43 protein-coding genes, 1 tRNA gene and 1 other RNA gene are annotated in these 51,394 nt (G+C 70.6%); 23 read left to right on the forward strand and 22 right to left on the reverse strand.

The genetic code is table 11. The features are described from left to right. Positions 1 to 289 precede the first annotated feature (289 nt). From DRB06_RS01200 to DRB06_RS01220, 5 genes are all read left to right on the forward strand, one after another. A complete protein-coding gene (locus DRB06_RS01200) occupies positions 290 to 646 on the forward strand; it encodes a FeoA family protein (RefSeq protein WP_111818929.1) in 357 nt (118 codons plus the stop codon). Continuing rightward, on the forward strand, positions 643 to 2,793 hold the full coding sequence (locus tag DRB06_RS01205) for a ferrous iron transporter B (RefSeq protein WP_111818930.1): 2,151 nt from the start codon (positions 643 to 645) through the stop codon (positions 2,791 to 2,793). The genes DRB06_RS01200 and DRB06_RS01205 overlap by 4 nt, the downstream gene beginning before the upstream one ends. Positions 2,794 to 2,969: 176 nt before the next feature. Further along, complete coding sequence (locus DRB06_RS01210) at positions 2,970 to 3,185, forward strand: hypothetical protein (RefSeq protein ID WP_073333878.1); 216 nt, start codon at positions 2,970 to 2,972, stop codon at positions 3,183 to 3,185. Then, positions 3,178 to 3,813, forward strand: coding sequence for a Fic family protein (locus DRB06_RS01215; RefSeq protein WP_108969161.1), 636 nt, complete (start codon positions 3,178 to 3,180; stop codon positions 3,811 to 3,813). The genes DRB06_RS01210 and DRB06_RS01215 overlap by 8 nt, the downstream gene beginning before the upstream one ends. An 83-nt stretch (positions 3,814 to 3,896) precedes the next feature. After that, on the forward strand, positions 3,897 to 4,442 hold the full coding sequence (locus DRB06_RS01220) for a NifU family protein (RefSeq protein ID WP_111818931.1): 546 nt from the start codon (positions 3,897 to 3,899) through the stop codon (positions 4,440 to 4,442). Between the two features lie 69 nt (positions 4,443 to 4,511). Here DRB06_RS01220 and DRB06_RS01225 read toward each other — a convergent pair whose 3' ends face one another. The 6 genes from DRB06_RS01225 to DRB06_RS01255 all read right to left on the reverse strand — a co-directional run bounded on the left by DRB06_RS01225 (position 4,512) and on the right by DRB06_RS01255 (position 12,641). Further along, positions 4,512 to 6,857: a hypothetical protein gene (locus DRB06_RS01225; protein ID WP_111818932.1), complete on the reverse strand. Its 2,346-nt coding sequence runs from the start codon at positions 6,855 to 6,857 to the stop codon at positions 4,512 to 4,514. After that, positions 6,854 to 7,534 carry an ATP-binding cassette domain-containing protein gene (locus DRB06_RS01230; RefSeq protein ID WP_108969168.1) on the reverse strand — a complete coding sequence of 227 codons (681 nt, stop codon included), beginning with the start codon at positions 7,532 to 7,534 and terminating at the stop codon, positions 6,854 to 6,856. Before DRB06_RS01230 ends, DRB06_RS01225 begins: the two co-directional genes overlap by 4 nt. A 220-nt stretch (positions 7,535 to 7,754) precedes the next feature. Then, positions 7,755 to 8,993 carry a TIGR04053 family radical SAM/SPASM domain-containing protein gene (locus DRB06_RS01235; RefSeq protein WP_234415958.1) on the reverse strand — a complete coding sequence of 413 codons (1,239 nt, stop codon included), beginning with the start codon at positions 8,991 to 8,993 and terminating at the stop codon, positions 7,755 to 7,757. After that, positions 8,990 to 9,796, reverse strand: coding sequence for a hydrogen peroxide-dependent heme synthase (gene hemQ / locus DRB06_RS01240; protein WP_108969171.1), 807 nt, complete (start codon positions 9,794 to 9,796; stop codon positions 8,990 to 8,992). Before hemQ ends, DRB06_RS01235 begins: the two co-directional genes overlap by 4 nt. A gap of 17 nt (positions 9,797 to 9,813) precedes the next feature. Then, positions 9,814 to 11,325 carry a ferrochelatase gene (locus DRB06_RS16455; RefSeq protein ID WP_258522101.1) on the reverse strand — a complete coding sequence of 504 codons (1,512 nt, stop codon included), beginning with the start codon at positions 11,323 to 11,325 and terminating at the stop codon, positions 9,814 to 9,816. Further along, entirely contained in the window at positions 11,322 to 12,641 is a 1,320-nt protein-coding gene (locus DRB06_RS01255) for a glutamyl-tRNA reductase (protein ID WP_111818933.1), read from the reverse strand. Before DRB06_RS01255 ends, DRB06_RS16455 begins: the two co-directional genes overlap by 4 nt. 241 nt (positions 12,642 to 12,882) lie before the next feature. Between DRB06_RS01255 and DRB06_RS01260 the strand changes: the two genes are divergently transcribed. The 7 genes from DRB06_RS01260 (at position 12,883) to DRB06_RS01290 (ending at position 21,044) form a co-directional block, all read left to right on the forward strand. After that, complete coding sequence (locus DRB06_RS01260) at positions 12,883 to 14,154, forward strand: uroporphyrinogen decarboxylase (RefSeq protein WP_258522102.1); 1,272 nt, start codon at positions 12,883 to 12,885, stop codon at positions 14,152 to 14,154. Continuing rightward, entirely contained in the window at positions 14,151 to 15,740 is a 1,590-nt protein-coding gene (locus DRB06_RS01265; RefSeq protein ID WP_111818934.1) for an NAD(P)/FAD-dependent oxidoreductase, read from the forward strand. Before DRB06_RS01260 ends, DRB06_RS01265 begins: the two co-directional genes overlap by 4 nt. Then, the gene (hemC, locus tag DRB06_RS01270; protein ID WP_111818935.1) at positions 15,737 to 16,924 is read left to right on the forward strand and encodes a hydroxymethylbilane synthase; all 1,188 of its coding nucleotides are present in this window, start codon (positions 15,737 to 15,739) and stop codon (positions 16,922 to 16,924) included. Before DRB06_RS01265 ends, hemC begins: the two co-directional genes overlap by 4 nt. After that, the gene (locus DRB06_RS01275) at positions 16,921 to 17,811 is read left to right on the forward strand and encodes a uroporphyrinogen-III synthase (RefSeq protein WP_111818936.1); all 891 of its coding nucleotides are present in this window, start codon (positions 16,921 to 16,923) and stop codon (positions 17,809 to 17,811) included. The genes hemC and DRB06_RS01275 overlap by 4 nt, the downstream gene beginning before the upstream one ends. 47 nt (positions 17,812 to 17,858) lie before the next feature. Continuing rightward, positions 17,859 to 18,953: a porphobilinogen synthase gene (gene hemB / locus DRB06_RS01280; protein ID WP_108969183.1), complete on the forward strand. Its 1,095-nt coding sequence runs from the start codon at positions 17,859 to 17,861 to the stop codon at positions 18,951 to 18,953. A 219-nt stretch (positions 18,954 to 19,172) separates the two neighbouring features. After that, the gene (locus DRB06_RS01285; RefSeq protein ID WP_111818937.1) at positions 19,173 to 20,594 is read left to right on the forward strand and encodes a glutamate-1-semialdehyde 2,1-aminomutase; all 1,422 of its coding nucleotides are present in this window, start codon (positions 19,173 to 19,175) and stop codon (positions 20,592 to 20,594) included. 192 nt (positions 20,595 to 20,786) lie between these two features. Next, on the forward strand, positions 20,787 to 21,044 hold the full coding sequence (locus DRB06_RS01290; protein WP_111818938.1) for a PspC domain-containing protein: 258 nt from the start codon (positions 20,787 to 20,789) through the stop codon (positions 21,042 to 21,044). Here the strand turns inward: DRB06_RS01290 and DRB06_RS01295 are convergent. From DRB06_RS01295 to DRB06_RS01330, 8 genes are all read right to left on the reverse strand, one after another. Continuing rightward, positions 21,032 to 21,928 (reverse strand): macro domain-containing protein, encoded by an 897-nt coding sequence (locus DRB06_RS01295; protein WP_111818939.1) that lies wholly within the window; start codon positions 21,926 to 21,928, stop codon positions 21,032 to 21,034. The two genes, DRB06_RS01290 and DRB06_RS01295, sit on opposite strands and share 13 nt — an antisense overlap. A 57-nt stretch (positions 21,929 to 21,985) precedes the next feature. Continuing rightward, positions 21,986 to 22,480: a Dps family protein gene (locus DRB06_RS01300; protein WP_073333842.1), complete on the reverse strand. Its 495-nt coding sequence runs from the start codon at positions 22,478 to 22,480 to the stop codon at positions 21,986 to 21,988. Between the two features lie 217 nt (positions 22,481 to 22,697). Next, positions 22,698 to 23,078, reverse strand: a complete 381-nt coding sequence (gene trxA, locus DRB06_RS01305; protein WP_111818940.1) for a thioredoxin — start codon at positions 23,076 to 23,078, stop codon at positions 22,698 to 22,700. A 966-nt stretch (positions 23,079 to 24,044) separates the two neighbouring features. Further along, entirely contained in the window at positions 24,045 to 25,511 is a 1,467-nt protein-coding gene (locus tag DRB06_RS01310) for a glycoside hydrolase family 1 protein (RefSeq protein WP_111818941.1), read from the reverse strand. 1 nt (position 25,512) lies between these two features. Continuing rightward, on the reverse strand, positions 25,513 to 25,869 hold the full coding sequence (locus tag DRB06_RS01315; RefSeq protein WP_108969196.1) for a PTS lactose/cellobiose transporter subunit IIA: 357 nt from the start codon (positions 25,867 to 25,869) through the stop codon (positions 25,513 to 25,515). A 3-nt stretch (positions 25,870 to 25,872) separates the two neighbouring features. Further along, entirely contained in the window at positions 25,873 to 27,312 is a 1,440-nt protein-coding gene (locus DRB06_RS01320; protein ID WP_181575149.1) for a PTS sugar transporter subunit IIC, read from the reverse strand. Then, positions 27,312 to 27,635, reverse strand: coding sequence for a PTS sugar transporter subunit IIB (locus DRB06_RS01325; RefSeq protein ID WP_073333829.1), 324 nt, complete (start codon positions 27,633 to 27,635; stop codon positions 27,312 to 27,314). The genes DRB06_RS01320 and DRB06_RS01325 overlap by 1 nt, the downstream gene beginning before the upstream one ends. A 153-nt stretch (positions 27,636 to 27,788) precedes the next feature. Further along, the gene (locus DRB06_RS01330; protein ID WP_181575150.1) at positions 27,789 to 29,726 is read right to left on the reverse strand and encodes a transcription antiterminator; all 1,938 of its coding nucleotides are present in this window, start codon (positions 29,724 to 29,726) and stop codon (positions 27,789 to 27,791) included. Positions 29,727 to 29,946: 220 nt separating this feature from the next. Here DRB06_RS01330 and DRB06_RS01335 point away from each other — a divergent pair, with 220 nt between their 5' ends. Then, positions 29,947 to 30,657, forward strand: coding sequence for a GNAT family N-acetyltransferase (locus tag DRB06_RS01335; RefSeq protein WP_111818943.1), 711 nt, complete (start codon positions 29,947 to 29,949; stop codon positions 30,655 to 30,657). A gap of 63 nt (positions 30,658 to 30,720) precedes the next feature. Here DRB06_RS01335 and DRB06_RS01340 read toward each other — a convergent pair whose 3' ends face one another. From DRB06_RS01340 to DRB06_RS15695, 3 genes are all read right to left on the reverse strand, one after another. After that, complete coding sequence (locus DRB06_RS01340) at positions 30,721 to 31,866, reverse strand: aspartate-semialdehyde dehydrogenase (RefSeq protein WP_111818944.1); 1,146 nt, start codon at positions 31,864 to 31,866, stop codon at positions 30,721 to 30,723. Further along, on the reverse strand, positions 31,863 to 33,416 hold the full coding sequence (locus DRB06_RS01345) for an aspartate kinase (RefSeq protein WP_108969209.1): 1,554 nt from the start codon (positions 33,414 to 33,416) through the stop codon (positions 31,863 to 31,865). Before DRB06_RS01345 ends, DRB06_RS01340 begins: the two co-directional genes overlap by 4 nt. A 338-nt stretch (positions 33,417 to 33,754) precedes the next feature. Then, positions 33,755 to 34,126 (reverse strand): hypothetical protein, encoded by a 372-nt coding sequence (locus tag DRB06_RS15695; protein ID WP_146750769.1) that lies wholly within the window; start codon positions 34,124 to 34,126, stop codon positions 33,755 to 33,757. A 518-nt stretch (positions 34,127 to 34,644) separates the two neighbouring features. Here DRB06_RS15695 and DRB06_RS01355 point away from each other — a divergent pair. Beyond that, complete coding sequence (locus DRB06_RS01355; RefSeq protein WP_146750770.1) at positions 34,645 to 36,903, forward strand: protease PrsW; 2,259 nt, start codon at positions 34,645 to 34,647, stop codon at positions 36,901 to 36,903. A gap of 262 nt (positions 36,904 to 37,165) precedes the next feature. After that, positions 37,166 to 37,648, forward strand: coding sequence for a DUF6301 family protein (locus tag DRB06_RS01360; protein ID WP_073333819.1), 483 nt, complete (start codon positions 37,166 to 37,168; stop codon positions 37,646 to 37,648). Between the two features lie 375 nt (positions 37,649 to 38,023). On the opposite strand, the gene DRB06_RS01365 is transcribed toward DRB06_RS01360, so the two are convergent. After that, positions 38,024 to 39,115, reverse strand: a complete 1,092-nt coding sequence (locus DRB06_RS01365; protein ID WP_111818947.1) for an ATP/GTP-binding protein — start codon at positions 39,113 to 39,115, stop codon at positions 38,024 to 38,026. Positions 39,116 to 39,234: 119 nt separating this feature from the next. Here DRB06_RS01365 and DRB06_RS01370 point away from each other — a divergent pair, with 119 nt between their 5' ends. From DRB06_RS01370 to DRB06_RS01400, 7 genes are all read left to right on the forward strand, one after another. Next, a complete protein-coding gene (locus tag DRB06_RS01370) occupies positions 39,235 to 40,248 on the forward strand; it encodes an ABC transporter ATP-binding protein (protein ID WP_111818948.1) in 1,014 nt (337 codons plus the stop codon). Beyond that, entirely contained in the window at positions 40,245 to 41,315 is a 1,071-nt protein-coding gene (locus DRB06_RS01375; protein ID WP_111818949.1) for an ABC transporter permease, read from the forward strand. Before DRB06_RS01370 ends, DRB06_RS01375 begins: the two co-directional genes overlap by 4 nt. A 75-nt stretch (positions 41,316 to 41,390) precedes the next feature. Next, positions 41,391 to 42,494, forward strand: coding sequence for a sensor histidine kinase (locus DRB06_RS01380; RefSeq protein ID WP_083566039.1), 1,104 nt, complete (start codon positions 41,391 to 41,393; stop codon positions 42,492 to 42,494). Further along, positions 42,491 to 43,147 (forward strand): response regulator transcription factor, encoded by a 657-nt coding sequence (locus DRB06_RS01385; RefSeq protein ID WP_111818950.1) that lies wholly within the window; start codon positions 42,491 to 42,493, stop codon positions 43,145 to 43,147. The genes DRB06_RS01380 and DRB06_RS01385 overlap by 4 nt, the downstream gene beginning before the upstream one ends. A gap of 142 nt (positions 43,148 to 43,289) precedes the next feature. After that, positions 43,290 to 44,003: an ABC transporter ATP-binding protein gene (locus DRB06_RS01390; protein WP_073333806.1), complete on the forward strand. Its 714-nt coding sequence runs from the start codon at positions 43,290 to 43,292 to the stop codon at positions 44,001 to 44,003. Between the two features lie 5 nt (positions 44,004 to 44,008). Further along, positions 44,009 to 44,806, forward strand: coding sequence for an ABC transporter permease (locus DRB06_RS01395; RefSeq protein WP_111818954.1), 798 nt, complete (start codon positions 44,009 to 44,011; stop codon positions 44,804 to 44,806). Further along, positions 44,803 to 45,558 (forward strand): ABC transporter, encoded by a 756-nt coding sequence (locus DRB06_RS01400; RefSeq protein ID WP_111818951.1) that lies wholly within the window; start codon positions 44,803 to 44,805, stop codon positions 45,556 to 45,558. The genes DRB06_RS01395 and DRB06_RS01400 overlap by 4 nt, the downstream gene beginning before the upstream one ends. Positions 45,559 to 45,818: 260 nt before the next feature. Here the strand turns inward: DRB06_RS01400 and recR are convergent, their stop codons facing one another. From recR to ffs, 4 genes are all read right to left on the reverse strand, one after another. Then, a complete protein-coding gene (gene recR, locus DRB06_RS01405; protein ID WP_073333801.1) occupies positions 45,819 to 46,433 on the reverse strand; it encodes a recombination mediator RecR in 615 nt (204 codons plus the stop codon). Positions 46,434 to 46,435: 2 nt separating this feature from the next. Next, positions 46,436 to 49,441: a DNA polymerase III subunit gamma and tau gene (locus DRB06_RS01410; RefSeq protein WP_111818952.1), complete on the reverse strand. Its 3,006-nt coding sequence runs from the start codon at positions 49,439 to 49,441 to the stop codon at positions 46,436 to 46,438. A 118-nt stretch (positions 49,442 to 49,559) separates the two neighbouring features. After that, the gene (locus DRB06_RS01415; RefSeq protein WP_146750771.1) at positions 49,560 to 50,216 is read right to left on the reverse strand and encodes a hypothetical protein; all 657 of its coding nucleotides are present in this window, start codon (positions 50,214 to 50,216) and stop codon (positions 49,560 to 49,562) included. Positions 50,217 to 50,382: 166 nt separating this feature from the next. Beyond that, an RNA gene (ffs, locus tag DRB06_RS01420) (signal recognition particle sRNA small type) lies at positions 50,383 to 50,477 on the reverse strand. A gap of 199 nt (positions 50,478 to 50,676) precedes the next feature. On the opposite strand from ffs, the gene DRB06_RS01425 reads away from it, so the two are divergent. Then, a tRNA-Ser gene (locus DRB06_RS01425) sits at positions 50,677 to 50,764 on the forward strand. Positions 50,765 to 51,394 lie beyond the last annotated feature (630 nt).

The following is a 51,394-nucleotide window of genomic DNA, read 5'->3' on the forward strand; positions in this document are numbered from 1 at the left end:
CGGTAACGACCCCATAACACCCACGCCAGGTCCATACCCGTGACGCTCGCCACATTTCACCGCGAGACCACCAAAGCAGCCACCACAACGAAATCCCCGGCGCTACCTACAGGCACACATCCAGGCATGGCCCCGGTCACAGGATTTCCGCTGATGCTTACCTCAGCCTATCTTTGACTCGGCAAGCGGGCGCCAGCGCCCGCTCGACACCGCGACCCGCCCGGTCAGCACGGCCGATCGGCACCTACTGCCCCGCACCGTGAGCGTCACCAAGACCAAGGAGCCAGACATGGCCGCACCGACCACGGCCAGCACAACATCATCTGGGCCCGCAGCCTCGGTCGTCTCCCTGCCCACCCTGCCTCGTGGCACGCGCGCCCGCATCACCGCCGTCTCCGCCGATCGCGGCGAGGCCCTCGCCCGGCGGCTGGCGGACCTCGGCTTCGAGCCCGGCCGCGAGGTCGCAGTGGGCCGCCGCGCCCCCCTGGGCGACCCGACCGTCTACCACGTCGCCGACTATGAGCTCAGCCTGCGCCGGCGCGACGCCGCACTGGTGTCCGTGGAGGTCCTGGCGCCCGCCTCCGCGCCCGCTTCTCCATCGGAGCCCGCCTCACAAGCACCCGCCGCACCGGAGACCGCCGTATGAGCACCGCCGTCGAAACCACAACGGCCCCGGGCCAGACAGGTACGCCCATCGACATGCCCTCCTGCCACGAACCCTCCTGCCACGGTTCCGCGTCCTCCGCCCCGGTCGACGCCGCCGCCCGCATCGCCCTGGCGGGCGCCCCCAACGCGGGCAAGACCTCCATCTACAACACGCTCACCGGCCTGCGCGCCAAGACCGGCAACTATCCGGGCGTCACGGTCTCCCGCTCCCTGGGTGCCCTGGAGCTCTCCGCCGCCGAGACCGGCTCCGCCCCGCTCACCCTCGCCCTGGAGGACCTGCCGGGCGCCTACTCACTGGAGCCCATCAGCCCCGACGAGCGGGTCGTGCACGACGTCCTGACCGGCCACTGCCACGACGTCGCCCCGCCCGACGCGCTGCTGGTCGTCGTCGACGCCACCACCCTGTCCCGCTCCCTGGGCTTCGTCGCACAGGCCCTCGCCCTGGGCCTGCCCACCGCGCTCGCAGTCACCATGACCGACGAGCTGACTCGCCGCGGCGGCCGGCTCGACGTCGAGGCGTTGGGCAACGCGCTCGGCGTGCCCGCGGTGCGGGTGATCGGCAACCGCACCACCGGCATCCCGCAGCTGCGCCGCACGCTCGCCGCCTGGCGTGACTGGTCGCGCGCCCCCATCGCGCCACCGACCAGCGGCCCGGAGCGCACCTCCTGGGTGGAATCGATCCTCGCCGCCGCCGACTACACCGCCCCCGTGCCCGACTCACGCACCGCCGCCGTCGACCGGGTGCTGCTGCACCCGCTGTGGGGCACGCTGGTGTTCTTCGCGGTCATGTTCACCTTCTTCCAGGCCATCTTCACCTGGGCCGCTCCCTTCCAGGACGCCATCGAGGCCGGCTTCGGGCTCCTGGCCGACGCCGTCCACACCTGGCTCGACGCCCCCGCGCCGCTGCTGGCGGGGCTGCTGGCCGACGGCGTGATCGGCGGCGTCGGCGGGGTGCTGGTGTTCCTGCCGCAGATCGCCATCATGTTCCTGCTGATCGCCCTGATGGAGGGCGTGGGGTACATGTCGCGCGCCGCTTTCCTCATGGACCGGGTGATGAGCCGGGCGGGGTTGGAGGGGCGCGCCTTCGTGGCGCTGCTGTCGTCGCTGGCGTGCGCCATCCCCGGCATCATGGCCACCCGCACGCTGCCCAGCGCCAAGGACCGTCTGGCCACCATGCTGGCGGCGCCGCTGATGACCTGCTCGGCGCGCCTGCCCGTCTACATCATCATGATCTCCCTGCTGGTCGACCCCGGCCAGCGCATTGGCCCGTTCGGGGCGGCGGGCACGATCATGTTCGGCCTGTACCTGGCGGGGGCGGTCGCGGCCATGCTGGCCGCCCGGGTGGTCAAGCGCCTGACCGACCGGGACGGCGTGCTGCTGCCCTTCTACATGGAGATGCCGCCCTACCGGCTGCCGCGCGCCCGCACGGTGGCCCTAATGGTGTGGGACGCATGCAAGGGCTTCCTGAAGAAGGCGGGCACCATCATCCTGGCGGCCACCATCCTGGTGTGGGTGGGGCTGAACGTGCCCGCCCGCTCGGAGGCGGAGTTCACCGCCCACTGCGACACCAGCGCCGAGTGCGCGCCGATCGCCGCCGCCGTGGCCGACCCCGCCTCCTCCACGGTCCTGGACGACGACGGCGCGGTCGTAACCGACCCCGAGGAGCTGCAGGCGCTGCTGGACGCCCAACGCACCAGCTACACCATGGACTCCTCGCTGGCGGCATCCATTGGCAAGGCGATTCAGCCGGTGTTCGAGCCGCTGGGCTTCGACTGGCGGATCAACGTGGCGGTCATGTCGTCCCTGGTGGCCCGGGAGACGGCGGTGGCCACACTCGGGCAGATCGCCGCCGCCGGGGACCCGGAGGAGCCGGGTGCGCAGCTGGCGGCCATGACCTACTCCGAGGACACGCTGGTGGCCCACGCCGGCGAGCCCCTGTTCAACCCGGCGACGGTCGCGGCGGTGCTGGCCTTCTTCGTCTTCGCCATGCAGTGCATGGCTACCGCCGGGGCGATACGCCGCGAGACCGGCACCTGGAAGTGGTCGGCGATCGCATACGGCTACCTGTTCGTGCTCGCGTGGGTGGCCGGGGCCGCCGCCCACGCCGTGGTGGCCGCCCTCATTTGACCCGGAACCGGCGCCACCGGCCCCGCCCCCCTCGCCGAGATCGGTAGAAGCTACGTACTGAGATCGGTTCAGCCCGCGCGGCCAGGCCGCACATCCGCCGCACCGAAACTGCCCGGACTCGTCCTTTACCCCTTGTACTCAAGACGGTAGCCTGGGCGCAGGAGAGGAGCCTCGAGATGGTTGTCAAGACTGTCCCGATTGTTGATGTTGAGCAGTCGCTCGCGTTGATCGAGAAGGGCCAGCAGCTCGCTGGTCACTTCCCGGATGAGGAGGACATGGGGCGCGCGCGCCGGATCCTGACGGGCGAGCTGTCGCCGGAGGCGGCGCGCGCAGAAGTTCGGGATGCGTTGGCGCAACTTGGCGCGAACGAGTGTGCTACCGGCCGTGGCTGAGGACGACCGCTACACGATCCCTGGAAGCGGAGGAGTACTCCGCAACAAGCTTGGGTTGATCACGCAGGCCGGTGTCGATCGGGCGATGAACATCAGTGCCTCGGCGGAGTGGGCGATTTTGCAGCTCGAGCCGATCCCTGATCGGCTCGACCTTGATTATCTTCGCTCGATTCATCGGCGTTTCATGAGCCCGGTACTGGATTGGGCGGGCGAACTGCGGAAGGTAGGAGACGAGGTTGGAGCGGGCGGTACGCCGTTCCAGTACGCACCATCGGAATTCTACAAGCCGTATCTTGATGCGTTGTTCGATCGGCTTGCGGAAGAAGACTATCTGGTAGGTCTTCCAGAGAAGGAGTTTGCTGACAGGCTCGCGGATCGCTGGGGGACGCTGACATTCTGTCATCCGTTCCGCGACGGCAACACCCGCTCACAGAGTGCCTACATCGACCGACTCGCGACACGTGCGGGTCACCCTATCGATTGGCAGCACGTGAACGTGTCTGAACTGCGCGAGGCGCGTCTGTCTGCGGCGTTCCGCGTTGGTGGTGAGCAGGTACTGTCGAACTACCTACAAATGCGACTCTTGCCGCCATCACGCAGCGCCACCCTGCGCTTTGCACCGGAGTAAGCCGTACGCGGGGAGACCAGGGTGCAGCGATCCGGCACGGCAGGATCGTCCAGCCGCACGCCAACCCACCGAAAGGAGCCGCCATGAGCGTCGTCCCCACGCATCCCGTGGCGACCCCAGACCCGGCCGTGCTGCGTTGGGTGATCCCCGACGGGCTGCTGGACTTCTCCGGGACCGTGGCCCGCGCCCCGCGCCTGCTGCAGACCCTGCTCGACGACGGCACCCTGGCCGGCATTGAGGCGGTGCCCGGGGCGGTACTCACGCTCCTGGGCGAGGGCCGCAGCTGGCGGGACGACGGCGCCCGGGTGCGCACCGCCCTGGTGAACGCGCTCGGCGCGCCCGGGGCGTGGGAGCCGGCGGCGGGCGCCGTCGGGGTGGGGCCGGACGCGGCCCTGGAGGCGGCGGCCCGGGAGATCGCCGCCGGGACGGTGGGGGCGATCGCCGCGGCCCACGGCGGCTCCTTCACCGTGCAGAAGGTGGCCGACGGCGTCGTCGAGGTGGCCCTGGAGGGCGCCTGCCGCGACTGCCCGGCGGCCGTGATCACCATGCATGCGCGCTTCGAGCACCTACTGCGACGCCGCTGCCCATGGCTGGCCAAGGTGCGCGAGGCGCCGAGGTCCGCAAGCTAGCGGGCTCACCTCGCCAAGCCCCGCCAACGCGCTCTGAATGGACAGGGAAGGCGTGTGCGAGGCGCCCGCTTAATCGTCGCCCTGGCTGCGGGGCGTGCGGGCCGCGGCCACCAGCAGGCCGACGGCCACCGCCGCCGACGCCGCGATGGGCATGGCCCACCACCAGCCGAAGGAGCCGGTCACCAGGGGATTGTTCATTATCAGCGCAGGTTGCGCCCCGAAGCGGCCGAGCAGAGCCGCCACGGTCGTGCACGCCACCACGCTCAGGCCCAGTGGCACCGCCAGGGCGCACTGGCCGCGCCTGCCGACGCCGTAGTCCCGCGCCTGCAGGCGCACGGACCGCAGCCGCCCCAGGAAGGTGATCGCCGCCAGCCCCTGGCCGATCACCGCCACCAGGCTCGCCGCGACCGGCAGGGCGAGGGCCTGCCGCATCAGCTGGCGCTGCTCCGGCGAGTCCGGCTCGATTACAAAGGCGTAGCCGGCGCGGGTGATGACGTCGCTGCGGAAGGCATCACGCTCATCGTCGGGCAGGGAGCCGAATTCCGGCAGGTGGATCGTGCGCACGTTCGATGGCTCCAGCCCCAGCGCCTCCACCTGCGGGTCGTCGGCGGCGAGCACCACGTCGGGCAGCCACTGGCTGTCCAGCAGATTCGACGGGGACAGCCCCGTCACCTCGGCGGTCTCCTCCACCTGGTCCGTGACCGGAGTGAAGAAGACGCGCGTCGCCCTGTCTTCGGCACCGCCGCCCAGCAACTCGGCTGCCGCCGTGCCGGCCAGCGCGGAGGCGGGCCCATCCTCAGGCGCGAGGGCAATGAGCCCCAGGGCGGTGAAGCACATGGCGTCGGTGCAGTCCGACTCTCCCACCGGGGCCACCCGCGGCTGCCGCTCGTCCTCGCGCAACTCGGTGAATACCATGGCCGACTCCATGGCCTGCGGGTACGCGGCGGTGAGCACGGCGACGTCCTGCGCGGTCAGTCTCTCCACCGTCAGCGTCTGATCCTCTCGCCCATCGGTCCCGTTAGCGAAGTGGAGGCTCGCACTGTAGAAGGCGGCGAAGCCGGTGAACATCATGGTGGCCATGAGCACGGGCAGTGCCACCGTGAGGCAGTGGCGCACGGCCGTGCTCGCGGTGGGCGTGCGCCGCAGCCACGGCAGGCTGAGCAGCAGCACCGGGGCTGCCAGCGCCCCCACGATCACACCCAGGATGTGGCCGGTCAGCACGCGGTGGGGCTCGGCGACGCGCAGGTAGACGAGCACCACCGCCGCGATCACGCCCACCGCGCCCAGCGCCACCCCGTAAGCGGGGCGTAGGTGCCAGGCCGCACCCCTGGTGTCGGCTGACCAGCGGCGCAGCCGGTCCGGCAGTGCCCCCACCGCGGCGGCGAGCAGCAGCCAGGCCAGGATCAGGCCTCCGCTCTGCCACAATGCCGGACGGTAGCCGTCCCAGTACTGTCCTAGCGCCGTGCCAATGGCCCCGTGGCCGACGCCGAGGGACACCTGGGCGGCGATGATCCCGAGAACGCTGCCCACAAGGAGTGTCAGCGGCATGCCCGCGCCGGCCAGCACCGTTGCACGCTGTGGCGTCGCCCCCGCGGCCCGCAGCGCCCCGGCGACGCGACCGGCATGGGGCCGATCCGCGGCCAGGGCGGCGCCGCAGGCGGCGCCGGCGCTCAGCAGCAGTAGCGCCAACAGCACCGGGAACCCGGCCAGTTGCCGGGAACTGACCTCCTGCACGGCAGACCGAACGGCATAGTCGACCCCAGCTACCGTTACCGCACCGCTACCACACTGCTTACCCACCCCGATCTGTTCGCACGGGTCGGCGTCACTGAGCCAGGAGGAGATCGCCGCGCCGGCATCCAGGACCTCGCCGGATACCGCGACGGCCGTGGGCTCATCCGGCGCGGCGGGATTGCGGGTAATGCCGGTAACCGTGTACTCGGCTGTGCCTTCGGGAAGATCCTCCGAAGTCAATTCCAGGCGGTCGCCCACGCTCAGGCCCGTGCGCCGTGCGACCTCTGCGGAAATGGAGGCCTCGCCGTCGGCGCGCGGATAGACGCCCTGCGCGAGCACGCCGGTGCGGGAGGGCCCACTCAGCACGGACACCTGCGCATCGGAGACGGCCTGCGGCCCGCTCAGGGCTGCGCTGATGCGCAGCACGGCCGCCGCCTGGCCTTCGTCCGCCAGCGCGCGCATGCGCTCGGACAGCTCGTCGCTGTCGCCGCTGACCTGGTAGCGGTAGCCGCCGAATTCGGCGCGCGCCCCGGCCTCCACCGTGGCCAGGAAGGTGGCCCTGCCGCTCAGCAGCAGGGAGCCGAACAGCGCCAGCACGCCGGATAGCAGCAGTGCCGCGGCAAACAGTCCCGGATGCGCACGCACCGAGCGGGTAATGACCCGCAACTGCAGACGGGTCACCGCTGGGCCCCGCCCGTCATGGCGCCCACCGAGGAAGGTTCGGCTACGAGGTCGTGGTCGTGGATGCGCAGCACCACGTCGGCATACTCGGCCACCACCGGGTCATGCGTGGCTACCAGCACCAGCAGGCCGTCGTCGTGGGCCAGGTCGGCGAAGCGCCGGGCAATCTCCCTCGTGGCCTGCTCGTCGACCGCGCCGGTCGGCTCGTCGGCGAGCAGGACCTGCGGGGCGGTAGCCAGTGCGCGGGCGATGGCCACCCGCTGCTGCTCACCGCCCGAGAGGCTACCCACTGCGGCGTTGGCCTGCCCGGCGAGCCCGAGCTTGTCCAGCAGTGCGGCGGCGTCGGGGAAGGTACCGACGCCGCCACCCGCGGAGGCGAACTCCTGTGCCAGTTTCACGTTCTCGACCGCGGTCAGGTACGGGACCAGCCGGTAGTCCTGGTAGACCTGGGACACGCGCCGGGCACCGCCGGTGCCCGCCAGCTCGATCGTTCCGGTATCCGGTTCGAGCTCGCCGGTAATCAGGCGGAACAGGGTGGTCTTACCCGAACCAGAGGGCCCCATCACCGCGTACAGCCGCCCGGCCGCGAGCCGACAGGCAACGTCCCGGTAGATGACGCGCTCGCGTGTGCCGCCGTAGGCGAAGCCCACGCGATCGAATACGAGTTCCAGGGGCATGCGTCCTCCCGTCCTTGGGCCGGCTTCCCGCCCTTGGCCGACTCCTTCGCACGATAGCGCCCCCGCCCTCTGCTACGAGCTTTTGCACCCTGGTGTGTGGGAAATTGCCGCACACCAGGGTGCAAAAGCTCGTGATGGACGGGGAAGGCGTGCGCGAGGCACCGAGGTCCGCGAGCTAGCGGGCTCCCCCGCCCCCGCGCTCATCGGCACCGGCATGCGTTCAGGCGGGTCGTCCCGAACGCGCGGGCGCGCTCAGCAGCGCCTTCACGTCCTCGGGGTAGGGGAAGGAGCCGGGCTGGTAGGCGCACAGGGGCTCCTCCGCGTGCAGGTCCCCGGTGCTGTTGAAGGCCCGCGCCCGCGAGCCGCCGCACACACGGTTGTACTCGCAGGCCCCGCACTTGCCCTTGAGCCGGGAGGTGTCCCGCACCCCGGTGAAGACCTCGCTGTTGCGGTAGATCTCCGTCAGGGAGGCCTCGCGCACGTTGCCGGCGCTCTTCTCCAGGAAGCCGGAGGGGGTGACGTCGCCGATGTGGGAGATGAACATGAAGCCGTTGCCACTGGAGACGGTGATCGGGGGCCGACGCCGCCGCTCGCCGTGGTCCAGGCCCAGCTCCACGATCCGCTCCCGCAGGCTGCGATACAGCGGCCCCAGGTGCATGGCGGCGATCATGTCCTCACCCTCGATGCCCCGCTGCGCCAGCGCGTAGCGCTGCAGGGAGACGCGCCGGAAGTGGTGCCCCTCGGTGGTCTTGGCGGGCACCGCCTCGCCCATGTCGTAGAAGATGTTGAGCACGTCCTCGATCTCGGCGGCGTCCAGGCTGCCCAGGTCCACCCCACGGCCCGTGGGCACCAGCAGGAACCCGGACCAGGTCATCGCCCCGTACTCGCGCACGAGCGCGGCGATGTCCGGCAGCTCGTGGACGTTGTGGCGGGCGACGACGGAGTTGATCTGCACCTTCATGCCCAGTTCGCGGGCCGCCTGCCAGCCGGCGACGGTGCGGTCGAAGGTGCGCTCCACGCCGCGGAAGGCATCGTGGGTGGCGGCGGTGGCGCCGTCGAGCGACAGGGAGATGACCCCGGCGCCCGCGTCCTGAATGCGGGCCAGGGACTGCTTATTCAGCTTGTCCGTGCCGGAGGGGGACACGGCCATGTGCAGGCCCAGGCCACTGCCGTAGGCGACCAGCTCAGCCAGGTCGGGGCGTTCGAAGCAGTCCCCGCCGGTGATGATGAAGATGACCGCCGGCTTGCCGAAGGAGGCGGCCTCATCCATGAGGGCCTTGGCCTCGGCGGTGGTCAGCTCGCGGGGGTCGCGCAGGGGCCGGGAGACGGCCCGGCAGTGGCGGCAGGCCAACTGGCAGGCGCGGGTGGACTCCCAGGTCACCAGCATGGGGCGCTGCGCCGGGTCGTGGTGCGGCATGCGCACCGGCCGGGCGGTGCGGGGGCGCGTGGCGGTGCTCATGCGCGGGGCTGGCGTTCGGCCCACTCGTGGGGGCTGACGCGGCAGCCGGTGTAGAAGGGGGTGTCCACGCGCACGTGCAGGCGGGCCTCCGTGTAGCGCTGGCGGTGGATGACCCCTTCCAGGCGGTCCAGGGAGTCGGCCTCGAAGCCGAGCACCCACTCGTAGTCGCTCATGCCGAAGGCGGCGAGCGTGGAGCCCTTGACGTCGGGGTACTTGGAGAAGCCGTTGCGGCCGTGGGCGGCCATGATCCGCGAGCGCTCCTCGGGCGCCAGCAGGTACCAGTCGTAGCTGCGCACGAAGGGGTAGACCATGCACCAATCGCGCGGCGCCACACCGCCGAAGCAGGCGGGGATGTGCTTGCGGTTGAACTCGGCGGGCGTGTGCAGGCCCATGCAGGACCACACCGGCTCCAGGTAGCGGCCCAGGGCGCTGGCGCGCAGCCGGTGGTTGGCGTCCTGCAGCTTCTCCGGGTCGTCGTCGAGCCACCAGACCATCAGGTCGGCGTCGGAGCGGAAGCCGGCCACGTCGTACCAGCCGCGCGTGGTCACCTCGGATACGTCCACGAAGTGGGTGGACTCCCCCACCAGGCGACGGCGCGTGTCCTCCAGCGGCGGCAGCGGCGCCGCCAACCGGTAGACGGCGAACAGGGCGTAGTGATTGTTGTTGTTGACGGCGTCGAAGTCGACCTCGGCGGCGTCGCGCGGGTCGTGGAAGGGGCGGCGCTCCTCATCCTCGAAACGGTGCAGGCGCGGGGCGCCCTGACCGGAGTCGACTTCGGGGTGAGAGTTCTCGTGGTCGCTCATGGTGTCTCCTTCGTCGATTACTGGTGGGTGGTGGTTTGGGAGTGTTTTCCGCTCGGGTGCCCGGCGGGCCGGGCGGCGGGCCGACAGCAGGTGGGAGGGCAGACGGTGTGGAAGGGACCGGTGCCGGTGGTGGACTCGGGGCGCACGTCCTCGCCCCGGGCGACGGCGGCCCGCTCGGCGAGCACGTCGGCCAGGGAAGCCACGAACTCAGGGTGCGTGCCGGCCGTGGCCGCGCGCACGTAGGGCAGGCCCAGGTGTGCGGCGGTATCGCGGGCCTCGGTGTCCAGGTCGAAAACGACCTCCATGTGGTCGGCCACGAAGCCGATGGGGGCGACGACGACGCCCGCCGGCACCGCCACAGCCCGCCCGTCGGTCAGGCGCCCGGCGGCCAGTGCCTCGAGGTGATCGTTGACGTCGGGCTCCAGCCAGCGGGCCTGGGGCGGGCCGGAGCGGGAGCAGTAGACCAGGTCCGCCTGCGGGCGCCTGCCCAGGCGGGCGGCGACGGCGTCCAGCAGCACCGCGGCCAGGCGCTCGTGCTGGGCGACGTAGGAGATCTCGGTGGACAGGTCCGCGGCAACGCCGGGCTCAGGGAGGGAAGGGTGGGGGAGCCCCCCTCGGCTACCATCCGCGCCGCTCGTTCCTCGCGGCGCTCCCGCCAGCCCCGCCACGCCTTCGGGGGCCTCCCCGGTCCCCCAGGACTCGCGGGAGGGGCCGGAGAGCTCTCCTCGGCTACCATCCGCGCCGCTCGTTCCTCGCGGCGCTCCCGCCAGCCCCGCCACGCCTTCGGAGACCTCTCCGGCCCCTCCGATAGCACTCCCTCCCGAGGCGCGTTCCTCGGCGGTGGGCGCGGACAGGCGCTCCATGGACTCCGGGATGGAGTGGGTGACCAGCACCAGCCGGATGCCGTCGGCGCTCACGCCGTCGGCCACCAACTGGTTGAAGGCGGTGACGATGGCGTCGGTGTTGGCGGCCAGCATGCCCGGCGTGTTGTAGAAGGGGCGGGTCTTGTCCACCACCAGCTCCACCGGCCCGCCCCCGGCGCCGCCGACGCGGGCGGCCGCGTCCGCCTCCCGGCCGCGCCCGGTGGCCCCGTCGGCGCCGACGGCCAGCAGCGCCAGCGCACCGGCGACGTCCTCCCGGTACTGGCGGCAGCCGGAGTAGGAGGCGTAGGCGGCGGTGGTGAGGGCCAGGATGCGGCGGGCACCGCCGTCGGCGAGCTCGCGCAGGGCCTCGGAGACGAAGGGGTGCCAGTTGCGGTTGCCGATCACCACGGGCACCCGGCTCCCGCGGGCGGCCAGCTCGGCGCGCAACGTATCCAGGAGTTCGGCGTTGCGGGCGTTGATCGGGGAGACGCCGTCCCAGCGGCCGTAGTGGCCGGAGACCTCGCGCAGCCGGGAGTCGGGCACGCCCCGGCCGGCGGTGGCGTTGCGCATGAAGGGCAGTACGTCGTCGGGGCCCTCGGGGCCGCCGTAGGACAGCAGCAGGACGGCGTCGTAGGGGGCGAGCGGATCGACGGCGGTGGGGCTCATCGAGCCTCTCCCGGGGTCGCGGCTTCGCGCAGGTCCGCGGCGATTTCTACACCCAGCAGCAGGTTGAGGGCGTCGAGGTAGTCCTGGCCGCGGCCGGCCTCGGCGGCGGCGCGGGCGGCGACCGTGGGATGGTGCAGCATGCGGGCGGCCAGGTGGTGCAGGGCGCGGGCGGCGTCACCGGCGTCCACACGGCCGTCGACCACGCGCAGGCGGGCGACCTCCTCCTCCACCAGTTCCGCGACGTGACTGCGCAGGGAGCACACGACCGGGTCCATGCGCCGGCCGCACAGCATGCGTTCGAACAGGGCGGTCTCCTCGTCGACGATGCGGCGGGCGGCGTCGACCTGCCGCGCCTCGGCCGCGGGCACGGCGCGCTGCACGCTGGGCAGGTCGATCAGCTTCACGCCGGGCAGGGAGCCGACCGCCACCTCCACGTCGCGGGTCAGCGCCAGGTCGAGCACCACCAGGGGGCGCCGGCCGGTCGCCTCGGCGGCAGCGGCGTCGGAGACCCGCCCGCGCCCGGCGACGGCGGGGGCCACGAGCTGCCGGGTGAGCACGGGCGCACCCAGGCCCCGGCAGGTGATGACCAGGTCGGCCGCCTCCAGCGCACCGGGGAGCTCGACGTCGGCGACGGCCCGCAGGCCCCGGCCTACGGCGAAGGCCTGCGCCCGGTCGGAGCGGGAGTAGACGGCGATGTCGGTGACACAGCGGCGACGCAGGGCGGTGACGGTGGCGCCCGCATAGGCGCCGGTGCCGACGATCAGGACCCGCACGCCCGGCAGCGGCGGCAGGTGGCGCGCCGCCAGGTCGATACCGACGGCGACGACGGAGCGGCCGTTACCGGCCAGGCCGGTCTCGTGGGCGACGCGGCGGGAGGTCGTGGAGGCGTGCTCGACGGCGCGGGTGAGGTCCGTCGACAGGGTGTCCTCCTCGGCGGCGACCCGCATGGCGCGGCGCAGCTGCCCGGCGATCTCACGCTCACCCACCACCATGGACTCCAGTCCGGCGGCGGTCGCGAACAGCTGGGAGACGGCGTCCGTGCCGCACCAGGCGGTCAGGTCGACGGCGTCGGCGCGCAGATCCGCGCGCCGGGCCAGGCCGTCCGTCACCTGTCGGCGCAGGCCGTCCGCGGCGACGGCCTCGGGCGCGTCGAGCAGGAGGGCGAGCCGGTTGCAGGTGCCCAGGACGATGACGCCGCGCAGCGCGGGGACGGCGCCCATCAGGTCGGGGCCGAGGTGCGCGGCGGTGGCGCCCAGGCGGGCGACCGCGTCGAGGCCCTGGGTGCGGTGGTCGGCGGAGAGGAGATGAATCGTCACAGCGGGTGGTAGTTAAGCATTGGATGCCGTTCGGGGCACAATTATCACCGGCACGGCCGCCCCCTATTCCGACGGGCCGTCAGAAAACCTTTCCGACGACCCGTCCGATACGGGAGAAACCGCGCCATTCCAGCCGAGAATAGTGATTGCGGGAATGTTCGACCGACCGGCCGAGCCATTTTGTTAGGGGTTGCTTAGCAACGCCACGTCGCGTCATTTCCGCGAGGACGAGGACCATTTCGTGACAATTTCCGTGCGGAATTCCGCCGGGGCGCGCGGCGGCGATGAGCACCGGCCGGCCCTGCTGGAGGCGCTGGCCGGCCGGCGGCCGACGCGCACACCCGTGTGGTTCATGCGGCAGGCGGGGCGCTCGCTGCCGGAGTATCGGGTGCTGCGCGCCCAGGCGGGGGCGTCCATGCTGGACGCGTGCCTGCGGCCCGAGCTGGCGGCGCTGGCCACCGTGCAGCCGGTGCGGCGTCACGGGGTGGACGCCGCCGTCCTCTTCTCCGACATCATGGTGCCGCTGCGGCTGGCGGGCGTGGAGGTGCGCATCGAGCCCGGGGTCGGCCCCTTGCTGGACACCCCGGTGCGCGACGCCGCCCAGGTGCGCCGCCTGGTGTCCCGCCGCTACGGGGAGGCCGAACGGGCGGGAACCGGCGCCGACGGCGTGGCGCTCGACGGCGCCGCCGGGGTGGCGGCCGTGGAGGCGGCCGCCCGCGGCGTCGTAGCCGAACTGGGCACTCCAGAACGGCCGGCCGACTCCGCGCCGGGCGCACTGTCCCCCCGGGCCCGGGCGGGCCTGGCCGAATCGCGGGGCGGGGCCGGCTGGACGCCGCTGCTCGGCTTCGGCGGGGCGCCGTTCACCCTGGTCGCCTACCTGGCCGAGGGGTGCCCGTCGCGCGACCACCTGGCCGCCCGCACGCTCATGCACGCCGACCCGGACGCCTGGGACCGGCTCATGACCTGGGCCGCGCACCTGACCGGCGCATTCATGGCCACGCAGGTGCGCGCGGGCGCGGCCGCCGTGCAGCTGTTCGACTCCTGGGCCGGTGTCCTGCCCGCCGCCGACTACCGGGAAAAGGTCGCCCCCTACTCGGCACTCGCCCTGGACGTTGCCCGCGAGGCGGTCTCCCCCACCACCGGGCGGGTGGCCCCCGCAATCCACTTCGCCACCCGCGCCGGCCACCTCCTGCCCGAACTGCACCGCACCGGGGCAGACGCCGTCGGCGTGGACCAGTGCGCCGACCTGGCTCAGGCCGGCCGGCAGGTCGGGGACCGCCCGGTGCAGGGCAACCTGGACCCGGCGCTGCTGGGGGCCCCGTGGCAGGTGCTGGCGCGGGGCGTGGACGCCTGCCTGGAGGCGGGCCGGGCCGCGCCCGGCCACGTGTTCAACCTCGGCCACGGGGTGCCGCCGCACACGGACCCGGACGTGCTCACCCGGGTGGTGGCGCGCGTGCACGGCTCGCAGAGTTGGGAACGCACCGCATTGGCGGGATGGGATGGTCAGGCATGAGCTATTCGCAGCAGACACCGGTCACATACGACGCCCTGGTGGTCGGCGGCGGCATCGGCGGGCTGGCGGCCGCCTGGGAGCTGACGCGCGCCGGGCTGCGGCCGCTGCTGATCGAGGCGCGCGGTTACACCGGCGGGCTCGTGGCCGGCGGCGCCATCGGCGGGGTGCGCATGGACCTGGGGGCGGAGGGCTTCGTCATCCGCGGCGACGCGATCACACAAATGGTCGACACACTCGGACTGGAGGTAGTCGGGCCCTCAGGCGGCGGGGCACGCCTGTTCCTGCCGCCCCTTGGCGGCGCCGACGCCGGACCCGGCGCCGAGCCGGACCCGGCGCGCGGCTGGCGCCTGCATCGCTTCCTGCGCGACTCCTACCTGGGCATTCCCGCCGATCCACTGGCCGACGACGTCGTCGCCGTCATCGGAGCCGACGGGGCCGCCCGGGCGGCCCGCGACGCCGAGCTCGCTGGATCGGTGGGCACTTCCCCGCAGGACCCGGCCGACCTGGCCGCATTCGTGCGCACCCGCATGGGCGAGGCGGTGTTGGACCGGCTGGTGCGGCCGATCGTGGCCGGCATTCACACCGCCGACCCGGCCGACCTGGCCGCCGACACGGTGGCGCCCGGCCTGCGTCAGGCCACCGCCCGGCTGGGCTCGTTGCAGGCCGCCGTCGGCGAAATGCTGGAGCGGCGGCGAGCCCGGCGGCGCGGCGGCGGCGCCGCGGACGTGACGGTCGCGGGCGGCCTGTTCCGCCTGACCGACGCCCTGCGGGCGGCGATCGAGGCGGCAGGCGGGCGGGTACTCACCCGCACCGGCGCCCAGTGGCTGCGCCCGGCCGACGACGGCTGGGAGGTGGGGATCGCCCCCACCACCCGGGGGGCGACGCCGTCGGCCGAGCCGGTGGCCGCCGGGCCGGAGCAGGTGGTGCGCACACGGCGGGTGATGCTGGCCTGCTCGGCGACTGCTGCGCTGCGGCTGCTGGCGGGTGCGCCGGGCGTGGACACCGCGTTGGAGGTGCCGGTCGGCTCGCCGATCGCGCGCTTCACCCTGGTGGCTCGCGCCCCGGAGCTGAGGGGCGCGCCGGTCGGCTCCGGCCTGCTGGTGGCCCCGGCCGCGCCCGGGCAGGTGCCGGTGCGGGCGAAGGCGCTGTCGCACCTGTCGGTCAAGTGGCCGTGGATCGGGGAGGAGCTGCGGCGCCTGCACGGCGGGGCGGCCCCCGAGCAGGACGAGGTACATGCGCTGCGGCTGTCCTACGGGCGGCCGGGTGAGCCGCGCCCGCAGGTGGAACTGGACGATGTTCTCAACGACGTCGCCGTGCTGACCGGGGTGCGCATTCCCCGGGCCGACGTGATCGACTCGATGCTGGTGCGCTGGGACGGGACGCTGCCGCCGGTGACACCCGCCTACCGCGAGCGCACCCGGCGCCTGCTGGCCGAGGTCGCCCCGCTGGAGGGCTTGGCGGTCACCGGGGCGTGGGTGGCCGGGACGGGTATCGCCGCCGTCGTCGCCCACGCCCGGGAGCAGGCGGCCGCGCTCGCGGGAGCGGACAGTACGAGCCGCGTCGTCACACCGGAGGGGCGCGTATGAACGCCGGCACCACGATCGGGGCGGGTGTGCCGGCGGCGCGGACGGTGCGCCTGGGCACCCGCGGCTCGGCGCTGGCGGTCGCCCAGTCCACCCAGGTGGCGCGGGCGCTGGCCGCGGCCTCCCGGCGGATCGGCGCCGACCTGGAGGTGGAGCTGGTCCAAATCCGCACCCGCGGTGACGTGGACGCCACCCCGCTGACGCGGCTGGGCGGCGTAGGCGTGTTTGCGGCGGCGCTGCGTGAGGCGCTGCTGGCGGGCGTCTGCGACCTGGCGGTGCACTCCTGCAAGGACCTGCCCACCGCCGCGGTGCCGGGCCTGCGCATGGCGGCGGTGCCGGCCCGCGAGGACCCGCGTGACGCCCTGTGCACGGCGGACGGGCGCACCCTCGCGGACCTGCCCCGTGGGGCGCGAGTCGGCACCGGTTCGCCGCGGCGCGGCGCACAGTTGTTGGCCGTGCGCCCCGACCTGGAGGTTGTGCCCGTGCGCGGGAACGTGCCCACGCGGCTGTCGCGGGTGGTTGGAGCGGTGGTGGGTGCGGACGGCCCACTCGGCGCGGTGCGCGAACCCGACCTGGACGCCGTGGTGCTGGCGCTGGCGGGTCTGCGCCGCCTGGGTCTGGACGGCTACGCGACCCAGCCGCTCGCGCTGCCCCAGACCGAAATTGCGGGAACGGGCGTCGTTGACCCGGCCGACCCGGCGCCCATCATGGTGCCGGCACCCGCGCAGGGCGCGCTGGCCCTGGAGACGCGGGACGAAGCCGGGGCCGGAGCAGACCCGAGCGGCGTCGCAGCCGGCGTGGAACCCCTTGTGAGCGGAGCCGGCCGCGACCCGGGCCTGGCCGCGGCGCTGGCCGCCGCCCTGGCCGAGTTGGACGATCCGGTCACCCATGCGGCGGTGGCCGCCGAGCGGGCCCTCATGCGGCGCCTGGAGGCGGGCTGCGCCGCACCGGTGGGGGCGGTGGCCGTGCCCGCGCCGCGCGCCGACGGCAGCAGCGGGCTGCGACTGGACGCCGTCGTCGCCGCGGCGGATGGGACGCGACTGCTGCGGGAGTCGGCAGTCGGAGACCAGGCGGAGCCCGCCGGGCTCGGGGAGGCGGTGGCCGAGGCACTGCTGTCGGCGGGCGCCGCACAGCTGGTCGACCTGCACGCGAGCCTGCCCGACCGCGGCCGCCGGGAGGCGCCATGAGCCCGGAGACCGCCGCGCCGGGCTCCGCAACCACCCCTCTGGCCGGGCGGCGCGTCCTGTTGCCGCGCGCCAAGCCCGGCGACGCCATCGCCGCCGCACTGGTGGCTGCGGGCGCGCGGGTGCTGTGCGTGGGAGTCACCCGCGCCGTCGCCGGGCCGGCCGAGCCCCGCATGCGCGCCGCCGCACAGCTGGCGGCCGGCCGCTACGCCTGGGTGGTGCTGACCTCGGCGCGCACCCTGGACTTCTTCGCCCTGGGCTCCTTGAGCGGCCGTGAAAAGACCCCTGCCCGCGCGAAGGCCGACGACGCGGCCCTGTCCCCCGGTGACACCGGGCGGCCGAGCAACGCGCCCATGCACACCGGACTCGCCGTCGTCGGGGCGGGCACGGCCCAAGCCGTGCGGGAGCAACTGGGTCGCGAGCCCGACCTCATCGCTGCGGGCAGTGGTGCCGCCCTGCTGGAGCTGCCCCAGTTGAGCCGGGGCCCCGGCCGCGCGGCGGGCGCATCCGGTCGCCGCCTGCTGCTGCCGGGTTCGGCGCTGTCCTCACCCGTATTGCGGGAAGGCCTGGCCGCGGCCGGCTGGCAGGTCGATGCCGTGCCCGCCTACACCATGGAGCCGGTCCGCATCGTCGACCTGCCGGAGGGGTTCGCCGCCGAGTGGGCGGGCGGCGGTTTTGACGCGGTGGTGCTGGTGGCCGGCTCCTCCACAAGGGCTCTGCTCGGCCTGGTCGGGCCGCCTCCGCCCGCCACGCGTGTGGTCGCCATCGGTGCCCCGACCGCCGCGGCCGCGCGCGCTGCCGGAGTGCGCGTGGACGCGGTGGCGGCCCGCCCGACCCCGGAGGCGATCCGCGACGCCTTAGCCACGACGCTGCCGGATCCACCACACTGAAATCACATCCTCCACCACTCGCCCGCATGCCTGAGGAGGCTGCTGCAATGACCCAGACAACATCCACCTTGCCCCTGCCCGACCCGCGCAACCCCGCCACCTCCCCGGCCGCCGACCTGCTCACCTCGCGGGGCGTGCCCGCACCCGCCATCCCGACCGTCCGCCCCCGGCGCCTGCGGCGCACGCCGGCCCTGCGCGGGCTGGTGGCCGAGACCCGCATCGACCCCGCCCAGCTGATCCTGCCGGCCTTCGTACGCGAGGACATCGGTGAGCCCACCCCGATCGGTGCCATGCCCGGCGTCGTCCAGCACACGCTGGACTCGATCCGGCGGGAGGCCGCCGCCTGCGCCGAGGCGGGCGTGGGCGCCATCGACCTGTTCGGGGTGCCCGCCACGCGCGACGCGACCGGCTCACAGGCGTGGGCCGAGGACGGCATCCTCAACCGGGCGGTGGCCGCGGTGCGCGCGGAGGTCGGGGATGCGCTGGTGGTGTGCGCCGACACCTGCCTGGACGAGTTCACCTCCCACGGCCACTGCGGTCTGGTGCGGCCCGACGGGGACCCCCGCGCCGGTGAGATCGACAACGACTCCACGCTCGCCCTCTACCAGGCGATGGCCGTCTCCCAGGCGGAGGCCGGGGCGCACATGGTCTCCCCCTCCGGCATGATGGACGGGCAGGTGGCGGCGATCCGCGCCGCCCTGGACGCCACCGGACATGACGACGTCACCATCCTGGCCTACTCGGCCAAGTACGCCTCCGCCTACTTCGGGCCGTTCCGGGAGGCGGTCGGCTCCACCCTCAAGGGTGATCGGCGCACCTACCAGCAGGATCCCGCCAACCGCCGCGAGGGGCTGCGGGAGGTGCTGCTGGATGTGGAGCAGGGCGCCGACGTGGTGATGGTCAAGCCGGCCGGCCCCTACCTGGACGTGCTGGCGGACGTGGCCGCGGCCAGCCCGGTGCCGGTGGCCGCCTACCAGGTCAGCGGCGAGTACGCGATGGTGGAGGCGGCCGCCGCCAACGGCTGGATCGACCGCGAGCGCGTCATCATGGAGTCGCTGCTGGGGATCGTGCGCGCCGGCGCGGACTGCGTGCTGACCTACTGGGCGCGCGAGGTGGCCGAGCGACTGCACGCGCAGCGGTGAAAGTGTCCATCGGTGCCCACTTTGACGATTCGGCCGCGGGCGCACCCCCGGCAGCGAGCACGTTTTCCCCGGAATTAAGCCATTATTGCCGCGATCCATTGCGGATCACTGGCTCAAAGTGGTCACCGATGGACAGTTTCATCATCTTGGCGGAGCCAAATAAGGCCGTAGGCTGCCGCCAGGCAACCGACCTAGACCGCAACCAGCTCAGGAGCCCATATGCCGTCAGCCACCAATGCCGACCTGTTCGCCGCCGCCCACGCCGTGATCCCCGGCGGCGTGGACTCCCCGGTGCGCGCCTTCGGCTCGGTGGGCGGCACGCCCGCCTTCATCACCAGCGCCCGCGGCGCGCGCGTTACTGACGCCGAGGGGCGCGAGTACGTGGACCTGGTCGGTTCCTGGGGGCCGGCGCTGCTCGGCCACGCCCATCCGGAGGTGGTGGCGGCGGTGCAGGCGGCTGCCGTCCGGGGACTGTCCTTCGGGGCGCCCACTGCCGCGGAGACCGCGTTGGCCGAGGCGGTGCGGCGCCGGGTGCCGCCGGTGGAGCGGCTGCGGCTGGTGTCCACCGGCACCGAGGCGACCATGACCGCGGTGCGGCTGGCACGCGGCGCCACGGGCCGCGACCTGGTGGTGAAGTTCGCCGGCTGCTACCACGGTCACAGCGACGGTCTGCTGTCGGCGGCCGGCTCGGGCGTGGCCACGGGCGGGCTTCCGGGTTCTGCCGGAGTGCCGGAGGCGGTGGCCGCGCAAACGCTGGTCCTGCCGTACAACGACGTGGACGCCCTGGAGACTTGCTTCGCCGCCCGCGGGGAGGAGATCGCCGCGGTCATCACCGAGCCGGCGCCGGCGAATATGGGCGTGGTTCCGCCCGCGCCCGGCTTCAACGCGGCCATCCGCCGGGTGACGGCGGAGCACGGCGCCCTGATGATCGCCGACGAGGTGCTCTCCGGCTTCCGGGTGGGCCCGGCGGGATTCTGGGGCCTGGAGGCGGTCGACGGCTGGGAGGCGGAGGTGGTCGATCCGGGTGCTCGCACGCAGCCCTCACCCTCCTGGCCCGGCGGTCCGGACGGGAACGACGCCAACTGGCGCGAGCGGGCGGCCTGGGTGCCGGACCTGTTCACCTTCGGGAAGGTGATCGGGGGCGGCATGCCGCTGGCGGCCGTGGGCGGCCGCGCCGAGGTGATGGAGTTGCTGGCGCCGCTCGGTCCCGTCTATCAGGCGGGCACCCTGTCCGGGAATCCGCTGGCGACGGCCGCCGGCCTGGCCACACTCGCCCTGGCCGATGATGGCGTGTACTCCACGGTCGCGCACCGCGCCCGCGAGATCGGGGCGATCGTCGGCGCCGCCCTGGAGGATGAGGGGGTGCCGCACCGGGTGCAGTACTCCGGCTCGCTGTTCTCGATCATGTTCGGCCCCGCGGCCGCCGCGGAGGGCGTACGCGACTATGACGCCGCCCGCGCCCAGGAGACGTGGCGCTTCGCCCCGTTCTTCCACGCCTTCCTCGACGCCGGGGTGGCGCTGCCGCCGAGCGTGTTCGAGGCCTGGTTCGTTTCGACCGCGCACGGCGACGCCGAGGTAGAGCGCATCGCGGCGGCGGCACCGGCGGCCGCCCGGGCGGCGGCCTCCGCGCGCCCCAACTAAAGCCAGTTGGACCGCTATTCCCCCGGTGGACCCCTATTCCCCCGGTGGACCGCGGTAGCCGCCGGCTACAGGGGTCCAACCGCGTGTGGGCGGTCCAACCGCGCCTAAGGGGTCCACCGAGCTGCCAAAACCGGGGTGGCATCGGGATGGTCCCGGATACCGGAATCGTTCCGGGGCGGGCAGGCTGACAACATGACACAGCAGCGTCCGACCGATCCCTACGGCCACGAACCGTACTTCTCTCAGCGCACCGAGTCGTGGCGCGCACGGCTGCCGCGGCGGTCCTACCGGCGCATGGTGGCGGGCGTGTGCGGCGGACTGGCCGAGTACTGGGGCGTGAACCCCACGCTGGTGCGGCTGGCAACGCTGGCCCTGGCGGTGCTGCCGGGCCCGATGTGGGTCGTCTACGTAACCGCCTGGGTGCTCATGCCCGGCCCCTACGAGTGCTGAGCCCCGCTCCCGCCCCGGCCGGCGAGCGCGGCCTCGTAGGCGGCGACGTCGACGTCGGCGAAGGCGCAGATGACGATCCGCAACTCGGATTCGGGGTGGCCGCGCAGCCAGTCATCGAGGGTGTCGAGCACCAGCGGTGCGGCCTCGTCCTTGGGGTAGCCGAAGACACCGGTGGACACCGAGCACAGGCCCACGGAGTCCAGGCCGGCGTCGTCCACCGCGTCCAACACGCTCCGGTAGCTGGAGGCCAGCAGGGCGCGGTCGGCGTCGGTGGGGTGGCCGCCGTCGACGATCGGGCCGACGGTGTGAACCACGTGCGCGGCGGGCAGGTGGTAGCCGGCGGTGAGCAGCGCGCGGCCGGTCTCCTCCGGGCGGCCGTCGCGGGCGTCCATGTAGGCGGCGCATTCGGCGCGCAGGCAGGGCCCGGCGACGGCGTGGATCACGTTGTCGATGCAGGTGTGCCCGGGGACGAAGCAGCCCAGCAGCTGCGCGTTGGCGGCGTTGACGATCGCGCCGGCGCGCAGGGTGGTCAGGTCGCCGCGCCACAGGGCGACGTGCTCGCCGAGCCTGCCGGTCACCCCGTGAGTGGCGGCCAGGGTGGGCAGGCTCAGGGCGTCGGGGGCACCGGCGTCGTGCACGCGCTGGGCGGCCTCGGCGGCGAGCATCTCGTCCAGGTCCTCCCGGACGTCGTCGTCGGGGATCTCGCGGGGCGGGCGGATGGTGAGCAGCCCGTCCAGCAGCCGCCGCAGCTCCACGGGCGGGAGCTCGGCGAGGGCGGCGGGCGGCGGGAATGCGGCGACGTCGCCGGCCTGGACGGCCTCGGTGGCGAAGTACCGGGTGAGGCGTTGCAGGCGGGCGACGTCGGCGGTTGGGGCGTGCGGCATGCGCTCAGGTTAGGCGCGGCGCCGCGCGATTGGCGGTGGCTCGCGCCGCAGCCCGGATCAGTTGGCGGAGTAGTTCTGAGCGGACAGGAACCAGCTCTGCTGCTCCAGGCGCTGGGTGTAGTCCTCCAGGATGCCGGAGGAGGAGGGGTCGGCCTCGTCGACGGCGTCGTGGATGTCACGCAGAGTGGTGACCACGGCGTTGATGGCGGACACGATGTAGTCCACGGCGTCGGCGGTGATGACGGCTCCCTCGGGCGCCTCCGGGACGGTGGTCTGCGAGGCGACGGTGCCGGGGCGGCCGTCGGGGAAGGCGTTGATGGCGCGCATGCGCTCGGCGAGCTCGTCGGAGCCCTCGCGGGCGATGTCGACGACCTCGTCCAGGTTCAGGTGCAGGTCGCGGAAGTTGGGACCGACCAGGTTCCAGTGGACCTGCTTGCCGACGAGGCTGAGCGCGGTGATGTCCACCAGGGCGCGCTGCAGGTCGGCGGCGAGGGACTCGGAGGCGGTGAAGGCGGGGATGACGGCTGGGTTCTTGACTTGGTGCTTGCTCATGGCTTGAAGTTTACAATCGCGACGGTTCGAACGGTAGGGCTTATCGCTCGTGAGGAAACCTGAGCGGATCCGCAATGCCCAGAGCGTTGAAAAAACCGCCCGACGACGCGACTTGAGGCGACGTCGTCGGGCGGTTGTACAGCGGCATTCCAGGCGGTTTCAATCCGCAGGAGGCAGCGCGCACCCGGGCGGCTGCCCGGGGCTTGGTGCGGGCCGGTCAGGCCTCGGCAGGGGCGGCGGCCTCTTCCTCGGCGATCTTGCGCTTGATCTCGTCCATGTCCAGTTCGCGGACCTGGGTGATCAGGGAGTCCAGCGCGGAGGCGGGCAGGGCGCCGGGCTCGCGGTAGACGAGCACGTCGTCGCGGAAGACCATCAGCGTGGGGATCGAGGAGATGCCCAGGGCGCCGGCTAGATCACGTTCGGCGTCGGTGTCGACCTTGGCGAAGGTGATGTCCGGGTTGTTCTCCGCGGCCTTCTCGAATACCGGCGCGAAGCGGCGGCACGGGCCGCACCAGGAGGCCCAGAAGTCGACGAGGGTGATGCCCTCGCCGCGTACGGTCTGGTTGAACTCTGCGCCGGTGATGTCTTTGGGGGCCATGAGGCTTCCTTCCGAGTTCTCAGGTGGCTGGTGGTGTTGTCCGCCGAGCACGCGGTCGTGCGATCGTGCGGCTGTGCGGACGACTGCGGTCCAGCCGTCCCCCGGCGGCGCATCCCGCACCGCCGGTGCCTGGGACAACCGTCCTAGCCGATGAGGTATTCCGCCGGCGTGGCCATCCCACCCGAGTGCGCTCCCTCACCGAGGTCGGCGGAAGTTACGCGGCTCTTGCGGTTTGTGGGTGTGGTGGTTGGGGTCGGGGTTGCGGAGTGGTGGTTGTTGTCGATGGGTACCGGGTCTGCCGAATATGACCCCGCCGTCCCGAGGCCCTCCGCATTCGGGAGGGTTTGGGGTTGATGAGGTCGTTTCGCCGGGCCGGAGGTGTTGTCGGGCGGGCGGTGTTGGCTTGCGGGGAGGATTCGTTGGAATCGTTGGGATCATGCGGGTATTGGACCGGGTCGGTGGCCGTTGACGGCGCCTGCCGGTGATTCTCAGTGCTTCTGGTGCCGCGCCTGGGCGCGCGTGCGCCGCTGCGCAGGCGCGGATCTGGCGTGTTCGCCTGTGCACTCCGGGTGACGGTTCGTCACTTCGCATGACGGTTCGGCACTTGGCACCCACGCTTCGGCACTTCCGACGACGGTACGTACCTCTGGGTGCCGAACCGTCACGAGAGGGTACGAATCGTCGATCACAACGTACGAACCGTCGCGCCAGTGTACGAACCGTCGTGTCAGATCCACCGCGGACATCAAGGCGCCATCACCTCGGAATGTCACAAGTGCCGGTCTCGGCGTGTCACGTGTGCCGGTCTCGGCACGCCACCCCACCCGGCCGGCGAACCACCACATCCCCAAACCGGAAGAGCCCGTTACGTGTCGAAGTCGGTAGAAGTATCCGCCGAGGTCGGCGGAAGTGGCGGGCGCGCCCGGTCACACGTCCAGTCGCGCCCGCCGCCCGAGCAGGAGGATTTCAGCCGAGATCCTCCCCGTTGCTCGCTATCACCCGCCGGTACCACGCGTAGGAGTCCTTGGGAATGCGCCGCCCGGTTCCTCGGCCGTGGTCGTCCAGGTCGACGTAGATGAACCCGTATCGCTTGGACATCTCCGAGGACGAGCAGGAGACGATGTCGATCGGACCCCAGGCGAAGTAGCCGCGCAGATCCACCCCGTCCGCGATCGCCTCCCGCATGGCCTCCAGGTGACGGCGCAGGTAGTCGATGCGGTAGGGATCGTGCACGGTGCCATCGGCCTCCAGCACATCCCTAGAGCCGAGCCCGTTCTCGGTGATCATGATCGGTTTCTGGTAGCGGTCCCAATAGTCATTCAGCGCCACCCGGAGCCCGGTCGGGTTGATCGCCCACCCCCATTCGGAGGCCTGCAGATGCGGGTTGGCGAAGCCGTCCGTGTCCCCACCCGCCCAGGCCTCGGCGTCAATGATCCGGGTGTAGTAGTAGGAGAAGCTCATGAAGTCCGCTACACCGTCGCGCAGGGCCTGGGCGTCCCCCGGGCCGAATTCGACGCAGATGCCCAGATCGCGCAACCGCCGCTTGGCATAGCCGGGGTATTCGCCGCGCAGGGCCACGTCGGAGAAGAAGTACTCCATCTGGTTCTGCTGCAGCGCGGCCAGCACGTCCTCGGGCTTGCAGGTGGCCGGCTCGGCGTTTCCGTGGCACAGCATGACGCCGAACTCGAAGTCCGGGTCGATTGCGTGCCCGAGCGAGGTGACCTTGGCGGCCGCCACCATTTCATTGTGGACGGCCTGGTATTTGGCCTGCTCCAGGTTGTCCACCTTGTCCGCGGCAACGCCCAGGTGGTTGAAGGACTCGTGGGTGATCAGGTTGATCTGGTTGACGACGATCCAATAGCGCACCTTCCCGGCCAGACGTCGCATCACCGCCTCGCAGTAACGCACGAAGAAGTCGATGGTCTCCCGGCTGTACCATCCGGTGTAGGACAGGGTCAGGTTCACCGGCATCTCGTAGTGAGACAGGGTGATGACCGGTTCCATACCCTGGGCGCGGATCTCGTCGATGAGTCGCTCGTAGAAGGCCAGCCCCTCCTCGTTGGGTTCGGCGTCGTCCCCGTTGGGGAAGATTCGGGCCCAGTTGATTGAGGTGCGGAAGGCGTTCATGCCCGTGCCGGCCAGCAGTTGCAGGTCGTCGGCGTAGGTGTGATAGAAGTCGATGCCGTCGCGCTTGGGATAGCGGCCTGCGGTATCGCGCATGTGGAAACGCACCTGGTCGGTCGTCATCTCCTTGTTGGAGCGTTTCTCGGGCGGCAGGTCACCCCGGTAGAGGTTGATGTCGGCCAGGCACCAGCCCTTGCCGTCCTCCTGCCAGGCGCCCTCCGCCTGGTTCGCGGCGATGGCGCCACCCCAGAGGAAGTCCTTGGGGAAGCCGGCGGGTACATCGAGCGCATCGGTCTTACTGCCAGTCATTTCATTCATTCCTTGTCTCCAGTGCGGTCTCCAGCGCGCGGATGCGCTCATCCTGGGAGCGGAATACGGGAAGGATCCTGCGCACCAGCCGCAATTCGCTATAGGCGGTCATGAGGGTGTCTTGCGCATGGGAGAACAGAGCGGCATAGGCGAGCTGCTCACCATCGGCCTCCTGTTGAATAAGCGTGGTGTGGACCTGGTGGGCCTGGCGGATGCACCCGTCGGCGGCGTCCAGAAGCGCGGTGGCCTCGGTGAAGTCCGAGCGTTCCATGGCCTCCACGGCCCGGTAGGTTTCTCGGCGCGCATCGCCGGAGTGGATGAGTATGTGCATGGAGGCGTCGATGATGCTCTGATCCATGGCTCAGTCTCCTTCGGGCCGGGGTTTGCTGCTCGTAACGGTCAGTCTCCTGGTACCCCGCCGCACGCCGGAGTGCGCCGTTTCCGCGGCGGCGGTGGCAGGTAAAGGTTCCTCGGCCTTGGTGACGCGGGTTGCCTGCGCCTTAGGGGCCGGCCGGGATACGCGGGACGACGACGGCGTGGGCGCCTCGTCTCTCCTGGCGCCGGCCTGCGCCGCGCCGGCCTGCGCCGCGCCGGCCTCCTTCAATAGGGACTGGTGCTCGTAAGCCTTGAAGAACGGGTACCAGATGACCGCGGAGACGGCGAAGACGGCGAGCATGAGAATCATGGCGGTCAGGGACCGAGTCGTGATCCAGGTCGCCAACGGGTAGGGGGTGTACCAGAGCTCGAACTGGTTCATCGGGATCGGCGCGAAGTGGATCGTTTTGGTGAACAGCCAGATGATGATCGGCGGGATCACGCCTTGCAGCCACATGGCGATCATGAGCACCGGATTCCAGGCGATCGCCCCGAATACCACCGGCTCATTGATGTTGGCAATCATCGGTGGAATGCAGGCCCTTCCCAGAGCCTTCAACCGGGTCGACTTGGAACGGGCCATCATGATTACGAGCGCCATCGTATTGCCGATTCCGCCGAACCAGAGGTAGGTGGAGAACAGCATCGTGGAGGTGACCAGATTCTGCGCGGTACCGGCCATATTCGCCTGAATGGCGGCCAGGAGCACCGGGGTGGTGACGGGGGTGAGCACCCATGTGGAGATGCCCATGGAGTACAGGAAGCAGTAGATGAAGCACATCAGTGGGAAGCCCCACGGCGATTCAATGACGCCCGCGAGCGGGCGGAACACCGCCAGCACCGCGTTGTAGACGTCCAGCCCCAGCAGGTCCACGCACACCCATCCGAGCGTGACCACCAGTGCAACCGGGATCATCGCGTCGAACCAGGCCCGCACGAACTCGGGGATGACGGAGTCGTCCTTGAACAGGGTGAACCGGCCGAACAGGGACATGATGGCGCCGGTTACCACGCCCGCCAGAATGGCGATGAACATGCCGCCCGCTCCCAGGGCCGAGTGGCCGAATCCCGGTTCCCCGTCCTGCACCACCTGCGGGGTGATGATGATGAGGAACAGTATGGTGCCGCAGCCCCCGGCAATTAGCCGCTGCTTACGGAAGTTGCGCTTCTCCATCAGGTTGAAGGGGATGAGGAAGCTCACCAGGAGGGACAGCATGCCCATGGTCCAGCCGTACGGCGTCCAGAAGCTGGGCAGTGACGGGAAGTAGTCGTTGAGGATCGCGAGCATGGCGAACACGGAGCCGACGAGGATGAACGGCAGCACCTGCATGATCGCGTCCTTGATGGACACGATCCAGACGTTGTTGTTCACCTTGGCCATGCGCGGGGAGAAACTGGTCTCCAGCCAGTGGATGAGGGCGTCCATCAGGCGTCCTCATTGAGCACGTCGACCAGATGCTGAATCGCTGCCTCACCGTCGAGCGAGGAGTAGTACTCCGGACGCATGAGGATCGCCGTGACGTCGGCGTCCCCCACGAATGAGTCGATGTCGTCGAACACGTAGGACAGGTGTGGTCCGATCATGACGACGTCGGTTTCGTTGATGAAGTTCTCGATCTCGCTCTCGGAGCGGGCGGTCACCTTGATGTTGTAGCCGTGTGCGGCGACCGCCTTGCGCATGTTCGCCGCCATGAACCCGCTGCTGGCGCCGGTGCCGCAAACGAGGAGAACCCGGATGTCGTCTGCCATTGTTCCTCCATTGGACCTAGAAGCATGACGTGATCAAGTCTGCGCAGCTTGGCACCCGCGCTCCACCAGGAAATCTTCCGGGGGCCGGAAAACCATTGAGAAGCCGCCTCCGCCCGCATCACCGCCCGTGCCGATCGGGCCTGACCACGACCGTCAGCCGATCACCAGTTCTCGCAGTGCCTCCATTAGGCGGCTGTAGCTTGTCCCGGCGCCAATGAGTGCGTCGACTCCCGCGGGGTCGGACAGAATGCGCACCAACTCGTCGAGCACATCCCGGAAGACGGCGCGGTCCCGGTGGCTGACGGCCATCATGATGACGAGGTTGATCTCATGGTCCCCCCACGGGATCGGCCGGGTGCACGTCAGCACGGCCAGAGCGGTGCGGGCGGCGTCCATGTACAACGAGTGCGGCATGGCGAACCGCCCCCCGAACGCCGTCGAGGCGCGCCGCTCACGATCGAGCACATCCGCGAGGTACTGGTCGTCGACGGCGGCCTGGCGGACCAGCAGCGAGTGGCAGGTGCGCAGGGCCTCGTCACGGTTGAGCCGGGTCTCGGTGTGCACGAACAGGCGCTCGTCGGTGAAGGCGACCAGCGCGGACCAGACCTGGTGCCGCTGGGCCCGCTGCCGCTCCTCCAGGACCGCCTGCCGCACGGCGTCGACCTCACTCCGGGTGCACAGCGGGCTGATGCGGACCACCGGAACGGAGGGGTCGACGTCGAGGTCAACCGCGGTGACGACGACGTCGCTGGGCCTGCGGGAGACCTCCGGGTCTATCTCGGTGACGAGGCGCTCGACGACGGCCAGCCCGTGCAATCCTTCATTCAGCCTGCGCACCGCATCGTCGGCCACGGACCCGAATCGGGGCACCACGAGTGTGATCGTCACCTGCTGCTCGGCGTCCATGAGCTGCTGGAGGCGGGAGCCGAGGTGCAGGGCGAGAAAGTCCGTTTCGGCGCAGGGAATCTCGACGTCGAGCGCGGTTTCCACGGCGTGAGAGAAGTAGACGGACAGTTCATGCACCAGTGGGTGCCCCAGTTGGAAGTCGGCGCCGAACGGACGGTCGATGCGCTGGCCGGCGCGCAATCGCGCCAGCATGTCCTGCACGTGGATGGCCAGCCCGACCAGTGATTCGTCGCCGTCGTACAGCCGCAGCAGGAAGTGGTCGTCGAGCCGCAGCACGCAGTCACGGACGACGTCGAGGACCGCCGGATCCAGACCCTCGCCGTCGGCGTTTCGGTGAGTGGAGACCGCGAGGAAGGAGGCGACGAAGTCGGTCTCCGAATCCGGCAGCGAACGCTCGGACCACCGGCTCACCCAGTCGGTGACCGCGCGGGCAATGGTCAAGACGTCGGCGTCGTATGCTGCGCGTCCGGAGTAGTCGATGGGGTATCCCTCGAGAGCGATGTACAGGTGCGTGCACAGATTGAGCAGGACGTACTCGTTCAAGACGACGCCGTTGTCTGCGAGCACGGAGCGGACGCCGCGGGTGAGTTCACGCCGCCGCGCCAGATGCGTGCGGTGCCGGTCCGATTCCAACTCGTCATCGACCGGAGAGAGCAGTATTTGGCGGATGAGTCGTCGACGCCGCTGTTCCGGTCCGTCTATGCGAATGTATGATCCGTGCCGCCTCAGCGTCAGTTCATGGTCCCGCAGGAGTAGGCGGACGCGACCAAGGTCCGCCTCCAACGTCGATGGACTCACGCAGAGCCGATCGGCCAGTTCAAACACCTCACACTCCTCGGAGGCCGTGAGGAGAATACGGGCCAGCTCGTTCAGGCGGCCACGCTGGTCGAGACTTCGGTGTGTGGTTCGGCCGGCGGCATGCTCGCGCCTTATCCGGTACACGCGGCGATCCAACTGATAGCCGGACGGCGTGGACCGGATGAGGTCATCGTCTTGGCCCTCGTTCAGCTCCTTGACGTAGGAGCGGATCGAGCGGTCGGTGACTTGCAGCATGGCCGCCAGCGCTCGGGCCGACACCGGGCGGCTGGCGGCATGGAGTTCACGCAAAAGTCGTTCGAGCCTGTCCGCCTTGGCGACCACGTCCACATCATCCTCTCGCAACGGTGCGGCAGTGCGGGTACGCAATTGGGTGGCGACGCCGCATGCGGGTATCCCCGAGGGGTGCCGCACTCTTGCGCGTCGTGCCCCAAGTATGTGCCCGGCAGGCGGATCAGCGCCGTAGACCGCCAGCGCCTCGCCCTTCTCGGCGACGTCGGAAACACGAAGGCGCCTCCCCGGAGCCGCCCAGGCCGGCTACCTAGCGTCGCATCGACGAACGCTAGTTCCGACAATGCCAGGAGGCACGATGTCCACCACTACCTACCGCCCCTACGAGCCCCGGGACGCCGAGGGGGTCATGGCGATTGTCCTCGACGCCTTCAACATCCGCCGTTATGCGCCGCGCCCGTACCTCGAGCGCTCCGCCGCGGAAGTGTTCCTGTCCGAATGCCTGCTCGCCTCCACCTACGCGCAGGTCGCCGTCGCCACCGACCACGCTCAGGGCGACGGCGACGAGGCACCCGGCACCGAGCGGGTCATGGGCGTGATCATGGGCCGTGTCGAGGACGAGCCCCCGCTTCCGGCCCAACCGCTCGTTCACGCCCACAGGCTCGCCGGGATGGCCTGGTTGGCGACGGCGGGAATGCCGCAGTGGGACACACTCACGCAGGCATTCGGTTTCGACTACCGCCGCGCCGAACTGCGGCAGGACGTGCTAATGGGCGGATGCGCCGCCCTCACCGACGAGATCACTCTGCTCGCGGTGCATCCCGCCTGTCGGGGCCGCGGGATCGGCACCCGGCTGTACGACGGTTTCATGGAGCACCTGCGCGCCCACGGCCGCAAGGACTTCTTCCTGTACACGGACTCGCTTTGCGGCTACGAGTTCTGCGAGCGGCAGGCCCTGACGCGCGCCGCAACCCGGGAGCTGCGGCTGGACGTGCCCGGGCTGCCGGAGAACGTTGAGGTGTACCTGTACGCCGGCGAGGTGCCGGAAGCCGAACCAGCTTCCGCGTGAGTGGCAGGAGGCCGCCCGACAATGGACGCCGCAGCCACTTCAACCGACCTCAGTACGTAAGATCTACCGACCTCGGCGCAGTTCCACGGCGACGAGTTCGGCGAGCTGGACAGCGTTGAGGGCGGCGCCCTTGCGCAGGTTGTCACCCACCGCGAACAGCGCGATGCCGTGGCCGTCGTCCCAGGCGCCGTCGGCGCGCACCCGACCCACGAAGGTGCCGTCGCGGCCGGCGGACTTCAGTGGGCTGGGCACGTCGTCGTAGGTGACGCCGGGGGCCGCGCGCAGCAGCTCGATGGCCCGCTCGGGGGCGAGGGGGCGCTCGAACTCGGCGCTCACGCTCACGCCGTGCCCGGCGAACACCGGGATGCGCACGCAGGTGCCGGATACGCGCAGGTCCGGGATCCCCAGGATCTTGCGGGACTCGTTGCGCAGCTTCTGCTCCTCGTCGGTCTCCCCGGAGCCGTCGCCGGCGTCGTTCCCGGCCCAGGCGACGGCGTTGAAGGCGATGGTGTCCACGTACACGTTCGGCTCGGGGAAGCTGACGGCCCGCCCATCCAGGGCGAGGCCCTCGATGTCCTGCCCCTGCTCGACGGCGGCACGCACCTGCCCGGCCAGCTCCGCCACCCCGGCGCGCCCGGAGCCGGACACGGCCTGATAGGTGGAGGCGACCAGGCGCCGGAGCCCGGCCTCCTCGTGCAGCACCTTCAGGGCCGGCATGATGGCCATGGTGGTGCAGTTGGGGTTGGCGATGATGCCCTTGGGGCGGTCGGCCAGCGCCTCCGGGTTGACCTCGGCGACCACCAGCGGCACGTCGGGGTCTCGGCGCCAGGCGGAGGAGTTGTCCACCACGACGGCGCCGGCGGCGGCGAAGCGGGGCGCATACTCGCGCGAGGCCGTCGCGCCGGCGGAGAAGATGGCCACGTCGATGCCGGTCAGGTCCGCGGTGGCCACGTCCTCCACCTCGATGCGGGCGCCCCGGAACTCCAGCATGCTCCCGGCGGAACGGGCGGAGGAGAACAGGCGCAGGCTGCGGGCGGGGAAGTCGCGCTGGGCGAGCATGGTGAGCATGACCCGGCCGACCTGCCCGGTGGCGCCGACGACGGCGACGGCGATGCCGTCCTCCGGGCCTACATACTGGCCCGCGGGACCCACGTACTCACCCGCACCCGCTTGAGCGGCCTGGCGGTTCTGGTTGCTGGGGTTACTCATCGTCCGGTACCTCCGTAGACGACCGCCTCGGCGGCCTCGGCGTCGAGGCCGAATGCGGAGTGGACGGCGCGCACGGCCTCGTCGAGTACGGCGTCGTCCACCACCACCGAGATGCGGATCTCGGAGGTGGAAATCATGTCAATGTTGATCCCGGCATCGCTCAGGGCGCCGAAGAGCTTGGCGGACACGCCCGGGTGGGAGCGCATGCCGGCGCCGACCAGGGAGAGCTTGCCGATGTTGGGGTTGAAGTGCAGGGATTTGAAGCCGAGTTCGTCCTGGGCGGCCTCGAGGGCGGCGCGGGCCGCCGCAGAGTCCCCGTCGGGGCAGGTGAAGGAGATGTTGGTCAGGCCGGTGCCCTCCGCGGACACGTCCTGCACGATCATGTCGATGTTGGTGTCGGCGCGGGCCACGATCTCGAAGATGCGGGCGGCGGCGCCGGGGATGTCGGGCACGCCGACCAGGGTGATCTTGTCCTGGCTGCGGTCGTGGGCGATACCGGAAATGACGGGGGCTTCCACGTGATCCTCCTGGGCGGACGGGTGCGGGCGGGCCTGGGCGCGGGCGTTGACGGCCTTGGTGTGGGCGGCGCCGACGGAGGCGCCGTCGGGCGGCAGGGCACCATCGGGTGCGACGACGCGCCCAGTGACGGCGTCAACGGCGGGTGCCCGAGTGGGTCGACCGGGCACCGAGGCGGCAGGTACCGAAGCGGGCGGTGCCGAGGCATCGGCGGGGACACCGGAGGCGAGCGCGGGCGTGGGGGCGGAGGGGGCGTCGTCGTCGGCCCCGGGCAGGAGGGGCGGGATGAAGGCGCCCTCGCGGCGGCCGTCGTAGATCCAGGTGCCGGTCTTGTCGGAGAAGGAGGAGCGCACGTGCAGGGGCACGCCGAAGCGGCGGGCGTACTCCACCGCGCGCAGGTGCAGGATCTTGGCGCCGTTGGCGGCCATCTCCAGGGTCTCCTCGCTGGAGAGCGCCTCGATGCGGCGGGCGGTGGGGACGATGCGCGGGTCGGCGGTGAACAGGCCGTCGACGTCGGTGTAGATCTCGCAGACGTCCGCGTTCAGGGCGGCTGCGAGGGCGACGGCGGTGGTGTCGGAGCCGCCGCGCCCCAGGGTGGTGACGTCCTCCACCTCGTTAATCCCCTGGAAGCCGGCGACGACGGCGACCGCCCCCATCTGAATGGCGCGGGCAATGCGCTCGGGAAGGACGCCGACGATGCTGGCGCGCCCGTACTTGGAGTCGGTGAGCACGCCGGCCTGGGCGCCGGTGTAGGCGCGCGCGGGCACGCCCAACTCGCCGATGGCCATGGCCAGCAGCGCCATGGAGATGCGTTCGCCGGCGGACAGGAGGATGTCCATCTCGCGGGCGGGCGGCTTGGCGGAGATAGCGTCGGCCATGTCCAGCAGGTCGTCGGTGGTGTCACCCATGGCGGAGACGACCACCACCACGGTGTTACCCGCCTTGCGGGTGGCGACGACGCGCTTGGCGACGCGGCGGATCGCCTCGACGTCGCTGACGGATGAGCCTCCGTATTTCTGCACTACCAGTGCCATGTGGGGGTTCCTGCCGTTGTGCTGCCGGTTGGTCGTTGCCGACACCGATTCGGCGGGCGCCCGCGCGGGGCGTCCCGGCGTCCTCGGCGTGGCGTCTGGCCCAAGCATACGGCCCGGGTGTTACGGCGGCTTACGGCGACCGCCAGGTGGGAGCGGGGCCGGTGGCGTGGGCGGGCGGATCCGGACGGCGACCTCCGGCCCGCGCCGGCGCCCGCGTTGACGCTCCGCCACGTTCCACGACCCCGGGCGTCGTTCCACGACCTTGGTACATGTTTCACGACCCCGGGGTGGTCGTGGAACGTACACCAAGGTCGTGCAACGCCCGGCCGACTCCTGGGTCAGCCCTCCTCGTCCACGCGGCGGCGTCCCTCGAAGGCACGCCTACTGCCGTGATCCTGACGTCCTGCCTCGCTCCATCGCACGGTCCACGCGACAGTCGATGGGTCCTCCCGGCCTGTGATGACGTGAACCTTGCCGTTGACGACGCGGCGGAGCGATCTGCGGAGCTTCTGCCGATAGTTCGCCATCGTCTGCTGTGCGGCGGCTTGCCGACCTCGCCCCGCGTGTGGCTGTGCGCCGGGCAGGTCGATGCGCAGCGCGACATACAGCGTCCGAGCCCTCACCGCCTTGCGGCATATCTCCCGCTTGGCGTGTTCGTCGCGGGTCCCGGCGTGCAGGCCCGCGAGCGTATCCATGACCTTCTCGGCCACGACGGCGACCAGGTCCTTGGGCTCTCTCGCCTCCGGGTAGGCGTAGTCCTTCGCCTCAATGAGCCACAGGTGGTCACCGTCCAGAGCGACGACGTCCCGACGCCTCCTCCGCCCCGCCTCCGCCAGGGGCTTCGCCGGAGCCGGCGCGGGGTCGGCATGCGGCTGTGCCGCAGAGTGCGTACGGGGTGATGCCGGCTGCGGACAACGACTCGAGCCGACCGGCATCGGCGGCCGGCTCGGCGCCTGACCGGGTGTCGGGGTATGGGATGACGCCGTCGGCGGCCGGTCCTGGTGTGCCCGCCGGGCCCGTGCAGGGCTATGGGTCCGTGGCGCCGTCGGCACCCACATACGGAACGTACGGGAGTGTGCCCGGCACTGGGGCGTGGAGCGCACCTGGTTCTGGGGCGTTAGTTGCTGCGCCCGCGCCTGCACCTGCGTCAGCGCCACCCCCGCTTGGGAGCGGGAGCGCGCCCGGTCCCGGGGCGCGTGCTGCGGCGGGCGGGGGTCGCGTCTTGTCGGTGCTGGATGTGCCGGCGGAGTGGTGGGAGCGGTCGCTTGAGGGCTGGTGGGGCTGGTGGGCGCACCATGCGGGTTTCGCACGCGCGGTGGTGCGGGCTCAGCGAGTGGTCTCCACCGTGGCGCTGGTGCTGGGTGTGATCGCGCTGGCGGTGGTGCCGCGCCTGGCGCTGGGTCTGGTGCCCACGCTGTTCATGACCGGCTGCCTGCTGATCATAGGGCTGGTCTCACGCACCCGCACCATGGGGCTGCGCCCGCTGTTGCTGCTGATGGGCATCAGCGTGCCCTGGTCGGGCCTGGTGGCAGCGGCCACCCGCGCGATCGGTGAGGCGATCGGCTTGTCTACCACCGATGACGGCGCCCGCATCGCACTGGCAGCGTTTGTGGAGGAACCGGGCAAGCTGCTGCCGCTGCTGGCCCTGGCGCTATTGGCACCGGGCCGGATCAGACGACTGGCCGCAGTGGACTGGGCGCTGCTGGGATTCGCGGCCGGGGCGGGCTTCATCATCGCCGAGGACGGCGCCCGCCGCCTGGTGCCCCCGGGCATAATCGCCCAGCTGCTAGGAGAGGACCGCATTCCAGTACTCGCTGAACCCGTGGACGGCAGGCAGGTTCCTGATACATGGGGGCAGTTGGGCCGAGAACCTGCTGGAGCTGGACACCCCGGTGGAGGTGATGACCACCGGGCACCAGATCCCCACCATGGGGGCGGCCATGGGCATCGCCCTGGCCCTTGCCCTATGGCGCACCCGCCGCCCCTGGTTGCGCGCCGCAGCCTGGCTGCCGCCCGTGGCGACGCTGACACGACGGCGATTGTGGATCATGCCTGCTACAACGCCGCCGTCGGCTGGACCGACTGGGCCGACCAGGACACCGCCATCCCCACCTGGATACGCCTGACCTGGCAAGCCCTCGGTCAGGGCCACACCCAAATCCACATCTCCGTCGCCCTGTTCATCACCTGCATGCTGGTCGACGCCCACCGCCGCCACCGCGCCGGCGTGGTCGGCGACGTCGCCATCGAGGCCCCCAAGACGCCCGGTCTAGCCATGGTTGGTGCTCCCGCCCTGCGGGTGCCGGTGCAGGCCCTGGTGTGGCTGGCCGCCTATGCCTGGTCCGACCTGGTCATCGTCTGGACGGCCTACGGGGACCGGTCTCTGCCCCGCCGGTGGCGCATGGCCGAGGGCCGGGCCATGGGCGAGCAGGTGCGCGGGGTGCGCCAGGACGCCATGACCGTCACCACCCCCGACACCGAGTCGGCCGCCCGCAACACCTTCCGCATCATCTCCCTCGCCGTAGGCGCCGTAATGCTGACGGCCTGCCTGTGGTACGGAACCCGGCTCGTCCAGGACATCGGCACCTGGCTCCAGCAGCCCGACTGGCCCTACTTCTTCGCCGGCCTGCTGGACGGGCTGGCCAAGTGGTGGGACTCCCTGGGCCTACTCGGGCAGATCCTGGTGACCGCCCTCGCAGTACTCCTGCTCGCGTGGGCGGGCCTGTCCGTGACCGCGGCGCTCGGCGCCGTGGGCGTGGGCACCTGGGCCCTCGCCCACGGCCGGGGCATCGCCACCTTCCTCCAGGACCCTGCCGCCGCAACCCGCTCCTACGCCACCAACGTCACTTGGGAGCAGCTCCTGCTGGACGGCGTGGACTTCGCACTAACCTTCATACCCGGCTCCGCCCTCGGGCTCGGCACCCGCGCCGCCGCACGCACCACCGCCGAAAGCCTCGCACTCACCCGCGCCGCACGCCGGGAGATCACCGGCCTGACCGAGGTCAACAACCTCTTCGCCCAACGGGACGCCGCCAAGGCCGCCCGCCAGGCCGCCGAAAAACGCCTCAAAGACGCCATACCACCCGGCTATGACATGAGCGCCTTCAGCACCAAAAAACGAGACGACGCTCACACGGTTGGAGGGCGCCGGCTACAGCGACGCCCAAATCAAGACGCTTCGTCATGCCGCCGAGCAAGCTACGAAGGCGCGTTCTACGGAGCGGCGTATTGCCGAGTACATCGGCGAACGGGGCGAGGAGCAGGCACTTGCGCGCCGCGGGTACGACATCCCGGACTCCTTCCACTCCACCGGTCCCGGCACGCCCGGTCCCGGCAGGAACCGTCCGGACGGCATGGGGGTGAAGCCCGACAGCAGCGAGATCGTCTTCCCCGAGTACAAGGGCGGCACGGCGACGGTGTCCACCAAACAGGTCCAGACACAGTTCGAGGGCATGACCGCGCAGGCCACCCCGCCATATGTGCGTGACCGCATGCTCACCGATCCCCGCGTGGCCCAGTACTTCCACGACCACCCCAAGTCTGGCAGTCCGTCAAGGACGGACGCACAAGGCTCCTGATCGAGGTGTACTCAACCCCCGCGGTCGGCTACGCCGAGGTCAGCGGCACTACGCCCTTCACTCTCACGCCCCAGGCCATTCAGGCCAGGGAGGAGGCCATGGCCGCGCTATAGAATCGATACCAACAAGCCCGAACACGCAGCACCCAAACCAGCCAGCAAGGACACCGACATGACCGAGATCAAAATACTTCCTGTCGAGCGCGCCATCGAGTGGATTCGTGCCTGGGCCGAGCTCGACTGGCCCATCACCTGGGAGACCGCCTGCGCCGTACGCGACAAACTCGGCTGGACACCCAACCCCGAAGACCCCGAACTATTCACCACCGAACTGACCGTCAACCAAGACGGAGGGTACCTGATACGATTGGACGGCCGATGCAGCGAGGTGTCGATACCCCTTTGTTCCCGTAACCCGCGGGCCAAGCGAAACACTCCTTGGACGACTTCCCTGTGGCGGACATACGATGCCATCGCCGACGCACTCACGCAGCTGTACGGACCCGGCGAACAAACCGGTAACCGAACCGACGTCCTCCAGACCGACTGGATACTCAACAACCAAGTCACCGTATGCCTCGTCGCCTCGAACAAGTCCATGAGCGTCGGGCTGGACTCGCCCGAAATCACCGAGATTGATCAATGGGAGTCGTAGTACATTGAGAAATACGGTGAGGACTATGTCGACGACTGAACCCGACACCTCACTCGGAGGCGCCACCGCCGGCGTCGACCCGAAGCACCACGCGGACGCGCCGCCGTCACACGGCATGCGCATCCTTCCGGTCGAGCGCGCCATGGATTCGTGCCTGGGCCGTTCAATCCACGCCACAAGACTTGCATTGTCACAAACGGTGACAAACGAGCCCGAGTCGCCGGCTCACGACTCACGAAACGTTGGAATCATGCGGTTGCAAAAACCAATCCGGGCACCGAGTCCGGCGTTTGTCACCATTTCGGACACCGCTGGCCCCCGAACGTCCTGCTCTCAGCCCTCCTCGTCGACCCGAGCGCCCGATGGCGCGCCCTACTACATCTGCCGGTGAGCCTGACATCCTGCCGCGCTCCATCTCGCGGTCCACGGCACAGCCGGAGAGTCCTCCCGACCCGTGATGACAGGCAGGTCGTCAAGGTCATCGGCCTGCGTCACAGTCACCGGATCGTCGTTGGCGCGGTCGAGCCCGAAGTAGCGGATGTCCGCGTCCTCATCCTCGTCGAGCATCTGGAGCTCGCGCAGGAGGAAGAGGCTGTGCGTGGCGAGGAAGACCTGGACACCGCGGCGGGCGAGCCCGGCGATGAGCGGGGCGAGAAGCCGGATGGAAGCGGGGTTGAGATTCGCCTCGGGCTCATCCCAGAACAGGTACCCCTGATCTTTAAGAACCCCGTTGGCGAGGAGCACCTGGATCATGCCGAGCTTGCGGTGCCCCTCGGAGACCAGCGGCGCCTCAAGCTGGAAACCTGGATCAGCCTCACTGTCGCGGCGCAGGACAAAACGGTCATCCCGGACCTCGAAGCGTCCGCCGACGATGTCGCCGATGACGTCCTCAATCTCCGTGTCGGAGCGGTCCTTGAGTCGGGGGCGGTAAAGGAGCGTCGCCAGGTCGTTCCAGGTCTCATCAAACGGGACCTCGTAGGTGGCGAAGAGCGAGCGCAGACCGTGAGCGACCGAGAGGATCTCATGCGCCGGGATGAAGACGGGAAAAGCCTGGGGTCGCGAAAAACTGGCGGTACGGATATAATTAGCCCTAAAAAAGGGCTTATTATTCTCATCATAGGTGTATGACAACGCCGAGCCCTCCCCTAACTCGAAGTCCGCTTGACTGCGCACCTCACCATGAGTCACCAGACGGCTCAAGTCTTCCGCGGTTTTGAACACTCCAGGAAGTTTGCCCCGCAAGGCGCCATGCCACCCACCCAACAACCACTCCGGATTGCTCGAGCGCGCCGGGTTCGACTTTTCCGAGGCCACCGCCGTCATGGCGTACAGCAGCTTGAGGAGCATGGACTTGCCGGTGTTGTTCGTGCCGACAAAGACGTTGATCTGAGGCGAGAAGGTCAGGTCGGCCGACGCGAAGGGCCCGAAGTTGGTCACGCCTAGGCGTGTGATCGGCTGGTCAACCATGACTGAATCCTACCGGCGACGCGCGGAAGGCCTGCCATCTCCCGAGCGGTGCCGACAACCACGCGTCGAGCCCGGCGACGAGCTCGCCGCCACATGACGTAACCGTTACATTAAGCCCCATGAGTATTGAGGCGAGCGAGGTCACACGCTTCTTCGGGTCGGCGCCGGCCGTGCAGCGGCTGAGCCTGTCCGCGCCCGCCGGCGCCATCACCGGCCTGGTAGGCCCCAACGGGGCGGGCAAGACCACCCTGCTGCTCATGCTGGCGGCACTGCTGCGCCCTGATACGGGCACGATCAAGGTGGCGGGCCTAGACCCGGTCACCCAGCCGCGTCAGGTGCACCAGGCGGTGGGTTGGATGCCGGATGCCTTCGGCACCTGGGACTCGCTGACCTGCACGGAGATCCTGCTGACCTTCGCCGCCGCCCAGGGACTCGACGACGTGACCGCCCGCGAGCGCGCCGCCGACATGCTCGCCCTCGTGCATCTGGAAGACATGGCACGCACCCCGGCGCGCGTGCTGTCGCGTGGGCAGAAGCAGCGCCTGGGCCTGGCGCGAGCGCTCGTTCATTCCCCGCAGGTGCTGCTGCTCGACGAGCCCGCGGCCGGCATGGACCCCCGCTCACGCGCCGATCTGCGCGGCATTCTGCGGGACCTGGCCGACCAGGGGGCGACGGTGCTGATCTCCAGCCACGTGCTCGGCGAGCTGGAGGAGATGGTCGACGGCGTCGTCTTCATGTCCCGTGGGCGCGCGGTTGTGCCGCCTGGCGCCAACTCCGCCGACGCCGTCGCGACGGCCTCTAGCCAGGATGTAGGAGCTTCTGATGCGGAGTCCGGGACCGGGACTGCGGCGTCGGCCGGCGGCGCGGTGCCGGTGCGTCCGACGCCGCTGCGCACCACCTGGCGGATGCGGGCCCTGGACTCCGGGCGCCTGGCCGCGTGGGCGCGGGCGGGGGCACCGCCGGGTGCCGTCGTCGACCCCGACGGTTCAGTGCATTTGGATGTGGCCGACGACGCCGCCGCGGCACGCATTCTGCGGCAGGCCGTTGAGGACGGAGTCGAGGTGGTGTCCTTCGCACCGGCGACCGGTGCGCTGGAGGCGGCGTATCTCGCAATGGAGGAGGAGCGCGCATGAGCCGACAGGGCATACGCACCGTGATGGTGCTGGAGTTGCGGCAGCGAGTGCGGTCGACCCGCTGGTGGGTAATGCTGCTGGTGTGGGCGCTGGTGCTCATAGTGCTGTTCGTGGGCATGACGGGACTGTCCGTCTCCGCGGGCATGGAACGCGAGGAGTTCGCACCGGTCCTGTATGACATGGTGCTGTGCTTCGTGCTTGGGATCGGGTTGATCGTGGCACCCACGCTGTCGGCCACCTCCATCAACGGGGACCGCGCCGACGCGACCCTGGCGCTGTTACAGGCCACGGCGCTGCGCAGCCGGGAGATCGCCGTCGGGAAGCTGTTGGCGGCGTGGCTGGCGGCCATGGCCTTCCTGGCGGTGGCGCTGCCATTCCTGCTGATACTGGCGGCGGTGGGCGGGGCGAACCTGCCGGCGCTGCTGGGCCATATGCTGCTGCTGGTGGTGACGCTGGGGTCGGTGTGCGGGATCGGCCTGGGCTTCTCCGCGTTGACGGCGCGCACCTCGGCATCCGCCGTGCTGACTTACCTGGTGGTGGCGGCGCTGACGGTCGGCACACCCATGGCCACCGTGCTTGTTGCTCCCATGGTGCAGGAGCAGCAGGAATCGATCACCTACAGCATCGACCATGACGCCTCCACGGATGACCAGCTGGTGTGCCACGAGGACCCCTACCGGTACCACAACACGGTCACTCACACCGAGCGGATCTGGTGGCTGCTCATTCCCAATCCCTTTGTGGCACTGGGAGATGTTTCGACCCGCGCGCCGCTGAGCCACTACAACTCTGATAACTTCCTGGAGGGGCTCGGCCGAGCAATCGACACGATGCGCGACCCGCAGTCCTCAGAACCAACGGTCCATAACCCCTGCGCCGAGCAGGCCGATGACAGCGACGACGACGTCTACGAGAGCTCGCGGGACGAGTCCGGCGCCGGACACGTGGCGTTCTGGCCCGCTAGCGCGGCACTGCTGTTGTTGCTCGGCGCGGGCGGGGCCTGGGTTGCGGCCCGCCGCCTGCGGGTCCCGGCGGGTCCGCTCCCCCGCGGCATCCGCCTGGCGTGAGTCACACGCAAGGACGTGGCGGCCGCGCATTTCGGCCGGATGTCCCTCGCCGTGAGTACCGGTATGTTGCGCGACATGGACGCGAGAACGATCTGGCATACGCCGTCGCTCCCGTTCGTTGTTGATACGGGGGCGGCGGCCGTCGTAATCGGGCTGTTCTGGGCCCCGGCACCGGGCGCCCCCGACCGTCCGGCGTCTTGGCCGCTCGGCGTTCTGCTCGCAGCGCTTGTCGCCGCGGCGATGCTGCTGCGCTGGCGCCTGCCCCTCGCCGCGCCGGCAGCCGCATTCATCACCACCGCGGTCGGCTGGCACCTGGGACTGGCCACCGATCCGATGCTCGCCGCGGCGTGGTGCCTGTACCCGCTGGCGGTCAGGTACGGCTCCCGAACGCGCGCCTTCCGCCTCGCGGCCGTCATCGTGCTGATTCTGTTGGCGGCTCTCTTCGGCACTCCGGCCGCGGATTCAATGACACAACGCATCGTGGCCTCCGGCCTTGCCGTCGGCGTCTCTTGGCTGCTCGGCTGCGCGGAGTCCCGCAGACTCGCTTCCGCGGGCGAGGCGGCCCGACAACGCGCCCAGGCGCTGCGCGCCCAACAACAAGTGGCGATCGCCCGGGAGGTTCACGACGTCGTCGGGCATGCGCTCAGCGTCATTCGGGCGGAGGCCGACGTCGCCCGCAGCACCTCCACAACACAGGACGAGCTGCGAGTGAGCCTGACGGACATTGAGGAGCGCGCACGCGCCGCCCTGGAGGAGGTCCAGCAGCTGGTGCGCACCCTGCGTGCCGATGACCCGGCCCGCTCCACTGCACCGTCACTCCAGGAGTTGGTGACGGCGGCGCGGGTGAGCGGCCTCGACGTCACCTCCGAGCTCGACCTGCCGACGCTTGCGCCGGAGCTCGAGGAGGTCGTCTCCCGTGTGGTACAGGAGGCGCTCAGCAACGTCGTGCGGCACTCCGGAGCATCGGCCTGCACGGTCGCCGTCGGGATCGACGGCGGAGCCCTCGCCGTCCGCGTCGACGACGACGGCACCGGCATATCCGCCCGCCAGGCTCCCGGCTCCGGCTTGGCGGGCATGCGTGAGCGGGTTGATTCGGTCGGCGGCGCCCTGACCGTGTCTCCCCTGGCCCACGGCGGCACACGGGTGCTGGCGCGGATACCGTTGCGGGAGGCGCCATGAACACCTCCATTACCGTGTTTCTCGCCGACGACGATGCCGACTTCCGCCGCGTCTATCGGCGCCTGTTCGACGCCGCCGAAGGATTTCGCGTCGTGGGCGAGGCGGAAACCGTCCCGGAGACGATCCGGAAGATCACCACGCTGCGCCCGGACGTGTCGCTCATAGATGTGCAGATGCCCGGTGGAAACGGGATCGACGTGCTGCGCGGCACAGGTGAGTCGGACACGCGAGTCATCATGCTGACGGCCTTTGACCTGGACGAGTACGTGGCCGACGCTCTCAAGCAGGGCGCGGCGGGCTTCCTGCTGAAGAACGCCTCCTCCTCCGAGGTTCTCAGCGCGGTGCGGGCCGTGTATGCCGGGCACGCGTCCCTGGCCCCGGAGGTGACCGCACGGTTGATGGGACAGTTCGAGCGGCGGCCGTCCCACTCGCATCATCCATTCGCCGATGTGCGCCTGAGCGGGCGGGAGCTCCAGGTGATCCGCCTGGTGGCCCAGGGACGTTCCAATCGGCAGATCGCGGAGGAGCTCTTCCTGGCCCTGCCCACCGTGCGCACCTACCTGAGTCGGCTGTTTACGAAGCTGGACGTCAGCGACCGCACGCAGCTGGCCGTGCTCGCCTACCAGGCGGGGCTGCTGTACGAGTCACGCTGACCCACCTGCTTTCGCGCCCGCCCGAGGGTGGACCGGCGCCGGCAAATGTCGACATCCGTACGACGCGGCACCCAGCCCTTCGGTGGAACGGTTGCACCGGCGGCATGAAGTCGCCGCAATCGCCCGGAAGGGGTTTCACCGCATGATTGAGATCGTCAACGTGACCAAGAAGTACGGGGGCAAGACCGCAGTCGCTCGGGTCGGCTTCACCGCGAAGCCCGGCCGGGTGACCGGCTTTCTCGGACCGAATGGGGCCGGCAAGTCCACAACGCTGCGCATCCTGCTCGGCCTGGACCGCCCCACCTCCGGCACCGCGCTTATAGACGGGCGCCCGTACACGGCCCTGAAACAGCCACTGCGCACGGTCGGTGCGATGCTCGACGGCGCCTCCGCCGTCCCTGAACGCCGCGGCATCGACCACCTGCGCTGGATCGCCCAGTCCAACCGGATACCCGCCCGCCGCGTGGGTGAGGTACTTGAACAGGTCGGGCTGGCCGACGCCGCCACAACGCGAGTACGCAAGTACTCGCTCGGCATGCGCCAACGCCTGGGACTGGCCGCCGCTCTCCTGGGCGAGCCGCGCTTCCTGGTGCTGGACGAGCCGGTGAACGGCCTCGACCCCGAGGGCATTCGTACCATCCGCGCCTTCCTGCGCCGTTACGCCGACGCCGGAAACACCGTGCTGCTGTCCAGTCATCTCATGGGGGAAACCGCTCAAACGGTCGATGACATTGTCATCATCAACCGGGGACGGATCATCGCCGACGGCACCCTGGATGAGATCACCGCGGGCCACACCTCACTTGAGGACGCCTTCTTCGCCCTCACCGACGCTGACCCCGGACAAGGCCGGTGAACCGCATGCTCAGCATCGTCCGCTCGGAACTCACCAAGGCCCTCACCTTGCCCAGCGTCTGGATCATGACGCTGCTCCTAACCGCGGTTCTCCTCCTGTTCCAGTTCCAGTCCTTCACCTTCAACCACGAGCTGGTCGCGAACCTACGCGGCGACGGAACCAGCGAGGTGGACGGTCTCTTGGTCGTCGTCGACGCGTCTGTCTTCACCGATTACGTCGCCTACATCTTCAACCCCGCCATCCTGACGCCTCTGCTCGGCGCGGTGATCGCCGGCGCCGAGTTCCGTACCGGCCAGTTCGGCATGAGCGTGCTCGCTGTCCCTGACCGCGGACGCCTGCTGGCAGGAAAGCTCATTGCAGTGGCGCTCCAGGTATTGACCCTCGGCGTGATTTGGATCGGTGCGGCCAAGGCGTTGCTCCACCTGGCGGTCCGTGACTCCGATGCACTTGCGGGCGGCGTGTGGTCGCCGAGCCTGCCCCTGGCCGACGCCCGCATCCTTCTGTTCATGGTTGCCGCCACTGTGTTCATCTACGCCCTCACCCTGATAGCGCGTAAGACGCTCGTCGGCGTCATTGTCACGGTGCTGCTGATCATGGTGACCATGACGCAGGTACTCGCGTTTGTCTCCCCCGCCGTCGACGCGCTGATGCCCTTCAGCGCGGCACGGAACCTGGTGCTGGCCGGAGGGGACGTCGCCGTCCCACTGACCGGCAGCCCTGCCCGGGGTGCGGCCGTGCTGCTCGGTTGGGCGGTGGCCTCCTGCGTCGCCGCTGTGGCGGGCGTACTCAGGAGGGACGCATGATGAGCGCAGCTCGACCGCTCCCCATCCGCCTTCGCGACATCGTTGCCGGTGAGGTCACCAAACTGGTGACCTCCCCATACACGCTCATCATGGTTATGGTCGCCACCTGCGCGAACCTGGCGTTGGCCGTCGTCGCCGCCTCCGGCGTCGGTTTCTACACCCAGCCCGACCAAATCGAACCGGTGTCCGTCTCCTCCTTCGGCATGGTGATGTTCGCCCCCGTTTATGCCTTCCTTGCGCTTCCCGTTTACGCCGCAGCGGGCGAGTATCGAGGCGAACAGATCCGCATGACGCTCCTGGCGGTACCGAATCGACGAGCCCTAATGGCGGGCAAGACCGCCGGCATGCTGGCCGTCGTCGTCGTCGCCACGGCCATTGCGGTCATACCCGCCAGACTCATCATCGACATCCCCGCCGACTTGGGCGTCAGCGGGGCCCTGCTGGACATCGCCCGCTGGGCCGCGGTCTACCTGCTGATGTCGGCGATCGCCTTCGGTCTGGCCGGGCTACTGCGCTCCGCGATCGCGGCCATCGGAATCCTGATCGCCGTGCCCGTCGTGGTCGGCACCGGCATCCTGCAGTGGCCCCAGGTCCTGCGGCTCCTCCCCGACCAGGCCGCCCTCAGCCTGCTGGGAACCCCCGGCTACGACGTCACCGCGCTGCCGCCCGCAGTCGCCGCGGCCACGCTGGTCATCTGGGCGGGTCTGTGCCTCACGGCCTATGCCCTCGCCCTCTGGCGGCGAGACACCTAGTGCCCGCGCGCCGTCATCCGGCCTCGGCGCCGGGAACAGGCGGTTCACTCCGAGATGTCATCCTGGCGCACCTCTCGCTCACCGAGGTCCTCGGAGAGCGTGACTCGCACGGCCGAAAGCACCGCGATCGCCGGGCAATCGCCGTCCGCCATCTCCGGCAGCACCCCGGCGCTGAGATTAATGGGGCTCTTCGCGATTGCGGATGAGGTAGCCAGGGGAGCTGCGGCCGAATCCGCGCCTCGGCTCAGGCCTGCCGTCGCTCAGCTCTCCTCGTCGATCCGGCGGCGTCCCTCGAAGGCGCGCCCGAGGGTGACCTCGTCCGCGTACTCCAGGTCACTGCCGACGGGCAGGCCGGAGGCGAGCCGCGAGACGGGCACGTCCATGGTGCGCAGCATGCGTGTCAGGTAGGCGGCGGTCGCCTCGCCGACCACGTCCGGGTCGGTGGCGAGGATGACCTCCTCCACGGAGCCGTCCCCCACCCGGGCGAACAGCTCGCGGATGCGCAGGTCGTCCGGGCCGACCCCGTTGATCGGGTCGATGGCACCGCCGAGCACGTGGTAGAGGCCCCGGTATTCGCGGGTGCGCTCGATGGCGACCACGTCCTTGGGCTCCTCCACCACGCAGATGACCCGCCGGTCGCGGCGCGGGTCACGGCAAATGGCGCACTGCTCCTCCTCGGCGACGTTTCCGCAGGTGACGCAGAAGTGCACGCGGGACTTGACGGCCCGCAGTGCCTCCACCAGCCGCTCGACGCTCTCGGCGTCCGCGGACAGGATGTGGAAGGCGAGCCGCTGGGCGGATTTGGGGCCGATGCCGGGCAGTTCGCCGAACTGGTCGACGAGGTCCTGAAGTGCGCCTTCGTAGGCTGCGGGCAAGGTCAGTGTCCTTCCTGGGTCACGGTGACTTCCTCCAGGACGGTGGCGCCCAGGAGGCGTTTGACGACTTCCAGCCCAACGACGCCGGCCTCCTCGGCGTCCTCGTCGTCCTCGCTGGGCAGGTCGTCCTCAAGGGCGGGGTGCGCGGGAGTCGAAGCTCCGCCGTTGTGGTTGCGGGCCCCGCCGCGGGCGGCCGCTCTGGCGGCGGCCTGGGCGGCGGACAGCCGCGATGGCCCGGGCTGTGGACCGAGGTCCTCCGGACCATCGGGGTCGCCGGGCTCCTCGGGTAGGGGCACACCATCGGAGAAGGTCTGAGCCGGGGCGTCCCAGGCGACTGGTGCCAGCCGGTGCGGCCGCGCCGGGTCCGGGTCTACGGCACCCACGGGGTCCGGCGCGGACGGCGTGCTGGGGCTCGAGTCCGGCTCGGGCGAGCCGGGCGACTCCGGCACGGGGGGCACCTCCGGCAGCGGACGCAGCCGGTGGACGGTGGCGAGCGGGGCGGCATCGGGGTCTGCCTCATCCGCGGGTGCGGGCGCCGGGTCCGGGCCGGGCATGGCGGCGGGGACGGCGGCCGCCGGCGAGTCGGCGGAGGCCGGCTCCTCGGGGATGGGGTCCGGGCTGGATGCGGCGACGCCGCTGCGTGGGGACACGTCCGCCGCGGCGGGGGCGGGGTCGGCTACCGCCGGGCCGGCCGAACCGGTCGGGCTCGCGCTGCCGGCGGCGCTCGGATCGGCATCCGTGGAGGTGGACAGCTCGCCGTCCACGGGGCCGGCCGGCGGCTGGGCGTGCGGGCTCTCCGGGCCCGCGTCGGCGGGGGCCGCGCCAACAATGCCATCGGGTTCGTCACCGGCGGGCGTCGGCCGCGCATCGACCGCCGCCGACGAGACGGACGATTCGGGACTGGTGGAGGTGATGGGTGCCGGACTTGCGGCGCTTTCGGCGGCGACAGCCGCCTGTTCCCGGGTGGCGTGGCGGGCGCCGGGGACGGCGACCTCGCCCCAGCCGTCGTCGCCGACGGGGGCCGACGCAGGAGCGGAGGCCTGTGAAGCGTCGGCATGGTGCGGCGCTCCGGCAGGAGGACGCATGCCGCCGTTGCCGGGTCCCGCCCCGGAGCTGGCGCCGGGGCCTGCGCCGGGGGCGTGTGCCGGTGTGCCCGCGTCGCCGGGGTTGGCGCCCGGGCCGGGTCGCGCACCGAAGCCGCCGTTACCGGTTGGCCTTCCTGGACGACCGCCGCCCGGGCCACCCGGACCGCCGGAACCTCCGCGCGGCCCGCCGGGCCCGCCCTGGGGGCCGGCGAGCACGGCGTGCACCTCAAGGTCGAGGCCGAGCGCCTGGCGGATCGCCTGGGCGAGCACCGGGCCGTGCCCGCCGTTCTCGAAGGCGTTGGCCAGGCCCTGCCCGGTGAAGATCACCTGGAAGACGCCGTCATTGATGCCACCGGGCTGAGAGTTGGGGCCGACCAGCGCCCAGGTGGCCCGCCGCGAGCGTTTGGCCGCATCGAGCACCTCCTCCCAGCGAGCGCGAATCATCTCGGCGTCGGCGGCACTGCCGGACGCAGGGGCGGAGCCGGGCTGACCCGAGGAGTCCGCCGGGGCCGACGGCGATTCAGGCGGTACGGCGGGACCGGGTTGTGTGGGCGAGTCCGGGCCTCGCTCCGGCACCCCGGGCCGAACGCCGCGCCCGGACATGGAGGCAGGCTCGGCGGCCGGAGCCGCGGCGCGGTTGGCGGTCGGCTCCTGGGAGGGGTTGGGGGCTGCCGGGGTTGGGGCATCCGGCTCCGGCGCTGCCGGACGCGGCCGGGCCGCTGCCGCCTGCACGGGCCGCGGCGCCGTCGGGGCGGGCACGCCGGCGTTGGCGCGCGCCGGCCGGCCGGTCGGCGGTGCGGGTTGCGACGTCGACGCCACGGGGGCCGCGGGCAGCAGCAGGCGCGCCATGAGCAGCTCCAGCTGCAGCCGGGGAGAGGTGGCCCCGACCATCTGGTCCAGGGCCTGGGCGGTGGCGTCCGCGGCCCGGGACAGGCCGGCCGCTCCGATGGTGCGGGCCTGACCCTCCATGCGGGAGAGTTCGTCGGCGGGCAGGGAGCCGAGTGCGGGCCCGGCCTCGTTGCCCGCGAGCGCGATCACCAGCAGGTCCCGCAGCCGCTGCAGCAGGTCCTCGACGAAGCGCCGGGGGTCGTGCCCGGAGGTGACCACGCGGTCCACCACCCGGAACACGCCCGCGCCGTCGGCTGCGGCGACCGCGTCCACGCAGGAGTCCAGCAGGGTGGTGTCCGTGTAGCCGAGCAGCGCGACGGCGCGCTGGTAGTCGACCTCGCCGTCGACGGCGCCGCCGATCAGCTGGTCCATGACCGACAGGGTGTCGCGCACACTGCCTCCGCCCGCGCGCACCACCAGCGGGAACACGCCCGGGCCGACGTCGATGCGCTCCGCCTGGCACAGGCGCCCCAGGTAGCCCTCCAGGATGTCCGGCGGGACGAGCCGGAAGGGGTAGTGGTGGGTGCGGGAGCGGATGGTGCCGATGACCTTGTCCGGCTCGGTGGTGGCGAAGATGAACTTCACGTGCTCGGGCGGCTCCTCGACCAATTTCAGCAGGGCGTTGAAGCCCTGCGGGGTGACCATGTGGGCCTCGTCGAGGATGAAGATCTTGTAGCGGTCCCGGGCGGGGGCGAAGGAGGCGCGCTCACGCAGGTCGCGGGCGTCGTCGACGCCGTTGTGGCTGGCGGCGTCGATCTCGACGACGTCGAGCGAGCCCGGCCCGCCGGTGGCCAGGTCCCGGCAGGAGGGGCACTGCCCGCAGGGGGTGTCGGTGGGGAACTGCTCGCAGTTCAGGCAGCGGGCCAGGATGCGGGCGGAGGTGGTCTTGCCGCAGCCGCGCGGGCCGGAGAACAGGTAGGCGTGGGTGACGCGGTCGGCCCGCAAGGCCGCCATGAGCGGAGCGGTCACATGCTCCTGCCCGATGACGTCCTGGAAGGTGTCGGGCCGGTAGCGGCGGTAGAGGGCGGTGGTCACAGTCCGACTCTAAACGGCATGGCCGACACGATGCGACGCCTGACGCATTGCCAATCGCATAACCGCCGGGCGAGAGGGAGGAGGTGCTCCCGCCCGGCGGTTACGCGGGGAGGGGTGATTACTCGGTGCCGAGCTGCGCGGCGAGTTCGTTGCAGAAGGCGGCGAGATCCTCTTTGGAGATGAAGGAGGCCTCTGCCGAGACGACGACCGTTCCGTCGGTGACCTGCAAGTAGCAGGCGAGGCTGGTTCCACCGGGCAGGGTGGTGCCGCACAAGCCGGTACCCGCGGGAACCGTCTCGTTCAGGCGTTCAACCGACATCTCGTAGTTCATGCCCTCCCTGAATTCGACTCCTATGGCTTTTAAGAGGCTGTCCTCCTCATTGAGCTTGTACCAATCCGCGTCCCCATCCTTTCCGGTGTTGGTGTATTCGCCCAACTTCTCGGGCAGGTCCCGGCCGGACATGGCGGAGATCATCACACCCTCGGGCGCCGGGGTCGCCGTGGTTGCGGAGTCGGCATTGGAGTCGTTCGCGGCATCGGTTTCGATGTCCTCGGCGCCGGATTCATCGGCGTCCTCGGTCTCGGTTGCCGTCGCGTCCGCATCCTCGGTGGCCGCGACGGTCTCGACGGCGGCCGCCTCATTCGCTGCCGTCGACGCGTCAGCGCCGGCGTCATCGGAGGAGCCGCAGGCGGTCAGCGTCAGCGCCAGGCTGCCGGCGAGCAGCAAAGAGGCGATAGCAGGGACATTGCGGTCGGAGTTCTTTCTCGTAGCCATACCGTTACCATATCGCTGCCGCCCGTCCCCGTCGATGGGTAGCGCGCCCCGAGGCACCCCGGCCATGCGTATGGCGTGGCAAGTGCGTGCCGCCCCGGCCGACGCGGGCACACCGCCGCGAGCCACGGCCTCGACGACAGCGCGGCGGCAACTCGACGTCCGCAAAAGTCAGGACCCCCCGTGCACCCGCCAGAGCCCGCTTACCCTTGCTACCTTCCGGTCCTGGGGGATTCACTGGATGACGCCGCACGAGGGGCCGGGTGCGAGCGTACCCGATGGGGGCCGGAGGCGGTCAAGTCCGCCGGCCAGCAAGCCATGCGGGCAGGACCGCGCCCACGCCTGCCACGTCTGCTCGTGACCGATGCCACCGCATCCAGGCCGCTGCGGGTTGGCGCTGAGGGCGCCGGGTCCGATATATTCGCGTTTCGCTACGCGTGGTGAGCAGCCGCGTGCGGCACCTGGAGGATTCGCCTAGCGGCCTATGGCGCACGCTTGGAAAGCGTGTTGGGTGCAAGCCCTCGGGGGTTCGAATCCCCCATCCTCCGCCACCACTTTTCCCCGGAATCACAACGATTCCGGGGATTCTCTTTTCCCTCCTGTCAACACTCCTGTCAACATCTGCCCACCACCTACGTGACGAACACCACCGCGCGGGCACGCGAAAAAGGGGCCGCCCCACACCCGGTTTGGGTGAGGGGCAGCCATTTGCGTGTGGCGGCACGCCGCGACCGCGGGGACGACAGCCACCAAGGCAGCGCGGTCGAAGCCCATACCAATCGGGCCGTCGCCTGCCGGCTCATCACCCCTGATGCCTACTGCCGGGCCGAGATGCCGGCAGACCCTCGCATCGGGGGGTTATAGGCGCGAACGTGTTGCTTTAGACCGGCGTGTCGGGGTGTTCTAGCTGGTTCGTCCGGCCCAGCCTTTGCGTTTCCAGAGGCCTTCTTCGGGGTTGTCGGCGCGAACGTGTGTGTGGTTCGGGCGCCCCCCGGGCTCACTAGGTCCTGTTGTGTAAGTGCTTGGGTGGCGGTGCGCGGTTGGGTGGCGGTGTGTGGCTGTTGAGCCGGTCAGTTGGACCGCTGTTCCCCGGTTGGACCCCTGTTTCCCGGTTGGACCGCCGTAGCCGCCGGTTACAGCGGTCCAACGGGGCGTGGGCGGTCCAACGGGGCGTGGGCGGT

It is taken from the genome of Actinomyces sp. Z5, assembly GCF_003287795.1.
GTDB lineage: Bacteria > Actinomycetota > Actinomycetes > Actinomycetales > Actinomycetaceae > Actinomyces > Actinomyces glycerinitolerans.

Excerpts from the sequence above, each read along its gene's own strand:
- DRB06_RS01365 (WP_111818947.1), bottom strand. The coding sequence starts at position 39,115 with ATGGTTGACCAGCCGATCACACGCCTAGGCGTGACCAACTTCGGGCCC.
- DRB06_RS01205 (WP_111818930.1), top strand. The coding sequence starts at position 643 with ATGAGCACCGCCGTCGAAACCACAACGGCCCCGGGCCAGACAGGTACG.
- DRB06_RS01380 (WP_083566039.1), top strand. The coding sequence starts at position 41,391 with ATGGACGCGAGAACGATCTGGCATACGCCGTCGCTCCCGTTCGTTGTT.
- DRB06_RS01200 (WP_111818929.1), top strand. The coding sequence starts at position 290 with ATGGCCGCACCGACCACGGCCAGCACAACATCATCTGGGCCCGCAGCC.
- DRB06_RS01275 (WP_111818936.1), top strand. The coding sequence starts at position 16,921 with ATGAGCCCGGAGACCGCCGCGCCGGGCTCCGCAACCACCCCTCTGGCC.
- DRB06_RS01395 (WP_111818954.1), top strand. The coding sequence starts at position 44,009 with ATGCTCAGCATCGTCCGCTCGGAACTCACCAAGGCCCTCACCTTGCCC.
- DRB06_RS01230 (WP_108969168.1), bottom strand. The coding sequence starts at position 7,534 with ATGCCCCTGGAACTCGTATTCGATCGCGTGGGCTTCGCCTACGGCGGC.
- DRB06_RS01210 (WP_073333878.1), top strand. The coding sequence starts at position 2,970 with ATGGTTGTCAAGACTGTCCCGATTGTTGATGTTGAGCAGTCGCTCGCG.
- DRB06_RS01265 (WP_111818934.1), top strand. The coding sequence starts at position 14,151 with ATGAGCTATTCGCAGCAGACACCGGTCACATACGACGCCCTGGTGGTC.
- DRB06_RS01315 (WP_108969196.1), bottom strand. The coding sequence starts at position 25,869 with ATGGATCAGAGCATCATCGACGCCTCCATGCACATACTCATCCACTCC.
- DRB06_RS01360 (WP_073333819.1), top strand. The coding sequence starts at position 37,166 with ATGACCGAGATCAAAATACTTCCTGTCGAGCGCGCCATCGAGTGGATT.
- DRB06_RS01415 (WP_146750771.1), bottom strand. The coding sequence starts at position 50,216 with ATGGCTACGAGAAAGAACTCCGACCGCAATGTCCCTGCTATCGCCTCT.
- hemC (WP_111818935.1), top strand. The coding sequence starts at position 15,737 with ATGAACGCCGGCACCACGATCGGGGCGGGTGTGCCGGCGGCGCGGACG.
- DRB06_RS01400 (WP_111818951.1), top strand. The coding sequence starts at position 44,803 with ATGATGAGCGCAGCTCGACCGCTCCCCATCCGCCTTCGCGACATCGTT.
- DRB06_RS01325 (WP_073333829.1), bottom strand. The coding sequence starts at position 27,635 with ATGGCAGACGACATCCGGGTTCTCCTCGTTTGCGGCACCGGCGCCAGC.
- hemB (WP_108969183.1), top strand. The coding sequence starts at position 17,859 with ATGACCCAGACAACATCCACCTTGCCCCTGCCCGACCCGCGCAACCCC.
- DRB06_RS01310 (WP_111818941.1), bottom strand. The coding sequence starts at position 25,511 with ATGACTGGCAGTAAGACCGATGCGCTCGATGTACCCGCCGGCTTCCCC.
- DRB06_RS01235 (WP_234415958.1), bottom strand. The coding sequence starts at position 8,993 with ATGAGCACCGCCACGCGCCCCCGCACCGCCCGGCCGGTGCGCATGCCG.
- DRB06_RS01335 (WP_111818943.1), top strand. The coding sequence starts at position 29,947 with ATGTCCACCACTACCTACCGCCCCTACGAGCCCCGGGACGCCGAGGGG.
- DRB06_RS01295 (WP_111818939.1), bottom strand. The coding sequence starts at position 21,928 with ATGCCGCACGCCCCAACCGCCGACGTCGCCCGCCTGCAACGCCTCACC.
- DRB06_RS01370 (WP_111818948.1), top strand. The coding sequence starts at position 39,235 with ATGAGTATTGAGGCGAGCGAGGTCACACGCTTCTTCGGGTCGGCGCCG.
- DRB06_RS01290 (WP_111818938.1), top strand. The coding sequence starts at position 20,787 with ATGACACAGCAGCGTCCGACCGATCCCTACGGCCACGAACCGTACTTC.
- DRB06_RS01220 (WP_111818931.1), top strand. The coding sequence starts at position 3,897 with ATGAGCGTCGTCCCCACGCATCCCGTGGCGACCCCAGACCCGGCCGTG.
- DRB06_RS16455 (WP_258522101.1), bottom strand. The coding sequence starts at position 11,325 with ATGAGCCCCACCGCCGTCGATCCGCTCGCCCCCTACGACGCCGTCCTG.
- DRB06_RS01320 (WP_181575149.1), bottom strand. The coding sequence starts at position 27,312 with ATGGACGCCCTCATCCACTGGCTGGAGACCAGTTTCTCCCCGCGCATG.
- DRB06_RS01385 (WP_111818950.1), top strand. The coding sequence starts at position 42,491 with ATGAACACCTCCATTACCGTGTTTCTCGCCGACGACGATGCCGACTTC.
- hemQ (WP_108969171.1), bottom strand. The coding sequence starts at position 9,796 with ATGAGCGACCACGAGAACTCTCACCCCGAAGTCGACTCCGGTCAGGGC.
- DRB06_RS01375 (WP_111818949.1), top strand. The coding sequence starts at position 40,245 with ATGAGCCGACAGGGCATACGCACCGTGATGGTGCTGGAGTTGCGGCAG.
- DRB06_RS01340 (WP_111818944.1), bottom strand. The coding sequence starts at position 31,866 with ATGAGTAACCCCAGCAACCAGAACCGCCAGGCCGCTCAAGCGGGTGCG.
- DRB06_RS01390 (WP_073333806.1), top strand. The coding sequence starts at position 43,290 with ATGATTGAGATCGTCAACGTGACCAAGAAGTACGGGGGCAAGACCGCA.
- DRB06_RS01285 (WP_111818937.1), top strand. The coding sequence starts at position 19,173 with ATGCCGTCAGCCACCAATGCCGACCTGTTCGCCGCCGCCCACGCCGTG.
- trxA (WP_111818940.1), bottom strand. The coding sequence starts at position 23,078 with ATGGCCCCCAAAGACATCACCGGCGCAGAGTTCAACCAGACCGTACGC.
- DRB06_RS01300 (WP_073333842.1), bottom strand. The coding sequence starts at position 22,480 with ATGAGCAAGCACCAAGTCAAGAACCCAGCCGTCATCCCCGCCTTCACC.
- DRB06_RS01345 (WP_108969209.1), bottom strand. The coding sequence starts at position 33,416 with ATGGCACTGGTAGTGCAGAAATACGGAGGCTCATCCGTCAGCGACGTC.